General features: G+C 70.9%; 48 protein-coding genes and 1 pseudogene (1 of these 49 only partly in view). 31 read left to right on the top strand and 18 right to left on the bottom strand.

What is annotated here, in order from left to right; translation table 11 throughout:
• Positions 1-77: 77 nt before the first annotated feature.
• The gene (locus VO99_RS23215; RefSeq protein ID WP_083440864.1) at positions 78-4205 is read right to left on the bottom strand and encodes a CheR family methyltransferase; all 4128 of its coding nucleotides are present in this window, start codon (positions 4203-4205) and stop codon (positions 78-80) included.
• A 93-nt stretch (positions 4206-4298) separates the two neighbouring features.
• The gene (locus tag VO99_RS23220) at positions 4299-4796 is read right to left on the bottom strand and encodes a DUF2934 domain-containing protein (protein ID WP_052736573.1); all 498 of its coding nucleotides are present in this window, start codon (positions 4794-4796) and stop codon (positions 4299-4301) included.
• A 94-nt stretch (positions 4797-4890) separates the two neighbouring features.
• On the opposite strand from VO99_RS23220, the gene VO99_RS23225 reads away from it, so the two are divergent.
• From VO99_RS23225 to VO99_RS30980, 4 genes and pseudogenes are all read left to right on the top strand, one after another.
• Complete coding sequence (locus VO99_RS23225; RefSeq protein ID WP_046115333.1) at positions 4891-5313, top strand: secondary thiamine-phosphate synthase enzyme YjbQ; 423 nt, start codon at positions 4891-4893, stop codon at positions 5311-5313.
• A 79-nt stretch (positions 5314-5392) separates the two neighbouring features.
• A complete protein-coding gene (locus tag VO99_RS23230) occupies positions 5393-6364 on the top strand; it encodes a TIGR03885 family FMN-dependent LLM class oxidoreductase (protein ID WP_046115334.1) in 972 nt (323 codons plus the stop codon).
• 35 nt (positions 6365-6399) lie between these two features.
• The gene (locus VO99_RS30975; RefSeq protein ID WP_198157036.1) at positions 6400-7014 is read left to right on the top strand and encodes a hypothetical protein; all 615 of its coding nucleotides are present in this window, start codon (positions 6400-6402) and stop codon (positions 7012-7014) included.
• 124 nt (positions 7015-7138) lie between these two features.
• Positions 7139-7600, top strand: a pseudogene (locus tag VO99_RS30980) (FxDxF family PEP-CTERM protein); the annotation flags it as partial.
• Positions 7601-7631: 31 nt separating this feature from the next.
• Here the strand turns inward: VO99_RS30980 and VO99_RS23245 are convergent.
• On the bottom strand, positions 7632-8555 hold the full coding sequence (locus VO99_RS23245; RefSeq protein ID WP_046115337.1) for an NAD(P)H-hydrate dehydratase: 924 nt from the start codon (positions 8553-8555) through the stop codon (positions 7632-7634).
• On the bottom strand, positions 8552-9346 hold the full coding sequence (locus VO99_RS23250) for a histidine phosphatase family protein (RefSeq protein ID WP_046115378.1): 795 nt from the start codon (positions 9344-9346) through the stop codon (positions 8552-8554). Before VO99_RS23250 ends, VO99_RS23245 begins: the two co-directional genes overlap by 4 nt.
• Before the next feature lie 80 nt (positions 9347-9426).
• Between VO99_RS23250 and VO99_RS23255 the strand changes: the two genes are divergently transcribed.
• Positions 9427-10344 carry a bestrophin family protein gene (locus tag VO99_RS23255; RefSeq protein ID WP_046115338.1) on the top strand — a complete coding sequence of 306 codons (918 nt, stop codon included), beginning with the start codon at positions 9427-9429 and terminating at the stop codon, positions 10342-10344.
• A gap of 6 nt (positions 10345-10350) precedes the next feature.
• Here the strand turns inward: VO99_RS23255 and VO99_RS23260 are convergent, their stop codons facing one another.
• Positions 10351-11502 carry a DSD1 family PLP-dependent enzyme gene (locus VO99_RS23260; protein ID WP_046115339.1) on the bottom strand — a complete coding sequence of 384 codons (1152 nt, stop codon included), beginning with the start codon at positions 11500-11502 and terminating at the stop codon, positions 10351-10353.
• Positions 11503-11895: 393 nt separating this feature from the next.
• On the bottom strand, positions 11896-12804 hold the full coding sequence (locus VO99_RS23265) for a LysR substrate-binding domain-containing protein (RefSeq protein WP_046115340.1): 909 nt from the start codon (positions 12802-12804) through the stop codon (positions 11896-11898).
• A 207-nt stretch (positions 12805-13011) separates the two neighbouring features.
• Between VO99_RS23265 and VO99_RS23270 the strand changes: the two genes are divergently transcribed.
• From VO99_RS23270 to VO99_RS23315, 10 genes are all read left to right on the top strand, one after another.
• The gene (locus tag VO99_RS23270; RefSeq protein WP_046115341.1) at positions 13012-14040 is read left to right on the top strand and encodes an ABC transporter substrate-binding protein; all 1029 of its coding nucleotides are present in this window, start codon (positions 13012-13014) and stop codon (positions 14038-14040) included.
• 25 nt (positions 14041-14065) lie between these two features.
• Positions 14066-15151: an ABC transporter ATP-binding protein gene (locus VO99_RS23275; RefSeq protein WP_046115342.1), complete on the top strand. Its 1086-nt coding sequence runs from the start codon at positions 14066-14068 to the stop codon at positions 15149-15151.
• Between the two features lie 4 nt (positions 15152-15155).
• Positions 15156-16049 (top strand): ABC transporter permease, encoded by an 894-nt coding sequence (locus VO99_RS23280; protein WP_046115379.1) that lies wholly within the window; start codon positions 15156-15158, stop codon positions 16047-16049.
• Positions 16050-16072: 23 nt separating this feature from the next.
• Positions 16073-16870: an ABC transporter permease gene (locus VO99_RS23285; protein WP_046115343.1), complete on the top strand. Its 798-nt coding sequence runs from the start codon at positions 16073-16075 to the stop codon at positions 16868-16870.
• Positions 16871-18019, top strand: coding sequence for an NAD(P)/FAD-dependent oxidoreductase (locus VO99_RS23290; protein WP_046115344.1), 1149 nt, complete (start codon positions 16871-16873; stop codon positions 18017-18019).
• Positions 18009-18386, top strand: coding sequence for a (2Fe-2S)-binding protein (locus VO99_RS23295; RefSeq protein ID WP_046115345.1), 378 nt, complete (start codon positions 18009-18011; stop codon positions 18384-18386). The genes VO99_RS23290 and VO99_RS23295 overlap by 11 nt, the downstream gene beginning before the upstream one ends.
• A complete protein-coding gene (locus VO99_RS23300; RefSeq protein ID WP_046115346.1) occupies positions 18376-19761 on the top strand; it encodes an FAD/NAD(P)-dependent oxidoreductase in 1386 nt (461 codons plus the stop codon). Before VO99_RS23295 ends, VO99_RS23300 begins: the two co-directional genes overlap by 11 nt.
• Positions 19758-20900 (top strand): NAD(P)/FAD-dependent oxidoreductase, encoded by a 1143-nt coding sequence (locus VO99_RS23305; RefSeq protein ID WP_046115347.1) that lies wholly within the window; start codon positions 19758-19760, stop codon positions 20898-20900. Before VO99_RS23300 ends, VO99_RS23305 begins: the two co-directional genes overlap by 4 nt.
• Position 20901: 1 nt before the next feature.
• Entirely contained in the window at positions 20902-21258 is a 357-nt protein-coding gene (locus VO99_RS23310) for a RidA family protein (protein WP_046115348.1), read from the top strand.
• A gap of 817 nt (positions 21259-22075) precedes the next feature.
• Entirely contained in the window at positions 22076-24496 is a 2421-nt protein-coding gene (locus VO99_RS23315) for an AI-2E family transporter (protein ID WP_046115349.1), read from the top strand.
• A gap of 8 nt (positions 24497-24504) precedes the next feature.
• Here VO99_RS23315 and VO99_RS23320 read toward each other — a convergent pair whose 3' ends face one another.
• Positions 24505-25593 carry an acyltransferase family protein gene (locus VO99_RS23320; RefSeq protein WP_046115350.1) on the bottom strand — a complete coding sequence of 363 codons (1089 nt, stop codon included), beginning with the start codon at positions 25591-25593 and terminating at the stop codon, positions 24505-24507.
• 172 nt (positions 25594-25765) lie between these two features.
• On the opposite strand from VO99_RS23320, the gene VO99_RS23325 reads away from it, so the two are divergent.
• Positions 25766-26149 carry an HPF/RaiA family ribosome-associated protein gene (locus VO99_RS23325; protein ID WP_046115351.1) on the top strand — a complete coding sequence of 128 codons (384 nt, stop codon included), beginning with the start codon at positions 25766-25768 and terminating at the stop codon, positions 26147-26149.
• 30 nt (positions 26150-26179) lie between these two features.
• Here the strand turns inward: VO99_RS23325 and VO99_RS23330 are convergent, their stop codons facing one another.
• Positions 26180-26872: a type 1 glutamine amidotransferase domain-containing protein gene (locus VO99_RS23330; RefSeq protein WP_046115352.1), complete on the bottom strand. Its 693-nt coding sequence runs from the start codon at positions 26870-26872 to the stop codon at positions 26180-26182.
• A gap of 104 nt (positions 26873-26976) precedes the next feature.
• Between VO99_RS23330 and VO99_RS23335 the strand changes: the two genes are divergently transcribed.
• The 3 genes from VO99_RS23335 to VO99_RS29750 are packed head-to-tail and all read left to right on the top strand — an operon-like array spanning position 26977 to position 30477.
• Complete coding sequence (locus tag VO99_RS23335) at positions 26977-27927, top strand: LysR family transcriptional regulator (RefSeq protein ID WP_083440866.1); 951 nt, start codon at positions 26977-26979, stop codon at positions 27925-27927.
• A gap of 38 nt (positions 27928-27965) precedes the next feature.
• A complete protein-coding gene (locus tag VO99_RS29745) occupies positions 27966-29528 on the top strand; it encodes an AAA family ATPase (RefSeq protein ID WP_083440867.1) in 1563 nt (520 codons plus the stop codon).
• Positions 29515-30477 (top strand): DUF4435 domain-containing protein, encoded by a 963-nt coding sequence (locus tag VO99_RS29750; protein ID WP_083440868.1) that lies wholly within the window; start codon positions 29515-29517, stop codon positions 30475-30477. Before VO99_RS29745 ends, VO99_RS29750 begins: the two co-directional genes overlap by 14 nt.
• Here the strand turns inward: VO99_RS29750 and VO99_RS23345 are convergent.
• Complete coding sequence (locus VO99_RS23345; RefSeq protein ID WP_157039730.1) at positions 30474-31157, bottom strand: hypothetical protein; 684 nt, start codon at positions 31155-31157, stop codon at positions 30474-30476. The two genes, VO99_RS29750 and VO99_RS23345, sit on opposite strands and share 4 nt — an antisense overlap.
• A gap of 111 nt (positions 31158-31268) precedes the next feature.
• On the opposite strand from VO99_RS23345, the gene VO99_RS23350 reads away from it, so the two are divergent.
• Both VO99_RS23350 and VO99_RS23355 read left to right on the top strand, forming a co-directional pair.
• Positions 31269-32390, top strand: a complete 1122-nt coding sequence (locus tag VO99_RS23350) for a metallophosphoesterase (RefSeq protein ID WP_046115356.1) — start codon at positions 31269-31271, stop codon at positions 32388-32390.
• Positions 32387-32605, top strand: coding sequence for a hypothetical protein (locus tag VO99_RS23355; RefSeq protein ID WP_046115357.1), 219 nt, complete (start codon positions 32387-32389; stop codon positions 32603-32605). Before VO99_RS23350 ends, VO99_RS23355 begins: the two co-directional genes overlap by 4 nt.
• Here VO99_RS23355 and VO99_RS23360 read toward each other — a convergent pair.
• From VO99_RS23360 to VO99_RS23370, 3 genes are read right to left on the bottom strand one after another with little or no spacing between them, the layout of a single operon-like run.
• The gene (locus VO99_RS23360) at positions 32573-34963 is read right to left on the bottom strand and encodes a response regulator (RefSeq protein WP_046115358.1); all 2391 of its coding nucleotides are present in this window, start codon (positions 34961-34963) and stop codon (positions 32573-32575) included. The two genes, VO99_RS23355 and VO99_RS23360, sit on opposite strands and share 33 nt — an antisense overlap.
• Positions 34960-35502, bottom strand: coding sequence for a YfiR family protein (locus VO99_RS23365; RefSeq protein WP_046115359.1), 543 nt, complete (start codon positions 35500-35502; stop codon positions 34960-34962). Before VO99_RS23365 ends, VO99_RS23360 begins: the two co-directional genes overlap by 4 nt.
• A 1-nt stretch (position 35503) precedes the next feature.
• Entirely contained in the window at positions 35504-37525 is a 2022-nt protein-coding gene (locus tag VO99_RS23370; protein WP_046115360.1) for a TonB-dependent receptor plug domain-containing protein, read from the bottom strand.
• Positions 37526-37760: 235 nt separating this feature from the next.
• Here VO99_RS23370 and VO99_RS23375 point away from each other — a divergent pair, with 235 nt between their 5' ends.
• Entirely contained in the window at positions 37761-38261 is a 501-nt protein-coding gene (locus VO99_RS23375; RefSeq protein WP_046115361.1) for a hypothetical protein, read from the top strand.
• A 24-nt stretch (positions 38262-38285) separates the two neighbouring features.
• Here the strand turns inward: VO99_RS23375 and VO99_RS23380 are convergent, their stop codons facing one another.
• Positions 38286-39302, bottom strand: a complete 1017-nt coding sequence (locus VO99_RS23380) for a 1-aminocyclopropane-1-carboxylate deaminase (RefSeq protein WP_046115362.1) — start codon at positions 39300-39302, stop codon at positions 38286-38288.
• Between the two features lie 138 nt (positions 39303-39440).
• Between VO99_RS23380 and VO99_RS23385 the strand changes: the two genes are divergently transcribed.
• The 5 genes from VO99_RS23385 to VO99_RS23405 all read left to right on the top strand — a co-directional run bounded on the left by VO99_RS23385 (position 39441) and on the right by VO99_RS23405 (position 46642).
• Entirely contained in the window at positions 39441-39941 is a 501-nt protein-coding gene (locus tag VO99_RS23385) for an Lrp/AsnC family transcriptional regulator (RefSeq protein ID WP_046115363.1), read from the top strand.
• Between the two features lie 110 nt (positions 39942-40051).
• Positions 40052-43285 (top strand): EAL domain-containing protein, encoded by a 3234-nt coding sequence (locus VO99_RS23390; RefSeq protein ID WP_046115364.1) that lies wholly within the window; start codon positions 40052-40054, stop codon positions 43283-43285.
• Between the two features lie 86 nt (positions 43286-43371).
• Positions 43372-44586 carry a hypothetical protein gene (locus tag VO99_RS23395; protein WP_046115365.1) on the top strand — a complete coding sequence of 405 codons (1215 nt, stop codon included), beginning with the start codon at positions 43372-43374 and terminating at the stop codon, positions 44584-44586.
• 11 nt (positions 44587-44597) lie between these two features.
• Positions 44598-45098 (top strand): hypothetical protein, encoded by a 501-nt coding sequence (locus VO99_RS23400; protein WP_052736574.1) that lies wholly within the window; start codon positions 44598-44600, stop codon positions 45096-45098.
• A 29-nt stretch (positions 45099-45127) separates the two neighbouring features.
• Positions 45128-46642, top strand: coding sequence for a methyl-accepting chemotaxis protein (locus VO99_RS23405; RefSeq protein ID WP_046115366.1), 1515 nt, complete (start codon positions 45128-45130; stop codon positions 46640-46642).
• A 6-nt stretch (positions 46643-46648) separates the two neighbouring features.
• Here VO99_RS23405 and VO99_RS23410 read toward each other — a convergent pair whose 3' ends face one another.
• From VO99_RS23410 to VO99_RS23420, 3 genes are read right to left on the bottom strand one after another with little or no spacing between them, the layout of a single operon-like run.
• A complete protein-coding gene (locus VO99_RS23410; RefSeq protein ID WP_046115367.1) occupies positions 46649-47926 on the bottom strand; it encodes a solute carrier family 23 protein in 1278 nt (425 codons plus the stop codon).
• Between the two features lie 57 nt (positions 47927-47983).
• Positions 47984-48490, bottom strand: a complete 507-nt coding sequence (locus tag VO99_RS23415; RefSeq protein ID WP_046115381.1) for a dihydrofolate reductase — start codon at positions 48488-48490, stop codon at positions 47984-47986.
• A gap of 8 nt (positions 48491-48498) precedes the next feature.
• The gene (locus VO99_RS23420; protein ID WP_046115382.1) at positions 48499-49272 is read right to left on the bottom strand and encodes a thymidylate synthase; all 774 of its coding nucleotides are present in this window, start codon (positions 49270-49272) and stop codon (positions 48499-48501) included.
• A 201-nt stretch (positions 49273-49473) separates the two neighbouring features.
• Here VO99_RS23420 and VO99_RS23425 point away from each other — a divergent pair, with 201 nt between their 5' ends.
• The gene (locus tag VO99_RS23425) at positions 49474-50007 is read left to right on the top strand and encodes a hypothetical protein (protein WP_157039732.1); all 534 of its coding nucleotides are present in this window, start codon (positions 49474-49476) and stop codon (positions 50005-50007) included.
• Between the two features lie 19 nt (positions 50008-50026).
• On the opposite strand, the gene VO99_RS23430 is transcribed toward VO99_RS23425, so the two are convergent.
• Together VO99_RS23430 and VO99_RS23435 are read right to left on the bottom strand one after the other, a co-directional pair.
• Positions 50027-50686 carry a YiaD family glycine zipper/OmpA-like lipoprotein gene (locus VO99_RS23430; protein WP_157039733.1) on the bottom strand — a complete coding sequence of 220 codons (660 nt, stop codon included), beginning with the start codon at positions 50684-50686 and terminating at the stop codon, positions 50027-50029.
• 61 nt (positions 50687-50747) lie between these two features.
• Positions 50748-52538 carry an ABC transporter transmembrane domain-containing protein gene (locus tag VO99_RS23435; protein WP_083440873.1) on the bottom strand — a complete coding sequence of 597 codons (1791 nt, stop codon included), beginning with the start codon at positions 52536-52538 and terminating at the stop codon, positions 50748-50750.
• A gap of 316 nt (positions 52539-52854) precedes the next feature.
• Here VO99_RS23435 and VO99_RS23440 point away from each other — a divergent pair, with 316 nt between their 5' ends.
• From VO99_RS23440 to VO99_RS23450, 3 genes are all read left to right on the top strand, one after another.
• Positions 52855-53394 (top strand): MarR family winged helix-turn-helix transcriptional regulator, encoded by a 540-nt coding sequence (locus VO99_RS23440; RefSeq protein WP_046115371.1) that lies wholly within the window; start codon positions 52855-52857, stop codon positions 53392-53394.
• A gap of 88 nt (positions 53395-53482) precedes the next feature.
• Positions 53483-54949, top strand: a complete 1467-nt coding sequence (locus tag VO99_RS23445) for an efflux transporter outer membrane subunit (RefSeq protein ID WP_375136417.1) — start codon at positions 53483-53485, stop codon at positions 54947-54949.
• Positions 54950-55008: 59 nt separating this feature from the next.
• Positions 55009-56109 carry the 5' portion of an HlyD family secretion protein gene (locus VO99_RS23450; RefSeq protein WP_046115372.1) on the top strand. The gene runs 180 nt beyond the window's last position, so the window shows 1101 of its 1281 coding nt (coding positions 1-1101); its start codon is at positions 55009-55011; its stop codon lies beyond the right edge, outside the window.

A 56109-nucleotide genomic window follows, 5' to 3' on the forward strand; every position in this document is an offset into this window, starting at 1 on the left:
CGAAGAGGAAGGCGAGGGGGGAGGGGGTCACCCGGCGGCACGGCAAGGCACATGCCGGCCGCGATGCCCGCTCGGCGTCAGTCCCCGGGCTTGTCCAGCCCCGCCAGTGCCTGCAGCAGCAGCTCCATCGACAGCGGCTTGTCCAGCTGCGCATCGAAGCCGTCGGCCCAGCCGCCGCCCGGCAGCCGCGTGCGCTGGCCGTAGCCGCTGATGGCCAGCGCCGGCCAGTCGCCGGGCGCGGTCTCGCGCAGCTCGGCCAGCATCGCGCCGGCGGTCATCTCGGTCACGCCCACGTCGGCCAGCAGCAGCTCGAAGCCGGTGCCGGCGGCATGCGACAGCGCCTCGCGGGCGCCAGCGGCGGCGATGACCTGCGCGCCCTCGGCCTCCAGCAGCTCGGCCAGCGCATGCAGCATGGCCGGGTCCTCGTCCACCAGCAGCACGCGGCGGCCGGCCAGCAGGTCGCGCCGCGGCGTGCCCGTGCCGCCGGCGATGCCGTTGCCGAACAGCGGCAGCCGCACGCGGAACAGGGCACCGCGGCCTTCGCCTTCGGAGTGCGCCTCCACCGTGCCGCCATGCAGCTGCGCCAGGTCGCGCACCAGCGCCAGGCCGATGCCCAGGCCGCCGCCGCGGCGGGTGGTGGCCATGCGGTCCTCCTGCTCGAACATGTCGAACAGCAGCGGCAGGAAGTGCGGCGCGATGCCGCGGCCGCTGTCCTGCACCTCCAGCACCGCGCTGCCGCCCTCGGGCCGCAGCCGTACCTCGATGCGGCCGCCCTCGGGCGTGAACTTCAGGGCATTGCTCAGCAGGTTCCACACGATCTGCTCCACCCGCACCGCATCGGCATACACCGTGGCATCGGTGGCCTGCAGCGTGAGCTGCAGCCGGCGCTCCTGCGCCTCGGGGCGCACCGCCTCGCAGATGTTCTCGACGATGGGCCGCCACTGCACCGGCGTGCGGGTGAGCGAGAGCTTGCCCGTCTGCACCCGCGACAGGTCCAGCAGGTCGTCGATGATCTGCGACTGCGCATGCACGGTGCGGCGGATGGTGTCCACCGTGCGCAGCAGCCGCGGCTGCACCGACACCTCGGGCGAGCGGGCCAGCGCCTCGGCGCTGATGAGCACCAGGTTCAGCGGGTTCTTCAGCTCGTGCGACATCACCGCCAGGAACTGGTTGCGCAGGTTGCTGGCGGCTTCCAGCTGCCGGCGCACCTGCTGCTCGGCCTGCAGCAGTTCCTCGCGCTGGCGCTCCAGCCGCTGGCGCTCGGTGAGGTCGCGCGCGATCTTGGCGAAGCCGGCCACGCCGTTCTCGGTCAGCGGCGTGGTGATGCCGCTGCAGTAGAAGCGGCTGCCGTCCTTGCGCAGGTGCCAGCGCTCGTCCAGCGCGCGGCCTTCGGTGGCCGCGGTGTGCAGCTCCTGCTCCGGCTTGCCGGCGGCGCGGTCCTCGGGCACGAACAGGCGCGCGAAGGGCACGCCCAGCATCTCCTGCTCGGTGTAGCCGAACATCAGCTCGGCGCCCTTGTTCCAGCCGGTGACGTTGCCTTGGGCATCCATCGTCAGCACCGCGTAGTCGCGGGTGCTCTCGGCCACCAGGCGCAGCCGCTCGTCGCGGGCGCGCACCTGGTCCTGCGCGCTGCGGCGCTCGGTCACGTCGATGAAGTTCAGCACCGCGCCGTCGATGCGGTTGTCGCTGGTGCGGTAGACCGAGATGCGCATCAGGTACCAGCTGCCGTCGGTGGAGGCCACCTCGCGCTCCTGCAGGCGCAGCGTGGCCAGCACCTCGGCCACGTCGTCGCCCAGGCCTTCGTAGCGCAGGCGGTGGGTGAGGTCGCGCAGCGGCCGGCCGACGTCGGTGGACAGGATGTTGAACAGCTTGGTGGCCAGCGGCGTGATGCCGCGGATGCGCACCTCGCGGTCGACGAAGACGGTGGCCATGCTCATGGAGGCGATGAGGTTGCTCAGGTCGTCGTTGACCTTGGCCGTCTCCTCCACCTTGCGCTTGAGCTCGAAGTTAACGGTGGTCAGCTCCTCGTTGACCGACTGCAGCTCCTCCTTGCTGGTCTCCAGCTCCTCGGTGGCCGAGCGCAGCTCCTCGTTCATCGACTGCAGCTCCTCGTTGGTGGCGCGCAGCGCCTCGCCGGAGATGGCCGATTCGCCGATGGTGCCGTGCAGCTGCGCCTGCAGCGCGCGCAGCGCCTCGTCCAGCACCTGCCAGGTGGGGTCGTGCGCCTCGCCGGGCGCGGCGGCGGGCGCCAGCAGCGTGGCATCGAATTCCTGCAGCCGCACCAGCATCAGGCCGGCCTCGCCCAGCGGCTTGCCCAGCCGCACGCTCATGCACACGGTGATGGGCGACTGCTCGCCCTGGATGGTGACCGGCTGCGCCATCACCCGCTGGCCGTCGCGCCGGGCCAGCAGCATGGCCGCGCGCAGCGGCGCCGCCAGCTCCGGCAGCACCAGGTCCAGCAGGTCGGTGGATGGCACCCCCTCCACATGCCGCAGGAAGCGCGAGGCGCCCAGGCTGGTGTGCAGGACGTGGCCGCGCGCATCCACCACGATGCTGGCCTCGTCCTCCTCCAGCAGCAGCCGCTGGTGCAGCAGCGCCAGCGGCGGCGGCTGCAGCGGCAGCACCTCGGGCTCGCGCTGCAGGCTGCTGCGCGGCATGTCGGTGCCGCGCAGCGGCAGCAGGTCGCGCCGCGCCTGGCGCACGGGATTGGCGCGGTAGATGCGGTGCTTCTTGTCCACCGGCGTGAAGTGCTCCGGCAGGAAGTCGGCCGACTCCGCGCTGCCCAGAAACAGCAGCCCGCCGGGGTTGAGGGCGAAGTGGAAGGCCTCCAGCACCTCGGCCTGCACCTCGCGCTCCAGGTAGATGAGCAGGTTGCGGCAGGTGATGACGTCCACGCGGGAGAAGGGCGGGTCGCGCAGCACGTTGTGGCGGGCGAACAGCACCTGCTCGCGCAGCGCCTTCTTCACCCGGAAGCTGCCCATCTCCATGTCGAAGAACTGGCGCAGCTGGCTGGGGCGCACGTCGGCCACGATGGCTTCGGGATAGATGCCCGCGCGGGCCACCGACAGCGCCCGGTCGTCGATGTCGGAGGCGAAGACCTGCACCGTCTGGCGCGGCAGCTTGTCGGGCGCATGCTCGTTGAGCAGCATGGCCAGTGAATAGGCTTCCTCCCCGGTGGCGCAGCCCACCACCCAGGCGCGCAGCGTGGCGGCTTGCGGCCGCCGGTTGAACAGGGTGGCCACGATCTCCCGTTCGAGCGCCTCGTAGGCGGCCGCGTCGCGGAAGAAGGTGGTCACGCTGATCAGCATGTCCTGCAGCAGCAGGCCGGCTTCCTGCGGATGCGCATCCAGGTACTCGCGGTACGAAGGCAGCGTGGCCTGCCGCGTGACCTGCATGCGGCGTTCCAGCCGGCGCAGCACGGTGCCGCGCTTGTAGTGGCGGAAGTCGTTGCCGGTGCGCTGGGCCAGGATGGCCATGGTGTCCTGCAGCGCCTGCTCGGCCAGGTCGCGCTGCAGGCCGGGGGCCGGCCGCTCGGTGCGCAGGCCGGCCTCGCCGTCGTCGGGCAGCTCGATGCGGCGCGCGGTGTCCCACACCTCCAGCAGCTTGTCGCCGATGCGCGCGGCCGGCAGGATGAAGTCCACATGGCCGCTGGCGATGGCGGCCGCGGGCATGGCGTCGTACTCGGCATCGGAGGGCAGCTGGGCCAGGGCCACGCCGCCTTCGGCCTTGACCTCGCCCAGGCCCAGCGTGCCGTCGTTGCCGGCGCCGGACAGCACCACCGCCATCGCCCGCTCCCGGTGCGCGCGGGCCAGTGTGCGGAAGAAGAGGTCGATGGCCACCGGCCGGCCGCGCGCGCGGCGTTCGTCCACCACCAGGTGGCCGTCGTCCATCGCCAGCTGCAGCGCCGGGGCGATGACGTACACCCGGTCCACCTCGATGCGCGTGGTCTCCGTCACCTGCATCACCGGCATCGGCGTGGCGCGCTGCAGGATCTCGGCGGCATGGCTCTCATGTTCGGCCGACAGGTGCAGCACCACGACGAAGGCCATGCCGGGCTGCGGCGGCAGCGGCTGCAGCAGCCGCACCACCGCGGCGATGCCGCCGGCCGAAGCACCGATGCCGACGACCGGAAAGCGCAGGTCGGACCGTCGGGTCGGCCGCTCCTCGGCGGACGGCGGGGCGGTGGGGCGGGGTACTTCAGGCACGGCGGGGCTCCGGGGTGATGCGGCAGCGGCATCCAACGACCCCGCAAGAGCGGAAATTATGGAGGCCCGTGGCGACCCCGCCAGCCGCTTCGCTCAGCCCGGCTGGCGACCCTGCGGCGGCTGCTGCGCATCCACCTCGCGCTCGGCTTCCAGCCAGTCATGCTCATGATGGCCATGCGCCTGGCCGCGGGCCAGGTAGCGCTGGTAGGCCGCCTCGCGCACGCGCTGCTCGCGGCTGGGGCTGGAGGGCGTGCTGCCGTCGGCATCGCCGGCCTGCGTACCGGCAGCGCCGGCGGCATCCGCCGGGGTCGCCGGCTTGCGGCTGCGCGACTTGGCTGCGGCGCCGGCCGCGGAGGGGCCGACCCGGACGGGCTTGGCGGCTGCCTCGGCCTTCACCGGCTCGGTGGGCTGTGCGGGCTCGGCAGCCCGCGTGCGCTGGGTCGCCTTCTTCGTCGGCGCTGCCGGCGTGGTCTGTCCGCTGGGCGCAGCGGCGGCCTTCTTGCGGGCCGCCTTGGCAGGTGCTTCAGGGGCGGTGGCCTGCGGAGTGGAAGCAGGGTTTGCTGCGGTCTTGGCGGACGCGGCTCTGGCCATGGGGGTTCCTCGGGTCATGGGGGCGCAACGCCCGGCAATCGGCATGCCGGCGTGCCAGCAGGCTCGGCACGAGGCGGCGCTTAAGCTCGCACGCATGCTCCGACAAGCCACCACCACGCTCCAGTTCGAGACCCGCGGCCGAGGCCTGCTCGACATCACCCGCCCGGTGGCCGACTGGGTGCGCGGCTGCGGCTACGGCCAGGGCCTGCTGACGCTGTTCGTCCGCCACACCTCGGCCAGCCTGCTGGTGCAGGAGAACGCCGACCCGCAGGTGCGGGCCGACCTCGAGCGCTTCTTCGCCCGCCTGGTGCCCGACGGCGACCCGCTGTTCCGCCATGTCGACGAAGGCCCGGACGACATGCCGGCCCATGTGCGCGCGGCCCTCACCGCGGTGCAGCTCAGCGTGCCGCTGCTGGGCGGCCGGCTGGCGCTGGGCACCTGGCAGGGCCTGTACCTCTGGGAGCACCGCAGCCGGCCGCACTGGCGCGAGGTGGTGCTGCACCTGCTGGGCGAATGAGCGGCCGGGCCGCCGCGCCGGGCATGCACCTTGCCGCCCGGGCGGTTCCGCGGACCGCCGCGATCCCGAGCCCGCCACCATGCCGCAGTTCAGCTTCCATGCCTCCCAGGAGCAGTTTCCGCCCGAGCAATTGCTGGCGCTGGCGCAGCAGGCCGAGGCTGCCGGCTTCGATGCGGTCTTCAGCTCCGACCATGCACAGCCCTGGTCGCCTTCCCAGGGCCATTCGGCACTGAGCTGGGTGTGGCTGGGGGCGGCGCTGCAGGCCACCCGGCGGCTGCGCTTCGGCACCATCACCGTGCCCGGTGGCTGGCGCTACCAGCCGCTGGTGCTGGCGCAGGGCATCGCCACGCTGCAGCGCCTGTACCCGGGCCGCCTGCCCTGGGTGGCGCTGGGCAGCGGCGAGGCGGTCAATGAAGGCCTGGTGGGCCAGGGCTGGCCCGACAAGCCCGAGCGCAACCAGCGGCTGCAGCGCGCGGCCCAGGCCATGCGCCGCCTGCTGGATGGCGAGCGCGTGACCGAGCCCGGCCCGCCCGCGGTGGTGGACGCGCGGCTGTGGTGCCGGCCGCCACAGCGCACGGTGCTGGTGGGCGCGGCCACCAGCGTGGAGACGGCGCGCTGGCTGGGCGGCTGGGCCGAGGGCCTGCTGACCGTGTCGCACGACCTGCAGCAGCTGCGTGCCCTGATCGCCGCCTTCCGCGAGCAGGCGGGGCCCGACAAGCCGGTGCATGTGAAGGTGGACCTGAGCTGGGCCGACACCGATGCGCAGGCGCTGGAGCAGGCCTTCGAGCAATGGCGCTTCAACGCCGGCGGCAGCCAGGCGAACGCCGATGCCCGCCAGCCCGAGGACTTCGTCCGGCTCACGGCCCACCTGCGCCCGGAGGACATGCGCGCCAAGGTGATGGTGGCGGCCGACCTGGGCCGGCATGTGGACCATCTGCGGCAGGTGGCCGCGCTGGGCGTGACGTCCATCGACCTGCACCAGGTGGGCGGTGACCAGGCCGCCTTCATCGAGGCCTTCGGCCGCGAAGTGCTGCCCGCACTGCGCGCTTAACATCCTTTCTCCTTCAGTACCGATTGCAGCAGACCATGGCCAAGAAGATCGACCGCAGCCGCATCGAAGCCGGGCGCTTCGACCTTCCGAAGAAGCTCGCCTTCTTGCTGGAAGACAAGGTGGACTTCCACAGCATCGCCGAGCGCGACGGCGAATGGACGGTGGAGATGCCTGCCAGCGCCCTGCAGAAGCTGTTGCGCAGCAAGGCGCAGCTGAAGGCGCTGAAGGCCGAGCACAAGCTGGCCACCGGCGGCCATGCCGAAGCGCTGGCCGCCGTCGAGGCCGAGCATGGCGGCACCCGCGCCGCACTGTCCAAGGCCGAGCAGCGCATCCGTGCGCTGGAGAAGAAGCTGGCTGCGGCGACGGCCACGGCGCCGATGCCCGCGGCCGACGCCGGCGTTGCAAAGGCCGGCAAGCCGGGCAGGGGCACGGGCGGCCGCAAGGCGGTGCCGAGCGTCACCTATCCGCATGCCGATGCAGGGGCCGATGCCCAGGCCGGTGCCCCGGTCCAGGCGCAGGCCGAAGCGCCGGCCGCCGAGCCGCCGCCGGTCACCCTGGCCACTGCGGTGGACGCCATGCAGGAGCCCACCGCGCCGGCGGGGGAAGACGGCGACAACGATGGCGCGGCGCCGTCCCTCCAGGCCGGCTGACCTCCTCCGCTCCCGGGTACGCCGCTTGCCGTGGCGCGCTGCCGCCGCGCCTTGCGCGGCGTGTGCCGAACCCTCCAACCTTCCCGGGAGCTGTATGAAATTCAACGCCATTGCCGTTGCCGCCGTGCTGGCCGCCACCGGCCTGCAGGCCTCCGCCGCCGCGCTCACGTCGCAAACCTTCGACAACCTGTCCTCCACCTTCTCCTTCGGTGCCACGCGCATCACCGGCGAGGACACCGCCTTCAACTTCGTGCTGAACCTGGGCGGCGGCGAAGCCGGCCAGCAGCAGTACACGGTCAAGGGCGACATCAGCGCCACCAACTTCAGCTTCAGCAGCGTGACGCTGAACGGCACGGCCTGGACGCTGTCCCCCAGCGCCGACGGCACCTACCTGGGCCTGGTGCGCGGCACCTTCCGCGGGCCGCTGGAAGTGGAGATCGCGGGCAGCTTCACCGGCCCGTCCGACGGCTACGGCAACCTGCAGGGCTCGCTGGTGCTGGCCCCGGTGCCGGAGCCCGAGACCTATGCCCTGATGCTCGCCGGCCTGGCAGCCGTGGGCTTCGCCGCGCGCCGCCGCCGGCATTGAACCCCGCGCCGGTGCTCCGCGCCGGCAGCGCTCACGCCGCGCACGGTCCCAGCTCGCGCAGCAGGTCCGGCACCTCGCCGGGCAGCTCGCGGGCCAACAGGCCCAGCATGCCCAGCCGGCGCGTGAGCCGGTCGCCCGCATGGGCATGCAGCACCACGCCCCAGGCACAGGCCTGGGCCAGTGGGGCGCCGCGTGCGGCCAGGCCGGCCACCAGGCCGGCCAGCACGTCGCCGGAGCCGGACGTGGCCAGGCCCACGTTGCCGCCATCGTGCTGCCAGGCGCGTTCCTCGCCCGGCGCGGCGATGAAGGTCTGCCGGCCCTTGAGCGCCACCACCGCCTGCCATTGCCGCGCCGCCTGCTGCGCCAGCTGCAGCGGCCGCGCCTGCACCTCGTCCTTGTCGATGCCGGTGAGCGAGGCCATCTCGCCGGCATGCGGCGTCAGTGCCCAGGCCTGGCGCGGCGGCCAGGGCTGGCCTTCGGGCGGCGACTTCACCACGCACATGCCATAGGCATCCAGCACCAGCGCGGTATGGCGGCAGCGCGTCAGGAGCCCGCGTGCGAAGTCCACCGCCGCGCCTTCGTCCTGCACGCCGGGGCCGAACAGCACCGCCCGTGCGCTGGGCAGGATGTCCTCCAGCAGCGCCAGGCCCTTGGCCGCCAGGCCGCCGGCCGCGGTCTCGGGCAGGGCCAGCACCCGGGCTTCGGGCACGGCCAGCGCCACGCCCGCAGCCACGCTGGCGGCGGTGGCGATGGTGAGCTTGCCGGCGCCCGCGCGCATGGCGGCCACGGCCGACAGCACGGCCGCGCCGGGCATCTCCGGCCCGCCGGCGATCACCAGCACCCGGCCGCGCTGTTCCTTGTCGCCATCCTCGTCGGGCAGGGGCAGCGGCCAGGCGCGCAGCGCGGCCTCGTCCAGTAGCAGCGGCGGCGGCAACGACGACAAGCGGTCGCTCATGACTTGGGTGCTGCCGGCATGTCGGGCTCGGCCGTCACCGGCTCGCCGGCTTCCACCACCGGCCGCACGAAGTTGGCCTGCTGCAGCGCCAGCTTGCCGCGGCGGCCCAGCGTGCGGTCGAAGGCATACCAGGTGACGGCGCAGTTGGGCACGTCGCCGGCGCGGTCGGTCTCCAGCACCTGGGCCTCGTCCATGCGCTCCAGCAGGTAGCGCAGGCAGTTGACGATCACCTGGTGCGCCACGATCAGCACGCGCTCGCCGCGGTGCTCGCGCGTCACCGTCTCCAGCACGCTGCGCAGCCGCAGGATGACGTCGCACCAGCTCTCGCCGCCGGGTGGGCGGAAGTAGAACTTGCCTACGTGGCTGCGCTGCTCGGCCAGCTGCGGATGCTGCTGCTCGATGCCCAGGCGGGTGAGCCGGTCCAGGATGCCGAACTCCTTTTCGCGCAGGCGTTCGTCCACCCGCACCTGCAGCTCGTCGTCGCCACCGGCCAGGCCCGCGGCCTGCATCACCAGCTCGGTGGTCTGGCGGGCGCGCACGTAGGGCGAGCACAGCACCACGTTGGGCCGTTCGTCGGCCGGCATGCCGCCGAACCATTCGCCCAGCGCCAGCGACTGCCGCTCGCCCAGCGCCGACAGCGGCACGTCCATGTCGCGGGTGGCGATGTCGATCAGCGGCAGGCCGGCGGCCTCGGCCTTGTCGCGCGCCACGTTGCCGGCGCTCTGGCCATGGCGCACCACCCACAGGCGGTCGGGCCATTTCTGTTGCGGATCGAGCGGGCTGGCGGGCATGGGCAAGAGGTGCTGCGCTGCGGTGGAGGTGCAGCGCAGCGGCAAGGCACGTGCCTGTCGGCCGGCTCCACAATCGGCCGATGATCGTGCGACCCCGACCCAGCGCCTGGCGCCTGTTCTTCGTGCTGCGCGGCTCCATCGTGCCGCACATCGCCGGCAAGCTGGCGCTGGTGGCGGCCGTCTCGGTGCTGGCGGTGTGGCTGCAGGGCCGCGATGCGCGGCTGGACGCAGCGCACCTGGCGGCGGTGCCGTTCTCGCTGCTGGGGCTGGCGCTGTCGGTGTTCCTGGGCTTTCGCAACAACGTCTGCTACGACCGCTGGTGGGAGGCGCGGCGGCAGTGGGGCAGCCTGCTGGCGGCCAGCCGTGCGCTGGCCCGCGAGGCCCTCGCCGCGCTGCCCGACCAGCCCGCGGTGGCCCAGGCCGTGGTGCGCCGCTGCATCGGCTTCGCCCATGCGCTGGCCGCCCGGCTGCGCGATGACGACGCGGTGGCTGCGGCCGCGCCGTGGCTGTCCGCGGCCGAACAGCCGGTGCTGGCGGCCGCGCGCAATGCCAACAACCTGGTCGCCGGCCTCATCGCACGCGACCTGGCCGGCGCCCGCGGCGCCGGTGCGCTGGGCGACATCGTCTACCAGGCGCTGATGGCGCACCTGCATGAATGCACCGCGGTGCAGGCCGCCTGCGAGCGGCTCAAGGGCACGCCCACGCCCTTCGCCTATTCGCTGCTGCTGCACCGCACGGCCTGGTTCTTCTGCCTGCTGCTGCCCTTCGGCCTGGCCGCCACGCTGGGCGCACTGACGCCGCTGGTGGTGGTCATCGTGGCCTACACCTTCTTCGGCCTGGATGCGCTGGGCGACGAGCTGGAAGAGCCCTTCGGCCGTGCCGACAACGACCTGCCGCTGGATGCGCTGGTGCGCGGGCTGGAGATCGACCTGCTGGAGCAGCTGGGCGTGCAGCCGCTGCCCGAGCCGTTGCAGCCGCGCGGCTATGTGCTGAACTGAAGTGTGTCACCAGCCGTGGAAGCGGTGCCAGGCCTGCACCGCGCCATCCTCGGCCAGCGCGTGGTACTGCGGGAACTGCGCGCCGGTGGCGCAGGCATGGTTGGGCAGGATGCGCAGCCGGGTGCCGATGGGCAGGGCGGCGGCAACGTCGATGGGGGCGTTCTGCGCCCCCGGCGCGGCGCTGTGCGAGACGATGCCGTGCTCCTGGTTGGCCGACGACATCCGCCATCCCGGCATCGGCGTGCCATCCAGCGCGCACACCTGGCCGTAGCCGTAGTCCTGTGCCTGGCGCGCGGTGCCGCGGTCGCGGCTCATGGCCATCCAGCCGGCATCCACGATGGCCCAGCCCTTGTCGGCCTGGTGGCCGATGACGGTGGTGAGCACGCTGAGCGCGATCTCGTCGGTACGGCACACGCCCACGTTGTGCATCACCAGGTCGAAGAACACGTACACGCCGGCGCGCAGCTCGGTCACGCCTTCGAGCGATTCGGCGGCCAGCGCCGTGGGCGTGGAGCCCACCGACACCACGGGGCAGGGCAGGCCCGCCGCGCGCAGCCGCTGCGCCGCATGCACGCAGCCGGCCCGCTCCTGCTCGGCCAGGGCGGCCAGGGCATGTGGCGTGTCCAGCTCGTAGCTGGAGCCGGCATGGGTGAGCACGCCGGCCAGCCGCATGCCGCCTTCATGCAGCAGGCGGCCGACGTCCAGCAGCGCCGCGTCGTCGGGCGTGATGCCGGAGCGGTGGCCGTCAGTGTCGATCTCGACCAGCACGTCGAAGGCATGCGCGTGGGCGCGGCCAAAGTCCACGATGGCCTGTGCACCGGTCACGCTGTCGGTGAGGATCTTCAGTGCGCAGCCGCGCTGGCGCAGCGCCAGGGCCTGCGGCAGCCGGTGCGGCGCCATGCCCACCGCATACAGGATGTCGGTCACGCCCTGGGCGAAGAACTGCTCGGCCTCCTTCAGCGTGGACACGGTGATGCCCGAGGCACCGGCCGCCTGCTGGGCCGCGACCACTTCGGCGCACTTGGTGGTCTTGGCATGCGGCCGCAGCCGCACGCCGAGGCGCTCGGCCTGCTGCTGCATGCGGGCGATGTTGTGCTGCATGCGCGGCAGGCAGACGATGGCGGCGGGGGTGTCGAGCGTGTCGAGCGTGTGGGGCATGGCGGGGTGCATGGACTGCTAGGTGACAGTAGAGCGGGGCTGTTTGGTGACTTGCCTGGCGCCTTCGCACGGCACCAGTGCATCCGCAGAGCAGAGCCGTGCGGGGGGCGGTGCCCGGTGGGGCGATTTTTGGGGTGGCGAGGAGCGCAGCGCCGAGGTCGGCGCGCGCAGCGCGCTTCGTAGACTGATCCGCGGCCGCTGTCCGAGCGCAGTGAACGTAGTGAACGCAGCGAGTTCGGCCGCGCGACCTCGGCGCGAGCACCGCAGCGAAGTCCGGCCTGCGAGGCCGGACCACCCCAGCATGAGCCCCACCGGGCACCGCCCCCCGCGCGGCGGTCGAACAAGAACAGAACAAGCGGCCTCGCCAGCAGCACCACCTCAAAGGCCCAGACCTCACAACACCACACACCTCGGATCCAGCTGCTTCAGCGCGTACTCCCGCACGTACTGCACATAGGTCTGCACCAGCATCGCCGGCCGGCGCTGGATGGGCGTGAGCACGGTGAAGTCCATGCGGATGGTCGGCTCGAAGGGGATGAAGCGGATGCCGTCGCCGCGGTATTCGCTGGCGGTGATGGGGTCGACCAGCGCCACCGCCAGGCCCGATTCGACGAAGCTGCACAGGCCGTGGCTGATCTGCGTCTCGAAGCGCAGGATGCGCTCCACGCCGTGGGCCGCGAACAGCGCGTCCACATGCAGCCGCGTGTCCAGCACCCGCGGGAATGAGGCGAAGTGCTCGCCCTTCAGGTCGGTCGGCTTGACCACGCTGTAGCCGGCCAGCCGGTGGCCCGCCGGCACCGCGCACAGCATGCGCGTGGCCAGCAGCGGCTCGCCGTGGGTGCTTGGCGCGTTCATCGCCAGGATGGCGAAGCCGATGTCGCAGCGCTGGCCCACCACCATGTCGACCACCGTGCGCGACGAATGCGACAGCAGCGAGATCTGCGTCTGCGGCCGCTCCACCAGGAACTGCGCCGTCGCCCGCGGAAGGAACGAGATCGACAGCGCCGGCGCCGCGGCCACCTGCAGCACGCCGCGCTGCTGATGGCGGATCTCTTCGGCCGTGCGGGCGATGCGGTCCACGCCCAGCAGGCTTTGCTGCACTTCCTCGTACAGCGTCTGCGCCTCGGGCGTGGGGATCAGCCGGCCGCGCACGCGCTCGAACAGCGCGAAGCCGATGCTCTGCTCCAGGTCGGCAATCAGCCGCGTGGCCGCGGGCTGGCTGATGTGCAGCATCTCCGACGCCTTGGTGACCGTCTGGCACAGCATCACCGCGCGGAAGGCTTCGAGTTGACGGATGCGCATGGTCGGTTCAACCCATGTTCTGATGTTATGGACGGGTGAACAAATTGTATTTCACGCATGCCCCATCGCTTCCTAGACTGTGCCTCAGCCCTGCGGAAAAGCGCTTCCCAACCCGCCGCGGGTGCCCATAAGCCAAATGCATTGGATTGGTGAAAACCCGAACCAAGCTGGTGCGTGAAGGCCCTTTCAGGTGCACAAGGAGTCCGTATGAAACCGACCCGTCTCATCGTCGCGCTGGCGGCTGCCGCCGCTGCCCAAGCCGCCATCGCCCAACAGCCCACGCTGTACCTCGGGTCCTATGGCGGCTCCACCGAGAAGCTCTTCAAGGAGAAGATCATCCCGGCGTTCGAGGCCAAGCATGGCGTGAAGGTGGTGTACGTGGCCGGCAACTCCACCGACACGCTGGCCAAGCTGCAGGCGCAGAAGGCCAAGCAGGAACTGGACGTGGTGCTGCTGGACGACGGCCCGATGCAGCAAGCGGTGCAGTTCGGCTTCTGCGATGCGGTCAAGCCCGAGGCCTATGCGCCGCTGTATCCGCTGGCCAGGCTCAGCGACAAGTCGGTGGCGGTGGGCGTGGTGGCCACCGGCCTGGCCTACAACGTCGAGGCCTTCAAGAAGGCCGGCCTGCCCAAGCCCGATTCATGGGAGCTGCTGACCAACAAGCAGTTCAAGCAGAAGGTCGCCATTCCGCCCATCAGCAACACCTACGGCCTGCAGACGCTGATCATGTTCGCCAAGCTGCGCCAGGGTGGCGAGAAGGCGATCGAGCCGGGCTTCAAGGCGATGACCGGCGAGGTGGCGCCCAACGTGCTGGCCTGGGAGCCTTCGCCGGGCAAGATGACCGAGCTGTTCCAGAACGGCGACATCACGCTGGCCGTGTGGGGCAGCGGCCGCGTGCAGGCGCTGAAGGACACCGGCTTCCCGGTGGAGTTCGTCTACCCGAAGGAAGGCGCGCTGGCGCTGATGATCGCCGGCTGCCCGGTGGTGCAGAGCGACGTGCCGCAGCAGTCGCAGGCGCTGCTGCAGTACCTGCTGACGCCCGAGGTGCAGGCCCTGCTGGCCGACGGCCAGGGCTGGGGCCCGGTGAACAAGGCCACGCAGCTGGCACCGGCCGTCGCGGGCAAGGTGCCCTACGGCGAGGCACAGGTGGGCAAGCTGATTCCCACCGACTGGACGGTGGTCAACGAGAAGCGCGGCGAGTGGACCAACCGCTGGAACCGCTCGGTCGAGCGCTGAGCTGCCGCTGACGGAAGCCACCGCCATGTCCTACCTCACGCTCGATGGGCTCGCCAAGCACTTTGGCGATTTCACTGCCGTCGATGGCCTCTCGCTGGCCATCGAGAAAGGCGAATTCCTTTCGCTGCTGGGCCCTTCGGGCTGCGGCAAGACCACCACGCTGCAGATGGTGGCTGGCTTCGTCGACCCCAGCCGCGGCCGCATCGTGCTCGACGGCCAGGACATCACCGCGCTGCGGCCCGAGAAGCGCGGCATGGGCGTGGTGTTCCAGAGCTATGCCCTGTTCCCGCACATGACGGTGGCGGAGAACGTGGGCTTCGGCCTGGAGATGCGCAAGGTGCCGCGTGCCGAGCGCGACAAGCGTGTGGCCGAGACGCTGGAGCTGGTGCGCCTCGGCGGCCTGGGCGGGCGTCATCCCAAGGCCTTGTCGGGCGGCCAGCGGCAGCGCGTGGCGCTGGCGCGTGCGCTGGCCATCCGGCCTGCGGTGCTGCTGCTGGACGAGCCGATGTCCAACCTGGACGCCAAGCTGCGCGAGGAAATGCACATCGAGCTGCGCGGCATCCAGAAGCACCTGGGCATCACCACCATCCTGGTCACGCACGACCAGGTGGAAGCCATGACGATGAGCGACCGCGTGGCGGTGATGCACGGCGGGCGCATCGTGCAGCTGGGCACGCCCTTCGACGCCTATGAGCGGCCGCAGTCGGCCTTCGCCTCCACCTTCCTGGGCCAGACCAACACCGTGGCCGGCAGCGTGGTGGCCACGCATGAGCGCTGCTGCGAAGTGGCGCTGGGCGCCTCGGCCGCGCCCGATGCGCGCCGCATGTTCGTGCCGCACGAGGGCCAGCGTTATGCCGGCCGGGTCGACGTGTACTTGCGGCCCGAGCGCATCCAGGTGGTGCAGGTCGGGCAGGGCATCGACGGCCGCGTGGCCACGCGGGTGTTCCTCGGCAGCCACTGGATGCTGGAGATCGACAGCGCGGTGGGCCGGCTGCGCGTGAGCCAGCCCAACGTGGGCGCGGTGCCGCCGGGCGAGGGCACGGCCGTGGGCCTGCGCTGGACCGACGACGACGCCCGCTTGCTGCATGCGGAGGCCGCCCATGGCCGCTGAGGTGATGAGCCATCCTTCCGTGCAGGCCGTGGCCCGCAACGAGCGGCCGGGCCTGGCGCCCTGGCTGCTGTCGGGGCCGGCGCTGCTGCTGTACATCGGCATGCTGCTGGTGCCGCTGCTGATGACGGCAGTGCTGTCGTTCAATGCCTTCGACGGCACCCGCGGCGTGCTGCCCGAGCACACGCTGGCCAACTATGCCGAGGTGCTGGGCGACGGCTACTACCACGAGATCTTCCTGCGCACCGGCGGCATGGCGCTGGGCGTCACGCTGCTGTGCGTGCTGTTCGGCGTGCCCGAGACCATCATCCTGGCGCGCATGCGCAACCCCTGGCGCTCGATGTTCCTTGTGGTCATCCTCGGGCCGCTGCTCATCTCGGTGGTGGTGCGCACGCTGGGCTGGGCCATCCTGATGGGCAACCAGGGCCTGATCAACCAGGCGCTGATGGCGCTGGGCATCACCGACGAGCCGGTGAAGCTGCTGTTCACGATGACCGGCGTGGTGATCGCGCTCACCCATGTGCTGATCCCGTTCATGGTGATCTCGGTGTGGGCCGCGCTGCTGAAGCTCGATCCGCAGATCGAGAACGCCGGCCTGTCCCTCGGTGCGCCGCCGATGACGGTGTTCCGCCGCGTGGTGCTGCCGCAGATCCTGCCGGGCGTGCTGTCGGGCTCGATCATCGTCTTTGCGCTGGCGGCCTCGGCCTTCGCCACGCCGGCCATCCTGGGCGGGCGGCGATTGAAGGTGGTGGCCACCGCGGCGTACGACGAATTCCTGAGCACGTTGAACTGGCCGCTGGGCGCGTCCATCGCGGTGCTGCTGCTCATCGCCAACGTGGCCATCGTGCTCGGCTCCAACCGGCTGATCGAGCGCCGCTACGCGGCCGTGTTCGACCGCTGACGCATCCAGCCAAGGAGAACTCCATGAGAAAGAACGGCTGGCTCTCGCTGCTGTACCACGCGCTGTTCATCGGCTTCATCCTGGCGCCGCTGCTCATCGTGGTGGCGGTGAGCTTCACCTCCAAGGGCTTCATCTCGCTGCCCACTGATGGCCTGTCGCTGCGCTGGTTCCGCGCCATCCTGGATGCCAAGGAAATCATCGACGCCTTCTGGCTGTCGCTGTGGCTGGGCCTGGCCAGTGCCACCGTGGCCGTGGCGCTGGCGGTGCCGGCGGCGCTGGCGATGGTGCGCCACCGCTTTGCCGGCCGCGGCGTGTTGATGGGCTTCTTCCTGTCGCCGCTGATGATCCCGCACGTGGTGCTGGGCGTGGCCTTCCTGCGCTTTTTCTCGGCGCTGGGCTTCACCGGCAGCTTCGCCTGGCTGGCGCTCACCCATGTGATCGTGGTGATGCCCTATGCGCTGCGGCTGGTGCTGGCCGCGGCCACCGGCATGGACACCGATGCCGAGCGGGCGGCGCTGTCGCTGGGCGCCAGCCGCTTCACCGCCTTCCGGCGCGTGGTGCTGCCGCTGATATTGCCCGGCGTGGCCGGCGGCTGGATGCTGGCCTTCATCCAGAGCTTCGACGAGCTGACGATGACCGTCTTCGTCTCCACCCCCGGCACCACCACGCTGCCGGTGGCCATGTACAACCAGATCGCCCACACCATCGATCCGCTGGTGGCCTCGGTGTCCACGGTGCTGATCGTCGGCACGCTGGTGCTGATGCTGCTGCTCGACCGCATCGTCGGCCTGGACCGCGTGCTGGTGGGCAAGGGGAACTAGATGACCGACCTGTCTAGACAAGCCGACGTCATCGTCGTCGGCGGCGGGCTCGTGGGCACCGCGGTGGCCTACGGCCTGGCGCGGCAGAAGGCCAGCGTGCTGGTGCTGGACGAAGGCGACCAGGCCTTTCGCGCAAGCCGCGGCAACTTCGGCCTGGTGTGGGTGCAGGGCAAGGGCTACGGCTTTGCGCCCTATGCCCGCTGGACGATGCGCTCGGCCCGCAGCTGGCCGCAACTGGCTGCCGAGTTGCTGCAGGAAACCGGCGTCGACGTGCAGCTGCGCCAGCCCGGCGGCTACGCCTTCTGCTTCACCGATGAAGAGCTGGAAGCGCGCCGCGCCCGCCTGCAGTCCATCCGCGACGACCTGGGCGGCCGGCCCGCCGACTACCCGTTCGAGATGCTGGACACCGCCACGGTGCGCGAGCGCGTGCCGCACATCGGCCCCGAGGTGGTGGGCGCCAGCTACACGCCGATGGACGGCCATGCCAACCCGCTGAAGCTGCTGCGTGCGCTGCATGCGGCCCTGCAGCAGCGCGGCGTGCGCGTGGTGCCCGGCAGCCCGGTGCAGCAGATCGGCCGCACTGCCGACGTGTTCACGGTGCAGGCCGGCGGCCAGCGCTGGCAGGCGCCGCGCATCGTGCTGGCGGCCGGCCTGGGCAACCGCACGCTGGCCGAGCAGGTGGGCCTGCATGCGCCGGTGCAGCCCAACCGCGGCCAGGTGCTGATCGGCGAACGGGCCGGGCACTTCCTCGACTTCCCGACGCTGAACGTGCGCCAGACCGACGAGGGCACGATCCAGCTCGGCGATTCGATGGAGGAGGTGGGCTTCGACGACAGCACCACCACCGACGTGCTGGCCGCCATCGCCCGCCGCGGCGTGCGCAGCTTTCCGGTACTGGCCGGGCTGAAGCTGGTGCGGGCCTGGGGCGCGCTGCGGGTGATGAGCCCCGACGGCTTCCCGATCTACCAGCAGTCCGCGGCGCAGCCCGGTGCCTTCGTCACCACCTGCCACAGCGGCGTGACGCTGGCGGCCAACCATGCCCTGGCCATCGCGCCCTGGGTGCTGGGCGGCGCCAAGCCCGAAGAGATCAACCCGTTCGAGGGCAGCCGTTTCCTCGACCCGAACTACCACTTCAGCCATGCCCACTGACGCCAACCGCTCTCCGTTCCAGCCCTTGCCCGGCGCCGCGCCGGTGGCCATGGTGCAGATCCGCTTCGACGACCGGCTGCTGCAGGTGCCGGCCGGCACCACCGTGGCCGCTGCGCTGCTGCAGTCGGGCGTGCAGCGCTTTCGCAGCTCGGCTGTCAGCGGGGCGCCGCGTGCGCCCTACTGCATGATGGGCGTGTGCTTCGAATGCCTGGTCGAGATCGACGGCGAAGCATCCCGCCAGGCCTGCCTGGTGACAGTGCGCGAAGGCATGCAGGTGCGCACGCAGCAGGGGCTGCGCAGCTTCGGCGAACCGGCCGCTGCAACGGTCGCCATGCCCGTACCCGCGGAGGCCGGCCATGACGCCTGAAGCCGTGGACGTGGTGGTCATCGGCGCCGGGCCCGCCGGCATGTCGGCCGCCATCGCGGCGCGCCAAGCCGGTGCCAGCGTGGTGCTGCTGGACGAGCAGGCCGCGCCCGGCGGGCAGATCTACCGCGCCATCACGCAGGTGGATGCCGATGCGCGCCGGCTGGAGGTGCTGGGCCCCGACTACGGGGCTGGCCGCCCGCTGGCCGAGGCCTTCGCCCGCTGCGGCGCGCGGCATGAAGCCGGCGTGGCGGTGTGGGAGGTGACGCGCGACCACCAGGTGCATGCGCTGCAGAACGGCGGCGTGCGCAGCTGGCAGGCCCGGCGCGTGGTGCTGGCCACCGGCGCGATGGAGCGGCCGTTTCCCATCCCCGGCTGGACGCTGCCCGGCGTGATGACCGCCGGTGCCGCGCAGATCCTGCTGAAGACCGCGCAGCTGGTGCCCACCACCGGTGGCCTGGTGCTGGCCGGCTGCGGCCCGCTGCTGTACCTGCTGGGCTGGCAGTACCTGCGGGCCGGCGTGGAGATCAGCGCCATCGTCGACACCACCGACCGCGCCGACCACCGCCGTGCGCTGGCCCATGCGGCCGGTGCCTTGCGCGGCTGGCGGGTGCTGGCCAAGGGCCTGAAGCTGATGACGGCGCTGCGCCGCGCCGGCGTGCCCTTCTTCACCGGCGCCACCGGGCTGGCGGTGGAAGGCACCGACCATGCGCAGGCACTGCGCTTCGAGGCCGGCGGCCGCAGCCACCGCATCGAGGCCGCCACCGTGCTGCTGCACCAGGGCGTGGTGCCCAACACCCAGTTCAGCTGGAGCCTGCGCGCCGAGCACCGCTGGGACGAGGCGCAGCTGTGCTGGACGCCGCAGGCCGATGCCTGGGGCGAGCTCAGCGTGCCCGGCATCTTCATCGCGGGGGATGGCGGCGGCATCGGCGGTGCGCTGGCCGCGGCCTGCCAGGGCACGCTGGCCGGCCTGGCCGCGGCCGCGCAACTGGCGCGCATCGACGCCGCCGAGCGCGACCGCCGTGCCGCGCCCGTGCGTGCCGAGCTGGCCACCCAGCTCGCCATCCGCCCCTTCCTGGATGCGTTGTACCGGCCCAAGCTGCGGGTGCCGGCCGACGACGTGATCGTCTGCCGCTGCGAGGAAGTGACGGCCGGCGACCTGCGCGCCCATGTGGCGCTGGGCTGCACCGGCCCCAACCAGGCCAAGAGCTTCGGCCGCTGCGGCATGGGGCCGTGCCAGGGCCGCCTGTGCGGCCTGACCGTCACCGAGGTGATTGCCGAGGCCCGCGGCGTGTCGCCGGCCGAGGTGGGCTACTACCGCATCCGCCCGCCGATCAAGCCGATCACGCTGGGCGAGTTGGCGCGCGAGGCGCGATGAGCGCCGCGGCCTCGATCAGCGACGTGCTGGTCATCGGCGGCGGGCTGCAGGGCCTGTCGAGCGCGCTGCACCTGGTGCGCCGCGGCTGCAGCGTGCGGCTGCTGGAGGCCGACTACTGCGGCCGCCATGCCTCGGGCGTGAACGCCGGCGGCGTGCGCACCGTCGACCGCCACCTGGCCGAGGTACCGCTGTCGGTGGCGGCGCGCGCGCTGTGGCACCGCCTGCCCGAGCTGGTCGACGAGCCCGCCGGCTTCGTGCCCAGCGGTCAGCTCAAGCTGGCCGAGACGCCGGACGAGCTGCTGACGCTGCAGGAGCGCGTGGCCACGCTGAATGCGATGGGCTTCACCCATGAACAGCTGATCGGCCCGGCCGACGTGCGGGAGCTGGTGCCCAGTCTCACGCCGCGCATCACCGGCGCGATCTGGGCGGAGGACGATGGCTACGCTTATCCGTTCGGCGTGGTGACGGCCTTCCGGCGCGCTGCCCAGCGGCGCGGCGTGCAGGTGCATGAAGGCACCCCCGCGCAGCGCATCGAGCGCGTGGGCAGCCTGTGGCAGGTGCACACGCCGCAGGGCCGTTTCGAGGCGCCGCACCTGGTCAACACCGCCGGTGCCTGGGCCGGCGAGATCGCCCGCCAGGCCGGCGAGCCGGTGCCGATCGAGGCCGGCGGCCTGATGCTGATGGTGACCACCCGCGTGCCGCCCTTCGTCAACCCGGTGCTGGGTGCGACGGGCAGGGCGCTGTCGTTCAAGCAGTTCGGCAACGGCACGGTGGTGATCGGCGGCGGCCTGCGCTGCAAGGCCGATGCGGTGGCGCGCCACGGCGAGGTGGACATGCTGCAGCTGGCGCGCAGCGCACACACCGTCACCGACCTGTTTCCGCACCTGCAGGGCCTGTCGATCAACCGCGCCTGGGCCGGCGTGGAGGGTTTCATGCCCGACCAGATTCCCGTCATCGGCCCCAGCCGCACGCAGCCGGGGCTGGTGCATGCCTTCGGCTTCTCGGCCCACGGCTTCGAGCTGAGCCCGATCGTCGGGCAGATCGTGGCCGAGCTGGTGCTCGACGGTGCCAGCACCTTGCCGATCGCACCGTTCGCGATCGACCGCTTTGCTTCATCCACCCCAACCACACGACACTGACATGACCACCGAAATCCAGCGCTTCCAGTCCACCCGCCGCCTGTCGCGCGTCGTCGTCCACGGCAACACGGTGTACGTGGCCGGCGTGACCGCCAGCAACACCGAGGGCGACATCGGCGCGCAGACCGCGGACGTGCTGGCCAAGATCGACCAGTACCTGGCGAGCGTGGGCAGCAGCCGCTCGCGCCTGCTGCAGGTGCAGATCTGGCTGAAGGACATCGAGCGCGACTTCGCCGGCATGAACGCCGTATGGGAATCCTGGATCCCCGAAGACGCCGTGCCCACCCGCGCCACCTGCGAAGCCAAGCTGGCCTCGCCGAAGCTGCTGGTGGAGATCATCGTCACGGCGGCGGTGTGACGTGCCTGGTGGTGATTTGCTGAACTTAGGCGGTTTGCGCAGGGCCGTGCGGGCAGGCCCGGGGGCTTAGCTTCCGCGGTTCGCGCTTCGCGCGAACTGCCCTGCGCTGCTCGGGCCGGTAGCGCGCGGCCGAACTTCCGCCGCTCACTGCGTTCGCTGTGGTCGAACAACGGCCGCGAGTCAGACGTTGATGCGCGCTGCGCGCGCCGCCACCGGCCCTGCGCTGCTCGGCGCTCCACATGCGCCCCCGGGCCTGCCCGCACGGCCCTGCGCAAAGGCCAGCGAGGGTGACTTGCCCGGACCGTCCGGCGCGGTCGCTCGGCTTGGCAGCTGATGATCGATGTCGACGTCGCCGCGGCCCGAGCCGAGGCTCGGGCAAGGCGCAATGCTGTTGCCGGCGCACTCGTGGCAAGGCCCCTCGCATCAGATGAGCAGAGCCGTGCGGAGCGCGGTGCCCGGTGGGGCGATTTGTGGGGTGGAGAGGAGCGCAGTGCCGAGGTCGGCGCGCGCAGCGCGCCTCGTGATCTGATCCGCGGACGTTGTCCGAGCGCAGTGAACGCAGTGAACGTAGCGAGTTGGGCCGCGCGACCTCGGCGCGAGCACCGCAGCGCAGTCCGGCCCGCAGGGCCGGACCACCCCAGCATGAGCCCCGCCGGGCACCGCCCCCCGCGCGGCGGTCGAACAGAAACAGCACCTGCGGCCTCACCACCGGAAAGTGCTCCGACCAGCCCCCCACACACCCCGACACCAGAAACACGGGGTGCTTCCCAAGTGCGGGCCCGCTGGCTGCTCCATGGGCGGGCCCATGCCACCGCCCATGAAATCCGATCCGCATCCCGACGAACCCCTGCGCCCCGGCGGCCTGCTGCTGGCGCTGCTGCCCGAGGCGCGCCTGCTGGTCTCGCTCATCACCGCGGCCCTGGTGATCGCCGCGCTCTACTACGGCCGCTCGATCCTGATGCCGCTGTTCCTGGCCTTCCTGCTGGGCTTCATGCTCGACCCGCTGGTCGTGCGCCTGAAGCGCTGGGGGCTGCCGCGGGTGTATGCCGTCATCGCGGTGATGGTGGGCGTGCTGGCCGCGCTGGGCCTGGCCACGGTGTTCCTGGGCAACCAGGTCAGCGCCCTCAGCGCCCAGCTGCCCACCTACCAGAGCAACATCCAGCACAAGCTGCGCGAGCTGCGCAAGACGGCCGGGCAGCCCGGCATGTTCGACGGCGCGGTGCGCACCTTCGACGCCGTGCGCCGCGAGGTGGACAAGGCCGCGGCCAACACGCCGCGCACCGGTCCGCCGGTGCAGCGCGTGCATGTGGAGGAACGCCCCCTCACGCCGATGGAGCAGGCCATCGAATGGGCCGAGGTGGGGCTGGCGCCGCTGGCCACCGCCGGCATCGTGCTGGTGTTCGTGGTGCTGGTGCTGCTGGACCGGGTGGACCTGCGCGACCGCCTGCTGCGGCTGTGGGGCGGCAGCCTGCACCGCTCCACCGACGCGATGGACGAGGCCGGCCGCCGCATCAGCCGCTACCTGACGATGCAGCTGGCGGTCAACGTGAGCTATGGCGTGCCGATGGCGCTGGGCCTGTGGGCCATCGGCGTGCCGGGCGCGCTGCTGTGGGGCGCGGTGGCGGCGCTGATGCGCTTCGTGCCCTACGTGGGGCCGATGATCGCCGCGGTGTTCCCGCTGGCGCTGGCCTTCGCGGTCGATCCCGGCTGGGACATGTTCCTGTGGACGGGCACGCTCATCATCGTGCTGGAGGTGGTCAGCAACAACATCGTAGAGCCGCTGCTGTACGGCGCCAGCACCGGGCTGTCGGCCATGTCGCTGATGGTGGCGGCCACCTTCTGGACGGCGCTGTGGGGCCCCATCGGCCTCATCATGAGCACGCCGCTCACCGTGTGCCTGCTGGTGGTGGGCCACCACCTGCCGCGCTTCGCCTTCCTCAACGTGCTGCTGGGCAGCCAGCCCGCGCTGGACCCGCCCACACGGCTGTACCAGCGGCTGCTGGCCGGCGACGTGGAGGAAGCCATCGAGGTGGCCACGCTGCAGGCGCAGGACGGCAACCTGGCCGCCTTCTACGACGACGCCGGCCTGCAGGTGCTGCGCATGGCCACCAGCGACCATGCCAGCGTGGCCACCGCCGAGCACCGCCACCGCGTGGTCACCGGCATGGAGGCGCTGCTGGACGAACTGGTGGAGCTGCATCCGCCGCCGGCCAGCACCCGGCCGGGCGCGGTGTGCATCGGCGGCAAGTGGGAGGTGGACACGCTGGCCGCCCGCATGCTGGCCCATGCGCTGAGCCTGCAGGGCCGGCCCGCCGAGCACCGGCCCGCCGCCGCGCTGAATGCCGAGACCCTGGCCCGGCTGGACCTGCGCGGCGCGCGCACCGTGTGCATCTCCTACTTCGCGGTGGCGCCGGAAACCTCGGCCCGCCACTTCTGCAAGCGGCTGCGCCGGCTGTACCCGGAGCTGCGCATCGTGCTGGGCCTGTGGAACGCGCCCGAGCTGCTGCGCCAGGGCGAGACGCCGGAATCGCTGGGTGCCGATGCGGTGGTCAGCTCGGTGGGCGAGGCCATGGTGCGCATGTCGCAGTACATGGGCGACGACCTGCCCGAAGGCTTCCTCGAAGCGCCGCTGCCCGCCGACGAACCGGCACGGCTGCAGGCGCTGCAGGCCAGCGGCCTGCTGGACCCGCGCGCCCGCACGCTGCTGGAGGCCGCCTCGCGCCGCGCGGCCGACATCTTCGACATGCCGATGGCGCTGGTGTCGCTCATCACCGAGGACCGCCAGCAGGTGGGCGGCGCCTTCGGCAGCCTGCCGCTGGTCTCGTCGGCAGAAACGGCCGCCGGCGGCGTGGCACTGGGCGGCGACGACATGGGCATGCAGCGCCGCATGTCCCTGTGCGGCCATGTGGTGGCCGATGGCCACACCCTGGTGGTGCCCGACATCGCGCGCGACCAGCGCTTTGCCAACAACCCCGCGATGCAGGACCGCGGCGTGCGCTTCTATGCCGGCGCGCCGCTGGTGGATGCCGCGGGCTTCAAGGTGGGCACGCTGTGCCTCGTGGACGTGACGCCGCGTGCGCTCACCACCCGCGAGGTGCGGCTGCTGGAATCCATGGCCGCCGACCTGATGGTGCAGCTGCGCAGCAGCGTCGCCCAGTGGGGCGCCGCCGCGCCGCCCGGCGAGAACGACCAGCCGCCCTCGGCCACCGTGGGCCAGCTGCTGCCCAGCACCGGCTGACCGTGGCTTCAGCCGCCGGCGGCCAGTGCCACCGGCCGGTGGGCGCTGCCGCGCCGGGCAGCTGCCAGCGCCGGCCGCTCCACCAGGTGCCACGAGGCCGCCGCCAGCAGCAGCGTCACCAGCGCCGACTGCAGCATGTGGGCCGCCAGCCCCACCTGCGGCTGCAGCACCGAGATCACCTGCTGCACCGGGAAGGCGTAGATGTAGACGCCGAAGGAATAGTCGCCCAGCGCATTGAAGCGGCGCAGCCAGCCGCCCGGCAGGTAGGCCGCGGCCAGCGCCAGGTAGGCCAGCGGCAGCGGATACACGGCGGTGAAGGCCCGCGACTGCAGCAGCGTGCCGGCGGCCAGCACCGCCGCCGCCAGCACCGCCCAGCGCCAGCGAAGCCGGATGTGGTGCCGCAGCTGGTAGGCCAGCACGCCCAGCGAGAACATCAGCAGCAGCCGGCCGCGCGGATCGTGCGCGCCCTGCAGCGCGGCGCGCAGCATCATGGCGGCCGAGCCGGTGGCCGCACCGGCGAAGGCAAGGGTCATCAGCCGCGCCGCATGCGCCGGATGCCAGCGCCCCAGCACCGCGGTGGCCACGCCCACGAGGGCCAGCAGGCCATAGCAGTGCAGCTCATGCGGCAGCGTCCACAAGGAGCCGTTGACCGCATGCGGATAGGGCGTGTCGCGGAACACGCCGGGCAGGGAGCCGGTGGTGCCGAACAGCACGGTGCAGTTCTTCAGCACGTAGGTCCAGGTGGTGTCGGCGCTGAAGTACGCCGCCGCCGGCAGCGCGCTGAAGGCGCTGAGCACCAGCACCGTCACCGCCACCATCGCCCACATGCCCGGCAGGATGCGCGCCGCCCGCGCCAGGACGAAGCGCCACAGCGAGCCGGCATGCCACCAGCTGGAGGTGACCAGCAGCCCGCTGCAGAAGAAGAACAGGTCCACCGCGATGGAGCCGGGGCTCACGCCCAGTGTCTGCCAGGGCTCGCGGTAGGGCGAGGGCGGCGCCAGGCCGAAGCCGTGGCTGTACAGCACGGCCAGGGCCGCCACCAGGCGCAGCAGGTTGAAGTTGTTGTCCCGGCTGCGATCGACTTGGCCCAACCACATACAAGCCCCGGCCGCGCTGGCGTCGTGAAGAAGGCGCGCATGTTCGGCGGGCGGTTACCGATGCGTAACACCACGAGCAGGGGGCAGCCCTCGTCAAGGAAGAGGTTGCGCATCGCGGGCTGGGCATGCGTGTTGCCCGACCAGGGCATCAACCGTCAGACCTGGAGCCCCCATGCAGATTCAAGTAGAGACCGACAACCACATCGAAGGCCGCCAGGCGCTCACCGACTACGTGCAGGGCGTGATCCTGGATTCGGTCGACAAGTACGCCGAGTACCTCACCCACGTGGAAGCGCACCTGGGCGACGTGAACAGCGGCGACAAGTCCGGCAGCAACGACATGCGCTGCATGCTGGAGGCGCGGGTGTCGGGCGTGAAGAACATCGCCGTCACCCACCAGGCCGAGAGCCTGCACCTGGCCATCGACGGCGCGGCCGAGAAGCTGGAGCATGCGCTGGCCTCGCAGCTGGGCAAGCTGATGGACAAGCAGCGCCGCGCCGAGGCGCCCGGCCACATCGCCGCCGACATCGTGGAGAAGAACCCCGACGCGATCTGACCGGCGGCAGGCGGGCCGCCGGCCCGGTGCTCAGAGGCCCAGCGCCTTCAGCACCTCGGCCGCCACCAGCGAGGAAGACTGCGGGTTCTGGCCGGTGATCAGCTGGCCGTCCCGCACCACGAACGGCTGCCAGTCGGCCGCGCCCACGAACTGCCCGCCCAGCGCGCGCAGCCGGCTCTCCAGCAGGAAGGGCACCACCTCGGTCAGGCCCACCGCGGCTTCTTCCGAATCGGTGAACGAGTTCACCTTCAGGCCCGCGACGATCGATTGGCCGTCCGGGCGCCTGGCCGTCACCAGGCCGGCCGCGCCGTGGCACACCGAGGCCACCACCTTGTTGCCGGCCCAGGCCTGCTCCACCGCGCGGGTGACGCCCGGGCTGGTGGGCAGGTCCCACATCGTGCCGTGGCCGCCGGGCAGGAACACCGCGTCGAACTGCGTGGCGTCCAGCTCGGCCACCGGGCGCGTGGACTGCACCAGCGCCTGCAGCGGCGCATCGGCCAGGAAGCGTTCCACGATCTCGTCGTTCTCGCCCTTCGGCTTGACGCTGCCGGGGTCGATCGGCGCTGGGCCGCCGGCCGGCGAGGCCAGCACCACCTCGGCGCCGGCATCCATCAGCGCGTAGTAGGGCGCCGCCAGTTCCTCGGCCCACAGGCCGGTGGGCTTGCCGGTGTCACCCATGCGGCTGTTGCTGGTGACGATCATCAGGATGCGGGCTTGTGCCATGGGGTGCTCCGTAGGGAAGTGGATCAACAGCCCCAGAATCTAGGCGCTCGATCGGTCGCCATAAAGGCGGTTGCAGGTACTTCATTCATTACGCCGGGGCACAAATGGCACGTTCGTTCGATCCGGTGCAGCTGGGCAGCATCGAGCTGTTCTGCAAGGCGGCGGAATTGGGCAGCTTCACCGCGGCGGCGGAGGCGCTGGGCGTCACGCCGGCGGCGGTCAGCCGCAGCATCGCGCGGCTGGAGCAGCGGCTGGGCGTGCGCCTGTTCGTGCGCACCACCCGCAGCATCCGGCTCACCGAGGACGGCGCGCTGTACCGCGCCGAATGCCAGCAGGCGCTGGAGCAGATCGCCGAGGCCGAGCGCGCCATCACCGGCCGCCAGACCACGCCCACCGGGCTGCTGCGCATCAGCGTGCCCACCACCTATGCCCACCACAGGCTGCTGCCGCTGCTGCCGGCCTTCGCCCAGGCCTACCCCGGCGTGGCGCTGGAGCTGAACATCGGCAACCGCAATGTCGACCTGGTGGACGATGGCTACGACCTGGTGATCCGCCTGGGCGAGCCGCAGGATTCCCGGCTGATCGCGCGCAAGCTGGAGGACGCCACGCTGGGCCTGTTCGCCGCGCCGGCCTACCTCGCCGAGCGCGGCCATCCGCAGGTGCTGGCCGACCTGGCCGGCCACGACTGCATCCAGTTCATCCTGCCCAGCACCGGCCGGCCGCTGCCCTGGCTGCTGCGCGACGCGCAACACCGCGTGGTGGACCATGCCTTCCAGAGCCGCCAGCGGGTGCACGAGGACGTGCTGGGCGTGGTCACCTGGGCACGGGCCGGTGGCGGCATCTGCCAGATCTACCACTTCATCGCCGAGGAAGCGGTACGCCGCGGCGAGCTGGTGGAGGTGCTGCCGCAGCTGGCCGGGGCGACGCGGCCGTTTTCGATCCTGTATCCGCAGAACCGGCACTTGTCGGCGCGGGTGCGGGCATTCGTCGATTTCGTGGTGGAGGCGGTTGAGTTGGTGAACATTGACACTGAAAGCACCGGTTCGCGTCTTTAGTCGAGAATCGGTTGGAATGAGCCGAAGAGGGTAAATATATGACACGTAGTGAGCAAGACGAGGCGCTTCGAGGCGTTGCACGTCAACCATCTTTAATTGAGTTTTTCGAGATTACCGGACTATTTGGTTATCGAACGGTTGGCCTTAGCTCGAGTAATGCTGCGTCGATCCTTATTGCAAGGAATGGCTCTGGAAAAACAACGTTGCTTGCGGCGCTCGATGCTTTTCTGCGGGGGCAATTTAGCCGATTCGCGGGGCTGCAATTTGAGCGAATCACTTGCGTGCTACGTGGTAATAATCCAATGGTTCTGTATAGGGACGATGTTGACAAGTTGACTGAGTTGTCAGCAAACAGTGAGTTTGTTGTGCGAGCTAAAGCTTGGGAAGTAGAGCCACTCGCGCTGCTTGAACTGCTCGAAACGAACTTGAAGGATCTCAAGTTCGCAGAACTTGCCGAGAATCCAACTTTCTATGCAATATATTCGAAGCTAGGGTACGACTTCTCCGTGGCAAGGTCGCAGTGTGAGCGTCTGGCTCAATCAATGCGCGGGAAGAGTCCTAACATTGATTGGTTGCGAGATTCTCTGCGTCAAAGTCTGCAAGGCTTTGAGATTGTGTACTTACCGACCTATCGACGAATCGAGCTATCCCTACCAGATTCGGAGACGCGTCCTGGACAACGCAGGAAGAACATTCTGGCTCGTCTCGGAATTGCACGCAGTGGTCTGTACACCGCCGATATACAGTTCGGATTGGGTGATATATCTGCGCGGTTGAAGACGCTTTATTCGGACATGAGATATCTGAGCAACCAAGGATACGGAAAAATTAGTGCGAATGTCATTAACGATCTTATTTCCGGTGGGTATAAGCAAGACGATGACAAAGCATACGATTTGCCATCAAAAGACTCGCTAGAAATATTTTTCTCACGCTTGAAGGACGGCGAGGATGCATATCGCAATGTTCGGTATGGAAGCTATTTTGCGACTCCCGACCTGTCAAAAGTGTATAGCGATGACGTACCAAACGATGCGCGGCCGTTTCTGGAGTATTTCTTACACCAATTGAACTCAGTGATAAAGGAGACCCGGGGGACTGAAGATTTAGTGGAGGCATTCAGAAGCAGTTGTAACAAATATCTGTCCGGCGATGACGAATCAACGGATCAGTACGGCAACTCTACTGAAGACGAGTTCGACAATAAAGTCTTGGACTTCAATCGAAGAAATCTTACCGTTAAGGTCATGGGATCGGCTTCCGGAAAGGAGGTGCCACTGGAATCTCTTTCATCAGGCGAAAAGCAGATGATTTCGTTGTTCGCCAGGCTTTACCTCTATCCGGGCGATAAGATTGTGCTGATCGATGAGCCCGAGCTTTCGCTCTCTTTGGATTGGCAGCGTCAAATTCTTCCAGATGTTCTAACGGCGCCTACCTGCCGCCAATTAATTGCGATCACCCATTCACCGTTCATCTTTGATAATGCACTAGAAGATTTTGCAGGGCCGCTGCGGCTTCGTGTAAATCCGATGAGCGGCCCAGATATGTTTGGCGCTTCCGCCTTCGATCAAATGGACGAGGACGGTGATGACCCAAGCTGAAGACAGCGGCAGCAGCTTCTTGAAGCGAATAACCAACGCTAAGTCGTCCAGGGCGGTCCTAAAGCACGAGTTCGCCACCCACATTTCGAATATCCCGGTCAGCACAGCGATTTTCGTGTCTGAAGGTCCAGACGACAAATGCATCTATCACTATTGGATGGAAAAGCTGATACCCCAAACAGCGTATGAGTCATTCATTTCGGAAAATAAGTGCAATGCACTAAAGCTCTATGACTCCCTTTGTTCAGACTTAACGGGGTTGGCAGAGCGCGTCTACTTTTTCCTCGACAAAGACTTTGACGGCCCACAAGGGAGAACTCCCAGTTCCAAGTTATTCCTTACTGATTGCTATTCAGTAGAGAACTATTTTGTCTGTCGACAGGTTCTTGAATCTGTCCTTACAGTGGACTTTCATTGCAATGGGTATCCATCAACTCGTTTGGAAATCCTTAATTGTTTTGAGACGGACTACGCTCAGTTCCTGAAGGTCACGAAGCAATTAAATTTTCGAATTTTTGTTGCTCGTCAGTTGGCTTCCGTACAGTGTGTCGACATGCCGTCCAGGATCTCGCACTTGGCTGATGTTCAGCTTGGTAAAGTTTCATCACCACATAGCGGTCCGCCGACCATTGCCCTGCAGCCGGAGCCATCAGCGTCGCAGTTCGAGCAACTCGCAGCGGCTTTCGAAGCGTTTGATCCGAGGGCGCATTACCGCGGAAAGTTTGCGCTTTTGTTCTTCAAGGAGTGGCTTGCAATGCTTCGCGCGGATCGAGCAAGTGAGCACTGCGTGATGTTCAAAGAGTTACCGCCCGCTCGGTTCAAAATACACGGTGGCTTTTCGTTTGAAACCTTGGCGCCTAAAGTGCCGCCACCTCCAGCGCTCAAAGCGTTTCTCGCCCGTGCTATGGGCCCTTCCAAGGTTGAGGCTAGTGCGGCGCCCCAGCACTAAAACACCCCCGCGTCCTCCGCCCCCTTGAGGATGGCCTGCGCCAGCCCGCTCATCGGGCCCTGGATCTCGTCGGAGGCCGGCGCCGAGGCGCGGGCGGTCCAGATGACCGAGCCGCCGGCCACGTCGACGATGCGGGTGCTGGCCGAGTAGGCGGTGCTGCGGCGTTCTCCGCCGCCGTAGCCACCAATGGGCACGGCCACGCCCACGCCGCCGCCCACATGGCCGCCGCCGAAGCCGAAGCTGCCCAGGCCGATGGAAAACGCCGGACCGCCGCCGCCCTGGGCGCCTGCCCAGGCGGACACCGTGGTGGCCAGCACCGCGCGCGCGCCGGCCTGGCGGGCGGGGCCGAGGTACTGCTGGTCGGGCACCGGCTGGCCGGGCGCGGGCGGCTCGATCTGTGGCGCGGTGACCGGCGTGGCGCCATGCGCCACCACGGCGCCGGCCATCTGGTCCTCGCAAATGCGCTTGACGGCCGGGTCCACCGCCTCGCACGCGATGAGCACCCGCGCGCCCTGCAGGCTGCTGGCGGGCCGGTTGGGCGCGGTCCACTGGCCCTCGATGCGCGGCGCGGCGGCGCAGCCGGCCAGCAGCGCAGCGGTGGCGGCGCACAGCGCCAGCATGGCGCGGTGGGGGCCAGGACCGGCCCTGTGGTGGGGAATGTGGTGGGGAAGGCGGTGCATGGCAGATCTCCCGGGCCGCGGCGGAACGGCGGCCATCGTCCTGCCGGGGCAACGGCGGTGCCCGGCGTGCGCCGCGGTTGAACGCCGGCCCCGCACCCCCATGTGGGTGCGATGCCCGCACTCTGGCTCCTGGTCCTGCTTCATGTCTACATCGGCGCGCGCATCGCGCCCGGGCTGCCGGGGGTGGTGGCGCCCGCGCTGCTCGTGGCCTGGTTGCTGGCGTCGGCGGTGCTCATCCCGGTCGGCTTCTTCGGGCGCAAGTCCCGCAGCCGCGCGGCGGCCGACCGCTGGAGCTGGGCCGGCATGCTGGCGCTGGGCAGCTTCTCGATGCTGTTCGTGCTCACCCTGCTGCGCGAGCTGCTGCTGCTGGCCGCGCTGCCGTTCGATCTGCCGCCGCTGGCCGCTCCCAGCGCCATGGCGGTTCCGCTGCTGGCCGTGCTGGCGGTGGTGCTGGGCGTGGTGGGCGCGCGGCGGCGGGCGCCGGTGCGGCAGGTGGACATTCCCATCGAGGGCCTGCCCGCGGCTTTGCACGGCTTTACCGTCGCGCAGATCACCGACGTGCATGTGGGCCCCACCGTCAAGCGGGCCTATGTGCAGCGGATCGTTGATGCCGTCAACCAGTTGCAGGCCGATGCGGTGGTCATCACCGGCGACCTGGTGGACGGCCGGGTGCAGGACCTGCAGCACGACGTGGCGCCGCTGGCCGGCCTGCGCTCGCGCCACGGCAGCTTCTTCGTCACCGGCAACCACGAGTACTACAGCGGCGCGCCCGAATGGATTGCCGCGCTGCGCGGCCTGGGCATCCGGGTGCTGCTGAACGAGCATGTGGTGCTGCAGCACGGCGATGCCCGGCTGGTGATGGCCGGCGTGGCCGACTACACGGCCGGCCACTTCGAGGCCAGCCACCGCAGCGACGCCCGCGCCGCGCTGGCCGGCGCGCCGGCCGATGCCGGCCTGCGGCTGCTGCTGGCCCACCAGCCGCGCAGCGCGGCGGGCGCGGCCGATGCGGGCTTCGACGTGCAGCTGTCGGGGCACACCCATGGCGGGCAGTTCCTGCCCTGGAATTTCTTCGTGCGGCTGCAGCAGCCGTTCACCGCCGGGCTGCACCGGCTGCGCGGGCTGTGGGTGTACGTCAGCCGCGGCACCGGATACTGGGGGCCTCCGATGCGGCTCGGTGCGCCTTCGGAGATCACGCGCGTGCGCTTCATCCAACTCAACAGGGAAACCCCATGAAGACCATCGACGAGATGCTGAGCCTCGACCTGCTCACCCCCGAGCAGCACCACCAGATCGGCGCCTGGATCGCACGCGCCGACTCGCCCGACGCCATCCTGGAGATGCCCGCTTCGCTGTGGCAGGCGGTGGAGCGGGCCAGCGCGGTGATGGGCATCGACGCCGACCTGCTGCGCCCGCCTTCACTGGACGCGGGCGGGGCCGTCTTCGGCTGAGGGCACCCGCGCGGAATGCGCCTGCGCCGTCCAGCGGTGCACCACCGACAGCAGCTGCTGCGCCACCACCGGCTTGGTGAGGAAGTCGTTCATGCCCACCGCCAGGCAGGCGGCGCGGTCCTCCGCGAAGGCATTGGCCGTCAGCGCCACCACCGGGATGGTGGTGTTGTGCGGCCCGGCCGCCCCGTTGCGGATGCGGCGGGTGACCTCCAGCCCGTCCATGTCGGGCATCTGCCAGTCCATCAGCACCAGGTCGAAGCGGTGCTCGCGCAGCAGGCCCAGCGCACTGCGGCCGTCGCCGGCAGCCTCCACCCGCAGGCCGGCATTGCTCAGCATGGCCATGACGATCATCTGGTTGGTGGGATCGTCGTCCACCACCAGCAGCCGGCGGCTGCTGCCCGCCTGAAGCGGCAGCAGCGTCTGCGCCGGCGCCGCCGTGGCCGCCGGCGGCAGGCGCTGCGCATCCCGGTGGCGGCCCAGGCGGCTGACCAGCGCGGCCCGCAGCACCGGCTTGAGCACGCTGCGCGGCAGCTGCATGTGCTCCCGCGCCATTTCCACCGCATGCGATTGCGCGTCGTTCATCGCGATCACCCGCTCGGGGTCGATGACGTCGGCACAGTGCTCCAGCAGGCCCCAGGCCTCGGGCGATTCGGCGGCCACCAGCAGCCAGGGCGGCTCGGCGGCCTCGTCCGGCGCCATGGCCGCGCGCAGGTCGGCTGCATCGGCCACCCGGCGGCTGGGGATGCGCATGCGTTGCAGCATGGCCTGCAGGGCCTCGGCGCTGGCGTCGTGCGGCTCGAAGAACACCACCTGCTGCACGGCCGGCCGGGCGGGCGGCTGGGCCACGGCGGCCGCCTGCGGCGGCGCGCCCGGCAGCAGGATGTCGAAGCTGAAGGTGGAGCCCTGGCCCGGCCGGCTGCGCACCGTGATGTCGCCGCCCATCGCCCGCACCAGCTCGCGCGAGATGGTCAGGCCCAGGCCGGTGCCGCCGAAGCGGCGGGTGGTGGCTTCGTCGGCCTGCGCGAAGGGCTGGAAGATGTCGCGCGTGGCGCCCAGGTCCATGCCCACGCCGGTGTCGCTCACCTCGAAGCGCACCCGGTCGCTGCCGCTGCCGCACACCCGCATCACCACGTCGCCGGCGGGCGTGAACTTCACCGCGTTGCCCAGCAGGTTCAGCAGCACCTGGCGCAGCCGCATCGGATCGCCCTGCCGCCAGGCGCCCAGCTGCGGCTCGATCACCACCGCCATGGCCAGCCCGCCGGCGCGTGCGGCCACCGAGGCGGTGGCCACCGCCGCTTCCACGCAGTCCACCAGGTTGAAGGCCTCGTGCGACAGCGTGAGCGCGCCGGATTCGATGCGCGCCACGTCCAGCACGTTCTCGATCAGCGCCAGCAGGTTGGCGCCGCTCTGGCCGATGGTCTCGATCAGGTGCGCGCGGTGCGTGGCGTCGCTGCCCTGCTGCAGCAGCTGCGCCGCGCCCAGCACCGCGTTCAGCGGCGTGCGCAGCTCATGGCTCATGTTGGCCAGGAAGCGGGTCTTGGCCAGCGAGGCGGCCTCGGCCCGTTCCTTCTCCTGCGCCAGTTCCTGCGTCCGGCGGGCCACGCGCTCCTCCAGCGTGCGGTTGGCGTTCTCCAGCGCATCGTCGCGCTGCTGCACCTGGTCCAGCATCTCGTTGAAGGCGCGGATGGCCTGGCCGACCTCGTCCTTGCCGTCGCCGTGGATGCGGCGCGAGTAGTCGCGCTGCTCGGCGATGCGCGAGGCGGTGCGGGCCAGGGCCGTCACCGGCCCGGTGATGCGCCCGGCGATGCGGCGCACCATCGGCAGGCTCACCATCAGCACCAGCAGCTGCACGCCCACCAGCGCGGCCGCGCCGGCCAGCAGCTGGCGAAGGCCCTGCAGCCGGTCCAGCTCCACCACCACGCGGCCCAGCCGGTCGTTGCCGGCCATCACCGGCGCCTGTGCCACCAGGCAGCCGAATCCCTCGCGCGGGGCGCTGGCGGGCTTCAGGCCGGCGGCGCGGTAGCTGGCGCGCACCGCGTTGCCGGCATCGTGCAGCCAGGCGCCGCGCACGTTGCTGCGCACCCGCAGCACGGCCAGCGTCTCGTTGGCGGCCTGCAGGTCGCCAAAGGCCAGCGGCGCCTCCAGCGCGAAGGCGATGGTGCGGGCCAGTTCCTCGGCCTCCCCGCGCATGCCACGTTCCTGGAACCACACGGCCACCGTCAGCATGGCCAGCAGCGACAGCATCGCGGTCAGCGACGAGGCGGCCACGAACAGGCGCGGCAGCCGCCGGCGCAGCGGCAGGTGGCCCGAGCGGTTCCACCAGGCCTCGACCGGGGCGGGAAGCAGGGGCCGCTTCATTTGCGCAGCACCTCGCGCGCCAGCTTGAGTGCACCGGCGCGCACGGCGATGCCGGCCCGCTGCACCGCGGCCAGGTTGACGTCGAAGCGCAGCGCGTCGTTGACCACCACCACCTCCACCATGCCGCCGCCGCTGGCGAAGCCGTCGATCTGCGCCATGGTGAGCACCGGTTCCTCCGCCTGCGGCAGGGCCGGCGCGGCGCGGCGCGGCGCGCTGTCGTCGATGTAGAGCAGGTGGCAGCGCTCGGCGCCGGGCCGTGGCGCCAGCAGCACCAGCTGCAGCGGCGGGCCGGCGGCGGCGCCGGCGGCCTGGCGGCGGAAGGCATCGGCCACGGCCGGGCTGTCCTGCGCCACGCACAGTTGCAGCGGCGTGTCGTCGGCGGCGAAGGTGCCGGCCGGCCATTGCACGAAGCGGGCGAAGGTGGTCACCAGCCGGGCCTTGGCCACTGCATCGCTGCCGGCGGACTGGGCGCGCAGGGCGGCCGGGCTGGCCGCCAGCGCGGCGCACAGCAGTGCGCGGGAGAGGTACTGCGTGGCCATGTCAGAACCGCCGGCCGATCTGCAGCTGCCAGCTGCGGCCGTCCTGCTGCAGCCGGTCCTGCCGATGCTCGGGGCCGGCCGGGTCGTCATAGGCACGGTCCAGCAGGTTGTACAGGGTCACGCTGCCTTCCCACGGGCTGCCGGGCGGCGCCCATCGCAGCCGGCCGTTGAGCCGCAGGTAGGCGCCGACGGTGGCGCCGGCCAGGGTGCGGCGCTCGCCCACATGCACCGCGTTCAACCCCAGGCCCAGGCCGGGCAGCAGCGGCAGCGGTGCGGTGAGCGCCAGCTTGGCCAGCCGGTGCGGTGCGTTGCTCAGGTCGGCGCCGGTCTGTGCATCGTGGGCACGCTGCCAGCTCACGCTGGCACGCAGCTGCATGCCGCGCCGCGAGACCCAGCTGGCCTCCACGTCGGCACCGGCCGCATGCACGCCGCCACGGTTGGTGTAGACCAGGCGGCCATCGTCCTCGCTCACCAGCTCGATCACCCGCGACATGCGGGTGCGGTGCACCGCGGCCTGCCACTGCCAGGCTTCCGCCGGGCGCCACAGCACCACCAGCTCGTTGGAGCGCAGCGCCTCCACCCGCAGGGCCTGCGGGCGGCGCTGCACCTCGTCCTCGTAGTAGAGCTCGCTGAAGTTGGGCTCGCGGTAGGCCTGGCCGGTGAGCCACTTGAAGGTCCAGGCCGGCGTGGCCGCCCAGCTGGCGCCCAGCCGGGGGCTGAGGCCGTTGCTGCCGTCGGTGCGGCGGTCGGTGCGCAGGCCCAGCGTCAGCTGCAGGCCGGGGCGCAGCGTCCATTCGTCGTTGGCATACAGGCCCACGCGGTGGGCGGTGCCGCTGAAGGTGGCGGCGCTCGGCTCGCCGGCCTCCAGGTTGTCCAGGTCGATGCGCTGGCGGTAGTTGCGCTGGCCTTCCACGCCCAGGGTGATGCGGTGGCCGGCCAGGCCGCTCCAGCGCCAGCGCAGCTCGCCGCCCAGCCAGCGGGCGTCGTTGCGGTTGCGGCTGTAGAAGTCGCCGTCGTCGCCATACAGCGCGGTGGAGTCGAAGCCGTAGCGGGAATGGTTGAGCAGCACGTCCAGCGCCGCCTCGGGGCCCAGGCTGCGGGTGTAGGCGGCACCCAGCGTCACATAGCTGTCGGTCCAGGGCGCCGGCGTGCCGAAGGTGGCGTCGTAGGCGCCGGTGGGCAGCTCCTTGCGCCGCTGCGACACGGCCAGCGACAGGCTCAGGCCGCCCTGCTGCAGCTTGGCGAAGAGCTTGTCGGCGCGCTCGCCGTCCTGCCCCTGCACGCGGCCGCGCGGGTTGTCCTCGGTGGCGTATTCGGCGTAGTGCAGGGTGCCGCCGGCGCGGTGCTCGGTGGCCGCGCCCAGCAGCAGGCGGGCGGCGCCCAGCGTGCCGCCCCAGCTGGCAGTGAGCCGCCGCTGACGCTCGCTGCCCACCGCCAGGCCGGCCTGCGCACCGGCCAGCTGCGAGGGCGAGCGGGTGATGACGTTGACCACCCCGGCCACCGCATTGCTGCCGTACAGCGCCGAGCCGGGGCCGGGAATGAACTCCACGCGGTCGATCAGCGAGACGTCGATCGGGAACTCCCGGTCCATCGACGCCGATTCGTACAGCGCGTCGTTGGCCCGCACGCCGTCCACCAGCACCAGCAGGCGCGAGGTGTAGTCGCCCGGGCGGGTGATGCCGCGCAGCCCCACGTAGCTGTAGGCCCGGTCGTAGCGCAGGTGCACGCCGGGCATGCTCTCCAGCACCTCGCCCAGCGTGCGGTAGCCCTGCGCCAGGATCTCGCCGCCGGTGCGCACCACGGCGGCGCCCGGCGCGGTGGCCAGGTCCTCGTCGCGCTTGCTGGCCGCGCCCAGCCGGCTGCTGCCGTACACCGGCTGGGCCAGCACGGCGGCCAGGTCGTCGGTGGTGGGTTCGTCCGCCGGCGCGGCGGGCTGGGCGGTGGCGCCCAGCGCGCAGGCCAGGCCCAGGGCGCAGGCGGTTCGGCGGGCAGCCAGGGAGCGGTGGAGGGGGAGGTCGGTCACAGACTGCTTCGCGGCGGGGGGCGGGCACCGGCGCGGTGCACCGGTGTGTGAACTCCGTCATCGGGAGCGGCCACCGGCTCTTGATCGGCCATCCTGTAAGCGTTGTGCGCTTCGTGACGGAATTGGCATGTCGCCGTCAGCGCCGGCGTCGATGCAGGCAACAAGGGCCGCAAAGCCGCGCGATTCTGGGTTTGCGGCCACTCAAGCGGCGCGGCCCGGGGCCGAAACCTCAGCCATGGACACCTGCGACCCCGCCTTCGCCCCCTCCTTCCACGACCACCGGGGCGGCCGCCAGCACCGCTTCATGGAATCGGCCGACATCAATGCGGCCTTCCGGGAGGTGTTCCGGCCGCTGCGCAGCAACATCCGACGCGGCCTGAGCGTGATGGGGCAGGTGTACGGCATCGAGATGGACACCTGCATCCCCGGCGAGATGCTGGCCACGGTGTGGATCCCGCCGGCCAGCCGCGGCATCGACGATGCCGCCACGCTGGAGGACGCCCAGCGCCGCCGCATGCTGTTCGCCCGCCTGTACGGCGAGCGCCGGCCCGAGGCGCTGTTCGCCTACGTCACCGAGCGCCGCACCGGCTACCGGCAGTCGGTGCTGTATGTGGAGATCGTGTCCGAGGACGGCATCTTCGCGGCCGAATACCCGGTGGAAGTGGGCGGCGGATGGAAGCGGCGCGAGCTGCGCGCCGTGCCGCACCGGCGCCTGGACCCGGTGACCTCGGCCTGACGGCAGGGCGCCACCGGCGCCCGCTCAGCCGTTGCGGAACAGGAAGCTGTAGGCGTTCAACGCCGGCACGCCGCCCAGGTGGGCATACAGCACGCGCGAGCCGGCCGGGAAGGCTTTCTGGCGCACCAGCTCGATCATCCCGTGCATCGACTTGCCCTCGTACACCGGGTCGGTGAGCATGCCCTCGGTGCGGGCGCACAGGCGGATGGCCTCCAGCGTGCCGTCGTTCGGCAGGCCGTACTCCGGGCCGCCGTATTCGGTGTGCAGCACCACGTCGGCCGCGGTGATCTCGCGGCCCAGGTCCACCAGCTCGGCGGTGTGGCGGGCGATGCGCAGGATCTGCGCATGCGTTTTCTCGGGCTTGGCCGAGGCGTCGATGCCGATCACGCGGTCGGCCCGGCCATCGGCCGCGAAGCCCACCACCATGCCGGCCTGGGTGCTGCCGGTGACCGAGCACACCACGATGTAGTCGAAGCGGAAGCCCAGCTCGGCCTCCTGCGCCCGCACCTCCTCGGCAAAGCCGACGAAGCCCAGTCCGCCCAGCGGATGCTCCGAGCAGCCGGCCGGGATGGGGAAGGGCTTGCCGCCAGCGCGGCGCACATCCTCCATCGCCTGCTCCCAGCTCGGGCGGATGCCGATGTCGAAGCCGGCCGCGTCCAGCCGCACGTCGGCACCCAGGATGCGCGACATCTCGATGTTGCCCACGCGGTCGTACACCGCGTCGGAATAGTTGACCCAGTTCTCCTGCACCAGCACGCACTTCAGGCCCAGGTGCGCGGCCACCGCGGCCACCTGGCGCGTCTGGTTGCTCTGGATGCCGCCGATGGACACCAGCGTGTCGCAGCCCTGGGCCAGCGCTTCGGGGATGAGGTATTCGAGCTTGCGGGTCTTGTTGCCGCCGAAGGCCAGGCCGCTGTTGCAGTCCTCGCGCTTGGCATAGAGCTGCACCTCGCCGCCCAGGTGGGCCGACAGGCGCGGCAGCGGCTGGATGGGCGTGGGCCCGAAGGTGAGTGGATGGCGGGGAAAGCGCTGCAGGTTCATGGCGGCCGGAAGGTGGGTTGACGGTGCCTGGAATGCTAGGCACAAGCTCGGTTAACGTGCTTGCGTCATGAGGACCCGTGGCGCAGCTTTGGTACAAGCTGGGCGTGTTTTCCCGAATCGCGTTTCGCTGAACCCACCATGTGCGCAACAAAAGTTCGTCTGCCCGAGAAGCCGCCCACCACGGTGCTCGACCGCACCGACAAGGCCATCCTGCGGGCGCTGCAGCGGGATGCGTCGGTGTCGAACGTGGCGCTGGCCGCCAAGGTCAATCTGAGCGCACCGGCCTGCCTGCGCCGGGTGGAGCGGCTGAAGCAGGCCGGGCTGATCACCGCGACCGTGGCGCTGCTGAATCCGCAGGCGCTGGACGCCGGCATGCTGGTGATGATCGGCGTGGTGCTGGACCGCAGCACGCCCGATTCCTTCGCCGCCTTCGAGAAGGCCGCGGCCAAGGTCAGCGGCTGCATGGAGTGCCACGTGATCACCGGCGAGTTCGACTACTTCATGCTGCTGCGCACGCGGGACAACGACAGCTTCAACCGCCTGCATGCCGAGCAGCTGCTGCACCTGCCCGGCGTGCGCCAGATCCGCAGCTTCATCGGGCTGCGGCAGGTGCTGTCGACGACGCAGCTGCCGCTGTAGCGGGTGCGGTCACACGGGTGCCGGCAAGGGTGGTGGCACGGGCCATGCAGGCAGTCGGCAGAGCTTAACGCCGGCTCGCCGCCGTCGTCCCCGCCGTACCAAGGACCCCGATGTCGCGCCTGTTCGCCCGCTTTCTCGCCCGCCTGTCCGTGGGCCGCAAACTGCTGCTGATCTACCTGCTGGACCTCACCGCCGTCATCTACATCAGCGGCATCCTCATCAACGAGAAGTTCATCGCCATCGACTTCGCCCGCAAGGAGGAAGCCGGCATCGCCTACATCGCCGAGACGGCCGACGTGCTGGTGGCGCTGGCCCGCGGCGGCGTGGGCACGGGGCCGCAGCCGCAGGCCGGGGCGCCCGGCTGGGCGCCGCTGGCGCAGGCCGTGGCCATCACCGAGGCCCGCCACGGGCCCGGCATGCGCAGCGCCGAGCCCGCCGCCGCCCTGCAGGCCCTGCTGGCCGCGCTGGAGCCGCGGCCCGCGCCGGCCGCGCTCACCCAGGCGCTGGAGCAGGGGCGGGCGCTGGTCACGCGGGTGGGCAACCAGTCCAACCTCATCCTGGACCCCGACCTGGACAGCTACTACAGCATGTCCCTGGTGCTGCTGCGCTACCCCGAACTGCTGGGCGTGCTGGACCAGATCGGCACCCAGCTGCGCCCCGGCGGCGCCGGCGCTCGGGCGGGCAGTGGGCCGCGCTCGCAGTACCTGGTGCTGGAAGGCCAGCTGGATGCGGTGGCGCAGGGCATCGCCTCCGACCTGGCCGAGGCGGTGGCCGCCAGCACGCCGGCGCTGCGGCTGTCGCTGGACCCGGCGCAGGCCCGGCTGGCCGCGGCCATCGAGGGCCTGCGCCGCGCCTCGCGCGCCTACATCGACGACGGCGCCACCGACGACCGTCTGCGGGCAGTGCACCTGGCCCAGCATGAGCTGCTGGACGAGCTGCACCAGGCCTGGCGGCTGGGCGTGCAACAGCTGTCGCGGCTGCTGGCGCAGCGCATCGACGGCCTGTACACCCGCATGTGGCTGCACCTGGGCACGGCGCTGGTGCTGCTGCTGGCCATCCTGTCGCTGGTGTACGGCGTGGCGCGGCAGATCGCGGTGCCGCTGCGCCGGCTGGCCGGCGTGGCCGACGAGGTGCGCCGCACCGGCGATCCGCGGTTGCGCGCCCATTGGGTGAGCCAGGACGAGATCGGCCGCCTGGTGCTGGCCTTCAACGACATGCTGGCCCAGCTGGACCGGGAGCGCACCGCGCAGCAGGAGCTGGCCGCCAGCGCCCGCGCAGCCGAGGCCCAGCGCGCGCTGGTGGAAAGCACGCCCATCCCGCTGATGGTCACCGCCATCCCCGGCCACGAGGTGCTGCATGCCAATCCGCCGGCCGAGGCCTGGCTTAATGGCCGCCGCACCGATCCCTGGGCCGTGGGCCTGGAGCCGCCGGTGCGGGCGCACTTCTTCCAGCAGCTGGCCGACCGCGACGCGGTGCATGAATTCGAGGTGCGCTGGCTGGGCAGCGGCGCGCCCACCTGGGCGGTGCTCAGCGCGCGCCGCGTGGCCTACCAGGGCCGCGACGCGGTGATCACGGTGTTCTCGCCGATCAACCACCTGAAGCTCATGCGCCGCCGGCTGGAGCTGTGGGCCAAGGTGTTCGAGGCCTCCACCGAGGCCATCCTGATCGTGGATGCCGACCGCCGCATCCTCACCACCAACCTGTCCTTCCACAAGGCCACGGGCTACGAGCTGCAGGACGTGGTGGGCGAGAGCCCGCGCCTGCTGCTGGGCCAGGGCAGCGCGCCCGACTTCGCCGAGCAGATGTGGCGCACCGTGGCCCGCCGCGGCACCTGGCAGGGCGAGCTGGCGGTGCGCCGGCGCGACGGCAGCGAGTACCCGGCCTGGATGATGGTGAGCCCGGTGCGCGAAGGCCCCGGCGCCCGCGGCGAGGTGACGCACTACATCTTCACCTCCATCGACATCGGCGACCGCAAGAAGAGCGAGGCCCGCATCCAGTTCCTGGCGCAGCACGACGTGCTGACCGAGCTGCCCAACCGCAGCCTGTGCATCGAGCGGCTGCGCATGGCGCTGCAACAGGCCCGGCGCAGCGGGCAGAAGGTGGCGGTGATGTTCATCGACCTGGACCGCTTCAAGACCATCAACGACACGCTGGGCCACCACATCGGCGACGGCCTGCTGCGCAGCGTGGCGCGGCGGCTGCTGGAGGCGGTGCGCGCGGGCGACACCGTCAGCCGGCTGGGCGGCGACGAGTTCGTGGTGGTGCTGGCCGGCGTGGACAGCGTGGACGAGGTGACGCAGGTGGTGGAGCAGCGGCTGATCCCGCGCATCCGCCAGCCGCATGTGGTGGATGGGGCGGAGCTGAACGTGTCCTGCAGCGTGGGCATCGCGCTGGCGCCCGACGACGCCACCGACATCGACGAGCTGATGCGGCATGCCGACACCGCCATGTACCAGGCCAAGGCCGGCGGCCGCAATGCCAGCGCCTTCTTCACCGCCGAGATGACCGAGCGCGCGCTGCAGCGCCACCGCATCGAGGCGGCGCTGCGCCGCGCCATCGACGGCGGCGGCCTGCAGCTGGCCTGGCAGCCGCGGGTGCATGCGCACAGCGGCCAGGCGGTGGGGCTGGAGGGCCTGCTGCGCTGGCACAGCCCGGAGCTGGGCCCCATGAGCCCCTCGGTGTTCGTGCCCATCGCCGAGGAGACCGGCCTGGTGGTGCCCATGGGTGCGTGGGTGATCGAGGAGGCCTGCGCGCAGATCGCCCGCTGGCGCACGCAAGGGCTGCCGCCGCTGAACGTGTCCATCAACCTGTCGGCGCCGCAGCTGCAGGACCCGCGGCTGCTGCAGACGCTGGCCGACAGCCTGCAGCGGCATGCGGTGCCGCCCGGCGGGCTGGAGCTGGAGCTGACCGAATCCATGCTGATGGACCGCGCCGACAGCACCCTGCAGACCATGCAGGCCATCCGCCAGCTGGGCGTGGGCCTGGCGATCGACGACTTCGGCACCGGCTACTCCAGCCTCAACTACCTCAACCGCTTTCCCATCAACAAGCTGAAGATCGACCGCAGCTTCGTGCATGCGATGCTGTCCGACGGTACCGCCCGCGCCATCACGCAGGCCATCATCGGCCTGGGCCATGCGCTGCGGCTGCAGGTGGTGGCCGAAGGCGTGGAGACCGAGGCCGAGGCCGCCGCGCTGCAGGCCGCGGGCTGCGACGAGCTGCAGGGCTTCCTCTATGCCCATCCCATGCCGCCGCAAGCCCTGGCCGGCTGGCTGGCGCAGCAGGCCGCGCACGCGGCATCCCCCAGAAGGACGAAAGACGCTTTTTGCGCTCCTGCGGCCTGACGCCGCGCCGAAACCACGGTCCAGGCGGGCGTTGCAGTCCATCGCAGTCCCGGACGCCCTGGCTCAACCGGCGGAAGGGGCGATCGATGAAGCAAGAGACGGCATGGTGGGACCTGGCCCTGCGGGGCCTGCTGCTGGCGCTGATGTGGGCGGGCATCCTGTGGCCCGGCCCCGGCTGGGCCGAGGAGGCGGCCGGCCGCGGCCTGGCCTGGAGCGGCTTCGCCACCCTGGGCGTGGCCCACTCCAGCGAGCGCGAGGCCGACTTCGCCGGCACCTTCTCCCAGCCCGACGGCGTGGGCGCCACCCGCCGCTGGGGCCTGCAGCCCGATACCCGGCTGGGCCTGCAGGCCGACCTGCCGCTGGGCGCGCCCTGGTCGGCCTCCGCGCAGGCGCTGGTGGAATATGCGCACCATGGCCGCTGGCAGCCGGCGCTGTCGATGGGCTTCGTCAAGTGGCAGCCGTCGCCGGCCTGGTCGCTGCGGCTCGGCCGCCTGCCGTGGTCGGCCTACCTCACCTCGGACTACCGCAAGGTCGGCTTCTCGCTGCCCTGGGTGCGGCCGCCGCAGGAGCTGTACATGATCAGCTTCGACCACGCGGACGGCGTGGACCTCGGCTGGCGCGGCCAGTGGGGCGACAGCAGCGTACGGCTGCAGGCCATGGCCGGGCGCTCCAGCCGCAACGTGGTCACCGGCCACTGGCGCGGCAACCGGCTGGTCGGCGGCAACCTGGTCATCGAGCGGGGCAACCTCACGCTGCGTGCCGGCCACCTGCAGTACGGCGCCTTCAGCATCGAGCTGCCGGCGGTGGACAGCGTGCTGGACCAGGTGGCGCAGCTCGATCCCGCGGGCGTGGCGGCGCTGCGCTTCCGCGACCGCGCGGTGGGCTACACCACGCTGGGCCTGGTGTGGGACGACGGCACCTGGCTGCTGCAGGCCGAGGTGGCCAATGGCCGCATGTCGCGCACCTACCTGCCCGACGGCCTGGAGGCCTACGTGACCGTGGCCCGCCGCTTTGGCAGCCTCACGCCCACGCTCACCCTGGCCGGCCTGCGTGACCACAACCTCCGTCGCAGCGCCAACCCGGTGCTGCAGCAGGTGATCGACGCGGGGCAGTCGCGCGGCATGCACACCGTCTCCCTGGGCCTGCGCTGGGATGCGCGGCCTAGCCTGGCGCTGAAGCTGCAGCTCGACCGCGTGCGCCATGGCAGCGGCCAGACCGGCATGCTGTCCAACTTCCAGCCCGGCTTCGAGCCCGGCCGCGGTTTCCGCGTGCTGAGCCTGGCCGCCGATGTCGTGTTCTGACGGAGGACGCCATGGCACATCGCTTCGAGTCGATCTTCCGCGTGCCCAGGCGGGCGGGCCTGCAGGGCCTGTGCCGCGCCGCCGCGGGCCTGCTGCTGCCGGCCGCGGCGCTGGCGGCCTGGGCCGGGGCCGCGGCGCCTGCGGCCGCCGGCCCGCTGGTGGTGGTGGCCGGTGCGCGCAGCCCGGCCAGTCCGCTGTCGGCCGAGCAGGCGGCGCAGCTCTTCCTGGCCAAGACGCAGGCGCTGGCCGGTGCCGGGCAGGCCGCGCTGCTCGACCTGCCCGAAGGCCATGCCGCGCGCGAAGCCTTCTACCAGCGGCTGGCCGGCAAGAACCCGGCGCAGATGAAGGCGCTGTGGTCGCGGCTGGCCTTCAGCGGCAGCGCCCAGCCGCCGCGCGTGGCCGCCGGCCCCGCCGAGCTCAAGAAGCAGCTGGCCGCCGATGCCAATGCGGTGGGCTACCTGGACAAGGCCGACGTGGACGCCAGCGTCAAGGTGCTGCTGGCGCTGGATTGAACCTGTCTGGACAAGTCGCAGGAACACGAATGAACTTCAAGACCAGGATGTGGGCGCTGCCCGGCATGGCGGCCGTGGTGCTGGGGCTGGGCCTGGGCCTCAACATGGCGATGGGCGAGCGTGCCGGCCAGGCGCTGCAGCGGCTGAGCGGCGTTTCCTATCCGCTGCTGGAACAGGTACTGAAGGTGGACCGTGCGCTGGACGGCGTGCAGGCCGCGCTGCAGGCCGCCTCGGCCGAGGGCAATCCCGACAAGTTGCAGGACAGCCAGGCCCACGCCGAAGCCGCCCGCCGCGCGCTGGCCGAGGCCCACCGGCTGGCGGGCGGACCGGCGCTGCGCCCGCTGGAGGAAGCGCTGCTCGCCTACCACGCGGTGGCCACCGAGGTGACGAAGGCGATGCTCTTCGGCACTGCCGCGCCGGAGCGGGTGGCCGCCATGCAGCAGGCCCGCAGCGCGCTGCGCGACGAGCTGGCCCGCCAGGAGGCCGCGGCCCGCGCCGGGGTGCAGGCGGGCTCGCAGGCGGTGGAGCAGGCGCGGCGGCAATCGCTGTGGGCCATGGCCGCGATGGTGGCACTGGCGCTGCTGGCCATGGGCCTGGCCGCCCGCACCATCGTGGCCTCGGTCTGGCGCGACCTGGGTGCCGAGCCCTCGGCCCTGCGCGAGCTGGTGCAGCGGGTGGCCGACGGTGACCTCTCGGTGCCGGTGGAGGCGCAGGCCGCGCCGCGCTCGGTGCGCGCGGCGCTGGGCCGCATGACGCTGCAGCTGCGCGGCACCGTGGGCGACATCCGCCGCGGCAGCGAGGCCATCTGCGATGCCAGCGCGGAGATCGCCACCGGCAACCAGGACCTGAGCCAGCGCACCGAGCACACCGCCAGCAGCCTGCAGCAGGCGGCCAGCCGGCTGTCGCTGCTCACCGGCACCGTGCAGGACAGCGCACAGGCCGCGCAGCAGGCCCGCCTGCTGGCCGAGGCCACCGCCGGCGCGGCCCAGCGCGGCGGCCGCATCGTGGCCGATGTGGTGGCCAGCATGGCCCGCATCCAGCAGGCGTCCGGCCGCATCGCCGACATCAACAGCGTGATCGACGGCATCGCCTTCCAGACCAACATCCTCGCCCTCAACGCGGCGGTGGAGGCGGCACGCGCCGGCGAGCAGGGCCGCGGTTTCGCGGTAGTGGCCGGCGAGGTGCGCACGCTGGCCCAGCGCAGCGCGCAGGCTGCGCGCGAGATCAAGTCGTTGATCGGCGCCAGCGGCGACACCGTGGCCCTGGGCACCCGGCTGGTGGGCGAGGCCGGCCAGGCCATGGCCGAGATCACCCAGGGCGTGGGCCGGGTCAGCGAGATCATCGCCGGCATCAGCGAGGCCACGCATCAGCAGTCCAGCGGCATCGTGGAGGTGGACCAGGCGGTGAGCGCCCTGGACCACATGACGCAGCAGAACGCCGCGCTGGTGCAGCAGTCCGCGGCGGCCGCCGACAGCATGCGACAGCAGTCCGACGAACTGGTGCGGGCGGTGGCGCTGTTCCGCCTGGAGGGCGCGGCCGCCTGAAGCCGCTCAGCGCTTGTCGCGCAGCAGGTGGTACAGCGCGATGGCGCCGAAGGTGGCCGTGCCGATGCCGCCCATCTTGAAGCCGGCGATCGACAGCGTGAGGTCGCCCGCACCGGCGGTGAGCGCGGTGCCGGCCACGATCAGGTTGCCGGGCTTGGAGAAGTCCACCTTGTTCATCACCCAGATGCGGCCGCCGGTGGCCGCGATCAGGCCGAACACCACCAGCGCCAGGCCGCCGATCACCGGCACCGGCAGCGTGAGGATCAGCGCGCCGAACTTGGGCGAGAAGCCCAGCAGCAGCGCCACGAAGGCCGCCACCACGAACACCAGCGTGGAATAGATGCGGGTGACCGCCATCACGCCCATGTTCTCGGCATAGGTGGTGACGCCGGTGCCGCCACCGGCGCCCGAGACCACCGTGGCCAGGCCGTCGGCGATGAAGGCGCGGCCGATCAGCGGGTCGAAGTTGCGGCCGGTCATCGCGGCCAGCGCCTTCACATGGCCCAGGTTCTCGGCCACCAGGATCACCGCCACCGGCGCGATCAGCGCCATGGCCGACACGTCGAACACCGGCGCGGAGAACTTCGGCCAGCCGAACCAGGCGGCCTGGCCCACGCTGCTGAAGTCGATCGGCTTGCCCCAGCCCAGGCCGTTGGCGCCGATGGCGTACAGCAGGTAGCCCGCGAGCGCGCCCAGCAGGATGGGCAGCCGTGCCGGCACGCCCGAGGTGCGCACCGCGATCAGGCCCACCGCCAGCGCGGTGAGCAGGCCCACCGTCACCTCGAAGGGCGTGGCGCCCAGGCTCTTGATGGCCACTGGTGCCAGGTTCAGGCCGATGGCGGCCACCACCGTGCCGGTGACCACCGGCGGCATCAGCCGCTCGATCCAGCCGGTGCCCAGCATCTGCACCACCAGGCCGATCAGGATGTAGACGATGCCCGCGGCGATGATGCCGCCCAGCGCGAGGCCGATGTTGGCATTGGGCCCGCTGCCGGCATAACCGGTGGCCGCGATCACCACGCCGATGAAGGCGAAGCTGGAGCCCAGGTAGCTGGGCAGCCGCCCGCCGGTGAGCAGGAAGAACAGCAGCGTGCCGATGCCCGAGAAGAAGATGGACGTGTTGGGGTCGAAGCCCATCAGGATGGGCGCCAGCGCGGTGCTGCCGAACATGGCCACCACATGCTGGATGCCCATTACCAGGGTCTGGCCGCCGGGCAGGCGTTCATCGGGCGCCACCTCGCCGGTGGTCTTCAGGGTCCAACGCGGAAACAAACTGCTGCTCATCGTGATCTCGCTCCTCTTGCGGGGCGGGATTGTCATCGCAAAGCAGCGGACCGGTGCTTACCCTGAGCGGCGCTGGTAGGTGACGAAGGCGTAGCCGAAGTGGTTGGGCTCGGCGGCCTGGTGAACCTCGCGCGAGACGGGCACGAAGGCGCCCTCGAAGCGCGGAAAGCGGGTGTCGCCGTCGAAGTCGGCATCGAGCTCGGTGAGCACCAGTTCGTCGGCCACCAGCAGCGCTTGGCTATACAACTCGGCACCGCCGATGACGAAGGCCTTGTCGGCCGGCCTGGCCGCGGCGATGGCCTCGGCCATCGAGCCGCAGCGCACGGCCCCTTCGGCCTGCCACTGCGGCTGGCGCGTCACCACGATGTTGGTGCGGCCGGGCAGTGGCCGGAAGCGCGGCGGCAGCGAGTCCCAGGTGCGCCGGCCCATGATCACCGGGTGGCCCATCGTGGTCCTGCGGAAGTGAGCGAAGTCTTCCGGCAGGTGCCAGGGCATGGCGCCGTCGCGGCCGATGACGCCGTTGCGGGCGACGGCGGCGATGAGCGAGATCCTGGGCGTGGGCATGGCCGCGCTCACACCGCCACCGGGGCCTTGATGGGTGCGTGATGCTGGTAATCCAGCACCTCGAAGTCCTCGTACTCGTAGTCGAAGATCGACGGCGGCCGGCGCTTGATGTGCAGCACCGGGTAGGGGTGCGGCGTGCGGGCCAGCTGCGTGCGCACCTGCTCGAAGTGGTTGTTGTAGATGTGGCAGTCGCCGCCGGTCCAGACGAAGTCGCCCACCTGCAGGTCGCACTGCTGGGCCAGCATGTGGGTGAGCAGCGCATAGCTGGCGATGTTGAAGGGCACGCCCAGGAAGATGTCGGCGCTGCGTTGGTAGAGCTGGCAGCTCAAGCGGCCTTCGGCCACGTAGAACTGGAAGAAGGCATGGCAGGGCATCAGCGCCATCTTCGACAGGTCGGCCACGTTCCAGGCGCTGACGATGATGCGGCGGCTGTCGGGGTTGGTCTTGAGCTGCTTGACCACCTCGGCGATCTGGTCGATGTGGCCGCCGTCGGGCGTGGGCCAGGCGCGCCACTGCACGCCGTAGACCGGACCCAGGTCGCCGTTGTCGGCGGCCCATTCGTCCCAGATCGACACGCCGCGTTCCTGCAGCCAGCGGGCATTGCCGTCGCCGCGCAGGAACCACAGCAGTTCCAGGATGATGGATTTCAGGTGCACCTTCTTGGTGGTGACCAGCGGAAAGCCTTCCGCCAGGTCAAAGCGCATCTGGTGGCCGAACACGCTGCGCGTGCCGGTCCCGGTGCGGTCCGTCTTGCTCACGCCGTGCTCGAACACATGGCGCATGAAGTCTTCGTACTGAGTGCGCACGGGGCGGGCGGTATTCGCGGCGTTCAACAGGGGCTCCGGAGGCGGCCGCGTCGTGCGGCGTTGCCGGATTGTGGCGCGCCTTCAGCGCGCTCATTCGCCGTGCTGAAAGCGTGCTCGTACGTGTTGGGGATGTTCGCTTCCGGCATGTCCGACACAGTCGCGTCATGGGGGGCGCTGATGAACGATATCGAACCGGTGCTGGAGCGGCTCGCGGTCGGCAGCCTGATCCGCCGAAAGGGATTCTTCACCCGACGCCTGATGCTGGGCAGTCTGTCCAACGGCGTGGAGTTGGAGCGGCGTGTCGGCTACCAGCCCGGGAGGTTGCGCTACGGCTGGTACGTGCTGACCATGAAGGAACGCGTGCCGACTCCGAACGAGTTCGTCTTCGGCGGCTATACCCACTTCTCGGGCGGCCGAATTCAAGGGCACGAGAAGGATCCTGCCAAGCGAGGGCCGCATATGGACGACAGCTTGCGCGCCATGCGCATCGACGTTGAGTATCTGAAGCGCCAGCAAGTTCAGAGTTTCGTTCTGGACGGACCGGAACGGCTCATCAAGATCGTCCCTGCGCTCAGCGATCTGGACAGTGAGGAGGCGGCCATACAGGCGGGCAAGTACTGGCATCCTGATCCGTCGCCGGTACCGCAATGGCAGCTGACAGCGCCGATGCTGTTCTTGGTGGAGTCTCACCACCGAGGCACCGGCGCATAGTCCCTTCGCTCTGCTCAGGTCAGGACTGCGTGTCCGTCAGGTAGATCTCCACCCGGCGGTTGCGGGCGCGGCCGTCGGCGCTGGTGTTGTCGGCCACCGGCTGGCGGGCGCCCATGCCTTCGGTGCTGATGCGGCTGCCCTGCACGCCGCGGGTGCTCAGGTACTGCTGCACGCTGTAGGCACGCTCGCGCGACAGCGGATCGTTCACCGCATCGCTGCCGGTGGCGTCGGTGTGGCCGATCACACGCACGCGCATCGCCGGGTCCAGGCCCTGGGCGAACTGGTCCAGCACCGGGCGCATCGCCGGCTTGATGGCGGCGCTGCCGACGTCGAACGAGAAGTCGCTGGGGATGTTGACCTTCAGCTCGTTGTTGGGCGTGCGGGCCACGTCGATGCCAGTGCCCTGCGTGGCCTTCTCCATCGCGGCCTGCTTCTCCTGCATGCGCTTGGACCAGATGTTGCCGGCGATGGCACCCACCGCGCCGCCCACCACCGCACCGGTGCCGGCGCCGCTACGCCCGCCGGTCAGGCCGCCCAGCACCGCGCCGGCGCCCGCGCCGATGCCCGCGCCCTTGGCGGTGTCGCGGCTGGTCTGGCTCATGTCCGCGCAGCCGGTGATCAGCACCGCGGCGGCGCCCAGCGCCACGATGGCGGGGCGGAAGTTCATCGTTCTCTTCATGGAAGGCTCCTTGTCATGGCCGCTCGGCGAAACGCCGTGGCGGCGCTGCCGAGTCTCACCGTTACAAGGTGGCGGGGCCATCGGATCCGGCCCGTGGGGTACGTGGGACATGTCCGACCCGGTCCGATGGCACGCCTTCGTGGTGGAACTGCATCGCCGCCAGCCGGGCATACAACCCGCCGCGCTGGATCAGCTCGGCATGGGTGCCCATGTCGACGATGCGGCCGGCGTCCATCACCACGATGCGGTCGGCGCGCTGCACCGTGGCCAGCCGGTGGGCGATGACCAGCGTGGTGCGGTTGGCCATCGCGCTTTCCAGTGCGGCTTGCACCACGCGCTCGCTCTCGGCGTCCAGCGCGCTGGTGGCCTCGTCCAGCAGCAGCAGCGGCGGATTCTTCAGGATGGCGCGGGCGATGCTGATGCGCTGCCGCTGGCCGCCGGACAGCCGCACGCCGCGCTCGCCCAGGTAGGTGTCGTAGCCCTCGGGCAGCGCCATCAGGAAGTCGTGCGCATAAGCTGCCCGGGCGGCGGCCTGCACCTCGGCGTCGGTGGCCTCGGGCCGGCCGTAGCGGATGTTCTCCAGCGCACTCGTCGAGAAGATCACGCTGTCCTGCGGCACGATGCCCACGCGCTCGCGCAACGCATGCATCGACGTCTCGGCCACCGGCACGCCGTCGATCAGCACCCGGCCGCGCTGCGCGTCGTAGAAGCGCAGCAGCAGCTGGAACACCGTGCTCTTGCCCGCGCCGCTGGGCCCCACCAGGGCCACCGTCTCGCCGGGGCGCACCTCCAGCGTGAAGTCGACCAGCGAGGGTTGGCCGGGCCGCGACGGATAGTGGAACTGCAGCTGCTGCAGCGCCACCGCCGAGCCGCCGGCCACCGCGGGCAGCGGCCGCGGCTGCGCCGGGTCGCGCACCGGCGAGCGGGCGGCCAGCAGTTCCATCAGCCGCTCGGTGGCGCCGGCGGCACGCTGCAGGTCGCCGTACACCTCGCTCAGCGCGGCCACGCTGCCGATGAACAGGATGATGAACACCACCGTCTGCCCCAGGTGCCCGGCGGTGATGGTGCCGGCCAGCACCGCCTGCGTGCCCTGATACAGGCCCCACAGCAGCGCGCCGAAGGTGGCGCTGATGATGAAGGCCACCAGCAGGGCCCGCACCCGCGAGCGCCGGCGCGCGGTGTCGAAGGCGGCCTCGGTGGCCTCGGCAAAGCGGGCGGACTCGCGCTGCTCCTGGGTGTAGCTCTGCACGATGGGGATGGCGTTCAGCACCTCGGCGGCGATGGCGCTGCTGTCGGCGATGCGGTCCTGGCTGGCGCGGCTGAGCCGGCGTACCCGGCGCCCGAAGTACAGCGCCGGCGCCACCACCAGCACCAGGATGCCCAGCACCTGCGTCATCACCCAGGGGTTGGTGATGATGAGCATCAGCAGCGCGCCGCTGCCCATCAGCGTGTTGCGCAGGCCCAGCGACAGGCTGGAGCCCACCACCGTCTGCACCAGCGTGGTGTCGGTGGTCAGGCGGCTGAGCACTTCACCCGTGCGGGTGCTCTCGAAGAACTCGGGGCTTTGCCGCACCACATGGCCGTACACCGCGTCGCGCAGGTCGGCGGCGATGCGCTCGCCCAGCCAGCTCACCAGGTAGAAGCGCGCGCCGGAGAACACGCCCAGCGCCGCGCCAACGGCGAACAGCGCCAGGAAATGGTCCCGCAGCGCCAGCACCTGCTGGCCGCGGTCCGAGGGCACCAGGCCCTGGTCGATCAACTGCCGAAGCGCCAGCGGAAAGGCCAGCGTGGTGGCCGCCGCCAGCAGCAGGAACAAGCCGGCCAGCGCAATGCGGGTGCGGTAGGGCCGCATGAAGGGCAGCAGTGCGCGCAGCGCCCGCACCGGCCGCTTGGGTGGCAAGGTGGCCTCAGCGGGAGCCGGGGCGGCGGCGGGGGAAACGGTGGCGGTGGGCGGGGAGGCGGACACGGAAGAAGGCAGGCGACGAGGCAATGGACGAGCGGCGCAGCCGCGTGGATTCGGGCAGCGCACCGGGCGCAGTGTAGGCAGCAGGGGCAGGGCGCATGCTGCGCTGGCGCAAAAGCCCGCCTCGGCAAACACTGCCTGGGCAATCGGTGCCCAAGCAGCTACTGCCTTGACAATGATTGCCTAGGCACGTATTATCCCGCCCATGGTCAAACCCGCTGAACCCGCTGCCGCTCCCGCTTTGGAGAACGCCGCCACCCTCGCCGCCGACTTCTACCGCGCGGATGCCTGGGTGCCGGAAGACAGCCTGGGCATGCTGTTCAAGCGGGTGATGCAGTCCATCGCGCTGCAGGCCGACCGACGCCTGGCCGAGCACGGCCTGACCCATGTGCAGTGGGTGGCGCTGATGAAGCTCAAGACCGGCCATGGCTGCACCGTCGCCGGCCTGGCGCGTGACCTGCAGACCGACGCCGGCGCCATGACCCGCTCGCTGGACCGCCTGGAAGCCAAGGGCATGGTGGCCCGCGTGCGCAGCGCCACAGACCGCCGCGTGGTCAACCTGGCGCTCACCGAGGAGGGCGAACGCCTGGCCGCGCTGGTGGTGCCGGTGCTGGCCGAGGTGTTCAACAACCACCTGGCCGGTTTCAGCCCTGACGAATGGCAGCTGCTGCTGTCGCTGCTGCGCCGCATGGTGCGCAACGGCGACGCGCTGCGCGAAGCCGACGGCGGCGACGCCGCGGCCTGAAAGAACCAACGAAAGCTCTGCCGTGAACCTCCGCCATTCCCATCCCGATTGCCACGGCGCCGGCCCGCTGTGCCTGGCGCAGTGCCTGCTGCAGCGCGCGCTGCCGCGCAAGTCCACCTCGCTGACCACGCTGACCGCCGCGTTGGCGGTGGCCTCCGCAGTGCTGCTGGTGGCCGGCTGCGCCAGCCCGGGTGCGATGCCGCCGCCCGCCCAGGCCCTGGCGCCCGCCCGCGTGGGCCTGGTCGCCGACGCGGCCCTGCCCGAGGTGCAGCCGCGCTGGTGGCAGGCCTTCGGCGATCCCGCGCTGGACGCGCTCGTCGACAAGGCCCTGGCCGACAGCCCCAGCCTGCAGGTGGCCGCGGCGCGGGTGGCCCGTGCCGGTGCCGCCATCGACGACGCCCGCGCCGCCGACCGGCCCAACGCCACGCTGAGCGCCGAGGCCACCCGCCAGCGCTACACCGAGAACGGCCTGGTGCCTCAGCCGCTGGCCGGCACCACCCGCACCAATGCCACGCTGCAGGCCGGCCTGTCGTGGGAGCTGGACTTCTTCGGCCGCCACCGCGCGGCACTGGAAGCTGCCCTGGGCAGCGAACGTGCCGCCCGCGCCGACGCCGATGCCGCCCGGCTGATGCTGGCCACCGACGTGGTGCGCAGCTACGTGGCCCTGGCCCGTGCCCAGGCCCTGCGCGACGTGGCGCAGCGGGCCCTGGCCCAGCGCGACGAGACGCTGGGCCTGGTGCGCCAGCGGGTGGGCGCGGGGCTGGACACCCATGTCGAACTGCGCCAGGGCGAAGGCGCGCTGCCCGAAGCGCGGGTGCAGATCGCCCGGCTGGACGAGCAGATGGCCCTGGCCCGCAACCAGCTGGCCGCGCTCACCGCCCAGCCGCCCCAGGCGCTGGCCGGGCTGCAGCCGGCGCTGGCGCCGGTGCAACTGGAGGCGCTGCCCACGCAGCTGGGCGCCGACCTGCTGGGCCGCCGGCCCGACATCGCCGCCGCCCGCTGGCGGGTGGAAGCGGCCACGCAGGACGTGGCCGTGGCCCGCACCGAGTTCTATCCCGACGTCAACCTCACCGCCTTCGCCGGCTTCAGCGCGCTGGGGCTGGGACACCTGATCGAGGCCGGCAGCCGCCAGGCCGGTGCCGGCCCGGCGATCCGGCTGCCGATCTTCGACGCCGGCCGGCTGCGCGCCAACCTGCGCGGCCGCGGCGCCGACCTGGACGCGGCGGTGCAGAGCTACAACGGCGCGGTGGTGACCGCCGTGCGCGAGGTGGCCGACCAGCTGGCCTCGCTGCAGGCCATCGCGCGCCAGCAGCAGGAGCAGGTGGCCGCCCAGGCCGCCGCCGAAAGCGCCTACGACCTGGCCCTGCAGCGCTACCGCGCCGGCCTGGGCACCTACCTGGTGGTGCTGAGCGCCGAGACCAACGTGCTGGCGCAGCGTCGCATCGCCGCCGAGCTCAAGGCCCGCGCGCTGGACAGCCAGGCCCTGCTGATGCGCGGCCTGGGCGGTGGCTGGCGGGAGACCGGCGCGGCCGCCACCGTGGCCGTGGCGCACTGAATTTCCCTGCCGCGCGGTCCGCAGCGGACGCCGGCGCCTCCTACACGAGAGCAGTACCGATGAGCGACACACATGACAACGCGGCCCAGCCCGCCGGCCCGGCCCGCAAGCGTGGCCTGCTGATCCTCGGCGGCGTGGTGCTGCTGGGCGCGGCCGCCTGGGGCGTGCACCACTGGCAGGTGGCCCGCCACTTCGAGAACACCGACAACGCCTACGTGCAGGCCAACGTGGTGCAGATCACGCCGCAGATCGGCGGCACCGTGCTGGCCATCCAGGCCGACGATACCGACTACGTGAAGGCCGGCCAGCCGCTGGTCAAGCTCGACCCGGCCGATGCCCGCGTCGCGCTCGACCGCGCCGAGGCGCAGCTGGCGCAGACGGTGCGCGAGGTGCGCACGCTGTTCTCCAACAACGCGGCACTGAAGGCGCAGGTGGCGCTGCGCGACGCCGACGTGGCCCGCGCCAGGAGCGACCTGCAGCGCGCGCAGGACGACGTGGAGCGCCGCCGCCCGCTGCTGGCCACCGGCGCGGTGGGGCAGGAGGAGTTCAACCATGCGCAGTCGCAGCTGGCGGCGGTGAAGAGCGCCGTGGCGGCGGCCGAATCGGCCCGCGTGGCCGCGGCCGAGCAGCTGGCGGCCAATGTCGCGCTCACCGATGGCAGCGCGGTGGAAGACCACCCCAACGTGCAGCGCGCCGCGGCCCAGGTGCGCGAGGCCTTTCTTGCCGCGCAGCGCACCGAGCTGCTGGCGCCGGTGGACGGCTACGTCGCCCGCCGCAGCGTGCAGCTGGGCCAGCGTGTGCAGGCCGGCGCGCCGCTGATGTCGGTGGTGTCGCTGGGTGACACCTGGGTGGATGCCAACTTCAAGGAAGGCCAGCTGCGCAAGCTGCGCATCGGCCAGCCGGCCACGCTGGAAGCCGACGTCTACGGCAGCAAGGTGGAGTACCACGGCACCGTGGTCGGCCTGGGTGCCGGCACCGGCTCGGCCTTCTCGCTGCTGCCGGCGCAGAACGCCACCGGCAACTGGATCAAGGTGGTGCAGCGGGTGCCGGTGCGCATTGCGCTCGATCCGAAGGAAGTGCAGGCGCATCCGCTGCGCGTGGGCCTGTCGATGGACGTGACGGTGGACGTCACCCAGCAGGACGGCAAGGTGCTGGCCGAT

This window comes from Aquincola tertiaricarbonis, from assembly GCF_000969605.1.
Lineage (GTDB): Bacteria > Pseudomonadota > Gammaproteobacteria > Burkholderiales > Burkholderiaceae_C > Aquincola > Aquincola tertiaricarbonis.

What these genes read in the sequence shown, in the direction of transcription:
- VO99_RS23220 (WP_052736573.1), bottom strand. Translation starts at nt 4,796, where the DNA reads ATGGCCAGAGCCGCGTCCGCCAAGACCGCAGCAAACCCTGCTTCCACT.
- VO99_RS23225 (WP_046115333.1), top strand. Translation starts at nt 4,891, where the DNA reads ATGCTCCGACAAGCCACCACCACGCTCCAGTTCGAGACCCGCGGCCGA.
- VO99_RS23230 (WP_046115334.1), top strand. Translation starts at nt 5,393, where the DNA reads ATGCCGCAGTTCAGCTTCCATGCCTCCCAGGAGCAGTTTCCGCCCGAG.
- VO99_RS30975 (WP_198157036.1), top strand. Translation starts at nt 6,400, where the DNA reads ATGGCCAAGAAGATCGACCGCAGCCGCATCGAAGCCGGGCGCTTCGAC.
- VO99_RS23245 (WP_046115337.1), bottom strand. Translation starts at nt 8,555, where the DNA reads ATGAGCGACCGCTTGTCGTCGTTGCCGCCGCCGCTGCTACTGGACGAG.
- VO99_RS23250 (WP_046115378.1), bottom strand. Translation starts at nt 9,346, where the DNA reads ATGCCCGCCAGCCCGCTCGATCCGCAACAGAAATGGCCCGACCGCCTG.
- VO99_RS23255 (WP_046115338.1), top strand. Translation starts at nt 9,427, where the DNA reads ATGATCGTGCGACCCCGACCCAGCGCCTGGCGCCTGTTCTTCGTGCTG.
- VO99_RS23260 (WP_046115339.1), bottom strand. Translation starts at nt 11,502, where the DNA reads ATGCCCCACACGCTCGACACGCTCGACACCCCCGCCGCCATCGTCTGC.
- VO99_RS23265 (WP_046115340.1), bottom strand. Translation starts at nt 12,804, where the DNA reads ATGCGCATCCGTCAACTCGAAGCCTTCCGCGCGGTGATGCTGTGCCAG.
- VO99_RS23270 (WP_046115341.1), top strand. Translation starts at nt 13,012, where the DNA reads ATGAAACCGACCCGTCTCATCGTCGCGCTGGCGGCTGCCGCCGCTGCC.
- VO99_RS23275 (WP_046115342.1), top strand. Translation starts at nt 14,066, where the DNA reads ATGTCCTACCTCACGCTCGATGGGCTCGCCAAGCACTTTGGCGATTTC.
- VO99_RS23280 (WP_046115379.1), top strand. Translation starts at nt 15,156, where the DNA reads ATGAGCCATCCTTCCGTGCAGGCCGTGGCCCGCAACGAGCGGCCGGGC.
- VO99_RS23285 (WP_046115343.1), top strand. Translation starts at nt 16,073, where the DNA reads ATGAGAAAGAACGGCTGGCTCTCGCTGCTGTACCACGCGCTGTTCATC.
- VO99_RS23290 (WP_046115344.1), top strand. Translation starts at nt 16,871, where the DNA reads ATGACCGACCTGTCTAGACAAGCCGACGTCATCGTCGTCGGCGGCGGG.
- VO99_RS23295 (WP_046115345.1), top strand. Translation starts at nt 18,009, where the DNA reads ATGCCCACTGACGCCAACCGCTCTCCGTTCCAGCCCTTGCCCGGCGCC.
- VO99_RS23300 (WP_046115346.1), top strand. Translation starts at nt 18,376, where the DNA reads ATGACGCCTGAAGCCGTGGACGTGGTGGTCATCGGCGCCGGGCCCGCC.
- VO99_RS23305 (WP_046115347.1), top strand. Translation starts at nt 19,758, where the DNA reads ATGAGCGCCGCGGCCTCGATCAGCGACGTGCTGGTCATCGGCGGCGGG.
- VO99_RS23310 (WP_046115348.1), top strand. Translation starts at nt 20,902, where the DNA reads ATGACCACCGAAATCCAGCGCTTCCAGTCCACCCGCCGCCTGTCGCGC.
- VO99_RS23315 (WP_046115349.1), top strand. Translation starts at nt 22,076, where the DNA reads ATGAAATCCGATCCGCATCCCGACGAACCCCTGCGCCCCGGCGGCCTG.
- VO99_RS23320 (WP_046115350.1), bottom strand. Translation starts at nt 25,593, where the DNA reads ATGTGGTTGGGCCAAGTCGATCGCAGCCGGGACAACAACTTCAACCTG.
- VO99_RS23325 (WP_046115351.1), top strand. Translation starts at nt 25,766, where the DNA reads ATGCAGATTCAAGTAGAGACCGACAACCACATCGAAGGCCGCCAGGCG.
- VO99_RS23330 (WP_046115352.1), bottom strand. Translation starts at nt 26,872, where the DNA reads ATGGCACAAGCCCGCATCCTGATGATCGTCACCAGCAACAGCCGCATG.
- VO99_RS23335 (WP_083440866.1), top strand. Translation starts at nt 26,977, where the DNA reads ATGGCACGTTCGTTCGATCCGGTGCAGCTGGGCAGCATCGAGCTGTTC.
- VO99_RS29745 (WP_083440867.1), top strand. Translation starts at nt 27,966, where the DNA reads ATGACACGTAGTGAGCAAGACGAGGCGCTTCGAGGCGTTGCACGTCAA.
- VO99_RS29750 (WP_083440868.1), top strand. Translation starts at nt 29,515, where the DNA reads ATGACCCAAGCTGAAGACAGCGGCAGCAGCTTCTTGAAGCGAATAACC.
- VO99_RS23345 (WP_157039730.1), bottom strand. Translation starts at nt 31,157, where the DNA reads ATGCACCGCCTTCCCCACCACATTCCCCACCACAGGGCCGGTCCTGGC.
- VO99_RS23350 (WP_046115356.1), top strand. Translation starts at nt 31,269, where the DNA reads ATGCCCGCACTCTGGCTCCTGGTCCTGCTTCATGTCTACATCGGCGCG.
- VO99_RS23355 (WP_046115357.1), top strand. Translation starts at nt 32,387, where the DNA reads ATGAAGACCATCGACGAGATGCTGAGCCTCGACCTGCTCACCCCCGAG.
- VO99_RS23360 (WP_046115358.1), bottom strand. Translation starts at nt 34,963, where the DNA reads ATGAAGCGGCCCCTGCTTCCCGCCCCGGTCGAGGCCTGGTGGAACCGC.
- VO99_RS23365 (WP_046115359.1), bottom strand. Translation starts at nt 35,502, where the DNA reads ATGGCCACGCAGTACCTCTCCCGCGCACTGCTGTGCGCCGCGCTGGCG.
- VO99_RS23375 (WP_046115361.1), top strand. Translation starts at nt 37,761, where the DNA reads ATGGACACCTGCGACCCCGCCTTCGCCCCCTCCTTCCACGACCACCGG.
- VO99_RS23380 (WP_046115362.1), bottom strand. Translation starts at nt 39,302, where the DNA reads ATGAACCTGCAGCGCTTTCCCCGCCATCCACTCACCTTCGGGCCCACG.
- VO99_RS23385 (WP_046115363.1), top strand. Translation starts at nt 39,441, where the DNA reads ATGTGCGCAACAAAAGTTCGTCTGCCCGAGAAGCCGCCCACCACGGTG.
- VO99_RS23390 (WP_046115364.1), top strand. Translation starts at nt 40,052, where the DNA reads ATGTCGCGCCTGTTCGCCCGCTTTCTCGCCCGCCTGTCCGTGGGCCGC.
- VO99_RS23395 (WP_046115365.1), top strand. Translation starts at nt 43,372, where the DNA reads ATGAAGCAAGAGACGGCATGGTGGGACCTGGCCCTGCGGGGCCTGCTG.
- VO99_RS23400 (WP_052736574.1), top strand. Translation starts at nt 44,598, where the DNA reads ATGGCACATCGCTTCGAGTCGATCTTCCGCGTGCCCAGGCGGGCGGGC.
- VO99_RS23405 (WP_046115366.1), top strand. Translation starts at nt 45,128, where the DNA reads ATGAACTTCAAGACCAGGATGTGGGCGCTGCCCGGCATGGCGGCCGTG.
- VO99_RS23410 (WP_046115367.1), bottom strand. Translation starts at nt 47,926, where the DNA reads ATGAGCAGCAGTTTGTTTCCGCGTTGGACCCTGAAGACCACCGGCGAG.
- VO99_RS23415 (WP_046115381.1), bottom strand. Translation starts at nt 48,490, where the DNA reads ATGCCCACGCCCAGGATCTCGCTCATCGCCGCCGTCGCCCGCAACGGC.
- VO99_RS23420 (WP_046115382.1), bottom strand. Translation starts at nt 49,272, where the DNA reads ATGCGCCATGTGTTCGAGCACGGCGTGAGCAAGACGGACCGCACCGGG.
- VO99_RS23425 (WP_157039732.1), top strand. Translation starts at nt 49,474, where the DNA reads ATGAACGATATCGAACCGGTGCTGGAGCGGCTCGCGGTCGGCAGCCTG.
- VO99_RS23430 (WP_157039733.1), bottom strand. Translation starts at nt 50,686, where the DNA reads ATGAAGAGAACGATGAACTTCCGCCCCGCCATCGTGGCGCTGGGCGCC.
- VO99_RS23435 (WP_083440873.1), bottom strand. Translation starts at nt 52,538, where the DNA reads ATGCGGCCCTACCGCACCCGCATTGCGCTGGCCGGCTTGTTCCTGCTG.
- VO99_RS23440 (WP_046115371.1), top strand. Translation starts at nt 52,855, where the DNA reads ATGGTCAAACCCGCTGAACCCGCTGCCGCTCCCGCTTTGGAGAACGCC.